This is a genomic window from Pseudomonas sp. UC 17F4, assembly GCF_900101695.1.
Taxonomy (GTDB): Bacteria; Pseudomonadota; Gammaproteobacteria; order Pseudomonadales; family Pseudomonadaceae; genus Aquipseudomonas.
Genome location: NZ_FNKV01000001.1, coordinates 2,190,489 through 2,246,288, shown reverse-complemented (window position 1 = coordinate 2,246,288; position 55,800 = coordinate 2,190,489). Strand labels below are relative to the sequence as shown.

Annotated in this window: 54 protein-coding genes (2 of these 54 running past the window's edge); 29 read left to right on the top strand and 25 right to left on the bottom strand. The window is 63.6% G+C overall.

Annotation, left to right across the window (positions count from 1 at the left end; translation table 11 throughout):
• The 4 genes from BLR26_RS10395 to BLR26_RS10380 all read left to right on the top strand — a co-directional run.
• A protein-coding gene (locus BLR26_RS10395; protein WP_093380411.1) for a TRZ/ATZ family hydrolase crosses the window boundary here: on the top strand, window positions 1-1,090 show its 3' portion. Its footprint begins 242 nt before the window's first position; 1,090 of the gene's 1,332 nt are visible here — the last part of the coding sequence; the start codon falls outside the window, past its left edge; it ends in the stop codon at window positions 1,088-1,090.
• Between the two features lie 61 nt (window positions 1,091-1,151).
• Window positions 1,152-1,850 carry a bifunctional 2-polyprenyl-6-hydroxyphenol methylase/3-demethylubiquinol 3-O-methyltransferase UbiG gene (gene ubiG, locus BLR26_RS10390; RefSeq protein WP_045195398.1) on the top strand — a complete coding sequence of 233 codons (699 nt, stop codon included), beginning with the start codon at window positions 1,152-1,154 and terminating at the stop codon, window positions 1,848-1,850.
• Window positions 1,851-1,852: 2 nt separating this feature from the next.
• Window positions 1,853-2,524, top strand: a complete 672-nt coding sequence (gene mupP / locus BLR26_RS10385) for an N-acetylmuramic acid 6-phosphate phosphatase MupP (RefSeq protein ID WP_045195400.1) — start codon at window positions 1,853-1,855, stop codon at window positions 2,522-2,524.
• Between the two features lie 78 nt (window positions 2,525-2,602).
• Window positions 2,603-3,343, top strand: coding sequence for a YciK family oxidoreductase (locus BLR26_RS10380; RefSeq protein ID WP_045195402.1), 741 nt, complete (start codon window positions 2,603-2,605; stop codon window positions 3,341-3,343).
• Window positions 3,344-3,345: 2 nt separating this feature from the next.
• On the opposite strand, the gene BLR26_RS10375 is transcribed toward BLR26_RS10380, so the two are convergent.
• From BLR26_RS10375 to BLR26_RS10345, 7 genes are all read right to left on the bottom strand, one after another.
• Window positions 3,346-4,140 carry an iron-containing redox enzyme family protein gene (locus tag BLR26_RS10375; RefSeq protein ID WP_093380409.1) on the bottom strand — a complete coding sequence of 265 codons (795 nt, stop codon included), beginning with the start codon at window positions 4,138-4,140 and terminating at the stop codon, window positions 3,346-3,348.
• A gap of 36 nt (window positions 4,141-4,176) precedes the next feature.
• Window positions 4,177-6,633, bottom strand: coding sequence for an EAL domain-containing protein (locus BLR26_RS10370; RefSeq protein ID WP_093380407.1), 2,457 nt, complete (start codon window positions 6,631-6,633; stop codon window positions 4,177-4,179).
• Between the two features lie 105 nt (window positions 6,634-6,738).
• Complete coding sequence (locus tag BLR26_RS10365) at window positions 6,739-8,571, bottom strand: ABC transporter ATP-binding protein (RefSeq protein ID WP_093380404.1); 1,833 nt, start codon at window positions 8,569-8,571, stop codon at window positions 6,739-6,741.
• Window positions 8,564-9,196 carry a DsbA family protein gene (locus tag BLR26_RS10360; protein ID WP_045195409.1) on the bottom strand — a complete coding sequence of 211 codons (633 nt, stop codon included), beginning with the start codon at window positions 9,194-9,196 and terminating at the stop codon, window positions 8,564-8,566. Before BLR26_RS10360 ends, BLR26_RS10365 begins: the two co-directional genes overlap by 8 nt.
• A gap of 3 nt (window positions 9,197-9,199) precedes the next feature.
• A complete protein-coding gene (locus BLR26_RS10355) occupies window positions 9,200-10,138 on the bottom strand; it encodes an oxygen-dependent tRNA uridine(34) hydroxylase TrhO (protein WP_045195410.1) in 939 nt (312 codons plus the stop codon).
• 109 nt (window positions 10,139-10,247) lie between these two features.
• A complete protein-coding gene (locus tag BLR26_RS10350) occupies window positions 10,248-10,547 on the bottom strand; it encodes a BolA family protein (protein WP_045195412.1) in 300 nt (99 codons plus the stop codon).
• 15 nt (window positions 10,548-10,562) lie between these two features.
• Window positions 10,563-11,087 (bottom strand): DUF2059 domain-containing protein, encoded by a 525-nt coding sequence (locus BLR26_RS10345; protein WP_093380399.1) that lies wholly within the window; start codon window positions 11,085-11,087, stop codon window positions 10,563-10,565.
• A 156-nt stretch (window positions 11,088-11,243) separates the two neighbouring features.
• Between BLR26_RS10345 and BLR26_RS10340 the strand changes: the two genes are divergently transcribed.
• On the top strand, window positions 11,244-12,638 hold the full coding sequence (locus tag BLR26_RS10340) for a class II fumarate hydratase (RefSeq protein WP_045195415.1): 1,395 nt from the start codon (window positions 11,244-11,246) through the stop codon (window positions 12,636-12,638).
• Window position 12,639: 1 nt separating this feature from the next.
• On the opposite strand, the gene BLR26_RS10335 is transcribed toward BLR26_RS10340, so the two are convergent.
• A complete protein-coding gene (locus BLR26_RS10335) occupies window positions 12,640-13,596 on the bottom strand; it encodes a DMT family transporter (protein ID WP_093380397.1) in 957 nt (318 codons plus the stop codon).
• Window positions 13,597-13,736: 140 nt separating this feature from the next.
• On the bottom strand, window positions 13,737-15,230 hold the full coding sequence (gene pap, locus BLR26_RS10330) for a polyphosphate:AMP phosphotransferase (RefSeq protein ID WP_045195420.1): 1,494 nt from the start codon (window positions 15,228-15,230) through the stop codon (window positions 13,737-13,739).
• A gap of 135 nt (window positions 15,231-15,365) precedes the next feature.
• On the opposite strand from pap, the gene mnmC reads away from it, so the two are divergent.
• The 5 genes from mnmC to BLR26_RS10305 all read left to right on the top strand — a co-directional run bounded on the left by mnmC (window position 15,366) and on the right by BLR26_RS10305 (window position 22,561).
• Window positions 15,366-17,381, top strand: coding sequence for a bifunctional tRNA (5-methylaminomethyl-2-thiouridine)(34)-methyltransferase MnmC2/FAD-dependent 5-carboxymethylaminomethyl-2-thiouridine(34) oxidoreductase MnmC1 (gene mnmC / locus BLR26_RS10325; protein WP_093380395.1), 2,016 nt, complete (start codon window positions 15,366-15,368; stop codon window positions 17,379-17,381).
• A 150-nt stretch (window positions 17,382-17,531) separates the two neighbouring features.
• Window positions 17,532-19,319, top strand: a complete 1,788-nt coding sequence (locus tag BLR26_RS10320) for an N-acetylglutaminylglutamine amidotransferase (RefSeq protein WP_093380393.1) — start codon at window positions 17,532-17,534, stop codon at window positions 19,317-19,319.
• A gap of 3 nt (window positions 19,320-19,322) precedes the next feature.
• Window positions 19,323-21,068: an N-acetylglutaminylglutamine synthetase gene (gene ngg, locus BLR26_RS10315; RefSeq protein ID WP_045195425.1), complete on the top strand. Its 1,746-nt coding sequence runs from the start codon at window positions 19,323-19,325 to the stop codon at window positions 21,066-21,068.
• A gap of 14 nt (window positions 21,069-21,082) precedes the next feature.
• Window positions 21,083-22,267: an osmoprotectant NAGGN system M42 family peptidase gene (locus BLR26_RS10310; RefSeq protein WP_045195427.1), complete on the top strand. Its 1,185-nt coding sequence runs from the start codon at window positions 21,083-21,085 to the stop codon at window positions 22,265-22,267.
• A gap of 66 nt (window positions 22,268-22,333) precedes the next feature.
• The gene (locus BLR26_RS10305; protein WP_045195429.1) at window positions 22,334-22,561 is read left to right on the top strand and encodes a YheU family protein; all 228 of its coding nucleotides are present in this window, start codon (window positions 22,334-22,336) and stop codon (window positions 22,559-22,561) included.
• A gap of 1 nt (window position 22,562) precedes the next feature.
• Here BLR26_RS10305 and csrA read toward each other — a convergent pair whose 3' ends face one another.
• From csrA to BLR26_RS10290, 3 genes are all read right to left on the bottom strand, one after another.
• The gene (csrA, locus tag BLR26_RS10300; protein WP_045195430.1) at window positions 22,563-22,745 is read right to left on the bottom strand and encodes a carbon storage regulator CsrA; all 183 of its coding nucleotides are present in this window, start codon (window positions 22,743-22,745) and stop codon (window positions 22,563-22,565) included.
• A gap of 135 nt (window positions 22,746-22,880) precedes the next feature.
• Window positions 22,881-23,213 carry a YnfA family protein gene (locus BLR26_RS10295; RefSeq protein WP_045195432.1) on the bottom strand — a complete coding sequence of 111 codons (333 nt, stop codon included), beginning with the start codon at window positions 23,211-23,213 and terminating at the stop codon, window positions 22,881-22,883.
• A gap of 53 nt (window positions 23,214-23,266) precedes the next feature.
• The gene (locus BLR26_RS10290) at window positions 23,267-24,082 is read right to left on the bottom strand and encodes an SDR family oxidoreductase (protein WP_093380391.1); all 816 of its coding nucleotides are present in this window, start codon (window positions 24,080-24,082) and stop codon (window positions 23,267-23,269) included.
• 241 nt (window positions 24,083-24,323) lie between these two features.
• Between BLR26_RS10290 and BLR26_RS10285 the strand changes: the two genes are divergently transcribed.
• Entirely contained in the window at window positions 24,324-24,476 is a 153-nt protein-coding gene (locus BLR26_RS10285; RefSeq protein WP_010224169.1) for a DUF3309 family protein, read from the top strand.
• A gap of 122 nt (window positions 24,477-24,598) precedes the next feature.
• Here the strand turns inward: BLR26_RS10285 and BLR26_RS10280 are convergent, their stop codons facing one another.
• The 3 genes from BLR26_RS10280 to BLR26_RS10270 all read right to left on the bottom strand — a co-directional run bounded on the left by BLR26_RS10280 (window position 24,599) and on the right by BLR26_RS10270 (window position 27,605).
• A complete protein-coding gene (locus tag BLR26_RS10280; RefSeq protein WP_045195438.1) occupies window positions 24,599-26,257 on the bottom strand; it encodes a cation acetate symporter in 1,659 nt (552 codons plus the stop codon).
• On the bottom strand, window positions 26,254-26,565 hold the full coding sequence (locus tag BLR26_RS10275) for a DUF485 domain-containing protein (RefSeq protein WP_038994010.1): 312 nt from the start codon (window positions 26,563-26,565) through the stop codon (window positions 26,254-26,256). The genes BLR26_RS10280 and BLR26_RS10275 overlap by 4 nt, the downstream gene beginning before the upstream one ends.
• A 191-nt stretch (window positions 26,566-26,756) precedes the next feature.
• Window positions 26,757-27,605 (bottom strand): glycine betaine ABC transporter substrate-binding protein, encoded by an 849-nt coding sequence (locus tag BLR26_RS10270; RefSeq protein WP_045195441.1) that lies wholly within the window; start codon window positions 27,603-27,605, stop codon window positions 26,757-26,759.
• A gap of 224 nt (window positions 27,606-27,829) precedes the next feature.
• Here BLR26_RS10270 and BLR26_RS10265 point away from each other — a divergent pair, with 224 nt between their 5' ends.
• Complete coding sequence (locus tag BLR26_RS10265; RefSeq protein ID WP_093380388.1) at window positions 27,830-29,386, top strand: glycoside hydrolase family 17 protein; 1,557 nt, start codon at window positions 27,830-27,832, stop codon at window positions 29,384-29,386.
• Between the two features lie 98 nt (window positions 29,387-29,484).
• Here the strand turns inward: BLR26_RS10265 and BLR26_RS10260 are convergent, their stop codons facing one another.
• Window positions 29,485-29,841 (bottom strand): hypothetical protein, encoded by a 357-nt coding sequence (locus tag BLR26_RS10260; protein WP_093380385.1) that lies wholly within the window; start codon window positions 29,839-29,841, stop codon window positions 29,485-29,487.
• Between the two features lie 242 nt (window positions 29,842-30,083).
• Here BLR26_RS10260 and BLR26_RS10255 point away from each other — a divergent pair, with 242 nt between their 5' ends.
• The gene (locus tag BLR26_RS10255) at window positions 30,084-31,382 is read left to right on the top strand and encodes a hypothetical protein (RefSeq protein ID WP_045195447.1); all 1,299 of its coding nucleotides are present in this window, start codon (window positions 30,084-30,086) and stop codon (window positions 31,380-31,382) included.
• The gene (locus BLR26_RS10250) at window positions 31,375-32,178 is read left to right on the top strand and encodes an MlaA family lipoprotein (RefSeq protein WP_045195448.1); all 804 of its coding nucleotides are present in this window, start codon (window positions 31,375-31,377) and stop codon (window positions 32,176-32,178) included. Before BLR26_RS10255 ends, BLR26_RS10250 begins: the two co-directional genes overlap by 8 nt.
• A gap of 6 nt (window positions 32,179-32,184) precedes the next feature.
• Here the strand turns inward: BLR26_RS10250 and BLR26_RS10245 are convergent, their stop codons facing one another.
• Both BLR26_RS10245 and BLR26_RS10240 read right to left on the bottom strand, forming a co-directional pair.
• Entirely contained in the window at window positions 32,185-33,342 is a 1,158-nt protein-coding gene (locus BLR26_RS10245; RefSeq protein ID WP_045195450.1) for a patatin-like phospholipase family protein, read from the bottom strand.
• Between the two features lie 103 nt (window positions 33,343-33,445).
• Window positions 33,446-34,378 (bottom strand): lipid A biosynthesis lauroyl acyltransferase, encoded by a 933-nt coding sequence (locus BLR26_RS10240; protein ID WP_045195451.1) that lies wholly within the window; start codon window positions 34,376-34,378, stop codon window positions 33,446-33,448.
• A gap of 121 nt (window positions 34,379-34,499) precedes the next feature.
• On the opposite strand from BLR26_RS10240, the gene minC reads away from it, so the two are divergent.
• From minC to BLR26_RS10210, 7 genes are all read left to right on the top strand, one after another.
• Window positions 34,500-35,249, top strand: coding sequence for a septum site-determining protein MinC (gene minC, locus BLR26_RS10235; RefSeq protein ID WP_093387360.1), 750 nt, complete (start codon window positions 34,500-34,502; stop codon window positions 35,247-35,249).
• 97 nt (window positions 35,250-35,346) lie between these two features.
• On the top strand, window positions 35,347-36,159 hold the full coding sequence (gene minD / locus BLR26_RS10230; protein WP_045195453.1) for a septum site-determining protein MinD: 813 nt from the start codon (window positions 35,347-35,349) through the stop codon (window positions 36,157-36,159).
• Window positions 36,160-36,162: 3 nt separating this feature from the next.
• Window positions 36,163-36,417, top strand: a complete 255-nt coding sequence (gene minE / locus BLR26_RS10225) for a cell division topological specificity factor MinE (protein WP_010224188.1) — start codon at window positions 36,163-36,165, stop codon at window positions 36,415-36,417.
• Between the two features lie 108 nt (window positions 36,418-36,525).
• Entirely contained in the window at window positions 36,526-37,161 is a 636-nt protein-coding gene (locus BLR26_RS10220) for an RluA family pseudouridine synthase (RefSeq protein WP_093380382.1), read from the top strand.
• Window positions 37,162-37,289: 128 nt separating this feature from the next.
• Window positions 37,290-38,579, top strand: a complete 1,290-nt coding sequence (locus BLR26_RS10215) for a M18 family aminopeptidase (protein ID WP_045195457.1) — start codon at window positions 37,290-37,292, stop codon at window positions 38,577-38,579.
• A 119-nt stretch (window positions 38,580-38,698) separates the two neighbouring features.
• Window positions 38,699-38,863, top strand: a complete 165-nt coding sequence (locus BLR26_RS27305) for a hypothetical protein (protein WP_176794228.1) — start codon at window positions 38,699-38,701, stop codon at window positions 38,861-38,863.
• Between the two features lie 48 nt (window positions 38,864-38,911).
• A complete protein-coding gene (locus tag BLR26_RS10210; RefSeq protein ID WP_093380379.1) occupies window positions 38,912-41,071 on the top strand; it encodes a mechanosensitive ion channel family protein in 2,160 nt (719 codons plus the stop codon).
• Here the strand turns inward: BLR26_RS10210 and phnR are convergent.
• Entirely contained in the window at window positions 41,068-41,781 is a 714-nt protein-coding gene (phnR, locus tag BLR26_RS10205) for a phosphonate utilization transcriptional regulator PhnR (RefSeq protein WP_093380376.1), read from the bottom strand. The genes BLR26_RS10210 and phnR overlap by 4 nt on opposite strands.
• Before the next feature lie 290 nt (window positions 41,782-42,071).
• Here phnR and BLR26_RS10200 point away from each other — a divergent pair, with 290 nt between their 5' ends.
• The 6 genes from BLR26_RS10200 to BLR26_RS10175 all read left to right on the top strand — a co-directional run bounded on the left by BLR26_RS10200 (window position 42,072) and on the right by BLR26_RS10175 (window position 47,355).
• Window positions 42,072-43,136, top strand: coding sequence for an ABC transporter substrate-binding protein (locus BLR26_RS10200; protein WP_093380373.1), 1,065 nt, complete (start codon window positions 42,072-42,074; stop codon window positions 43,134-43,136).
• 119 nt (window positions 43,137-43,255) lie between these two features.
• Window positions 43,256-44,062, top strand: coding sequence for an alkaline phosphatase family protein (locus BLR26_RS10195; protein ID WP_093380371.1), 807 nt, complete (start codon window positions 43,256-43,258; stop codon window positions 44,060-44,062).
• A 5-nt stretch (window positions 44,063-44,067) separates the two neighbouring features.
• The gene (locus BLR26_RS10190; RefSeq protein ID WP_176794327.1) at window positions 44,068-44,901 is read left to right on the top strand and encodes an ABC transporter permease; all 834 of its coding nucleotides are present in this window, start codon (window positions 44,068-44,070) and stop codon (window positions 44,899-44,901) included.
• Window positions 44,888-45,685, top strand: a complete 798-nt coding sequence (locus BLR26_RS10185; protein ID WP_093380368.1) for an ABC transporter permease — start codon at window positions 44,888-44,890, stop codon at window positions 45,683-45,685. The genes BLR26_RS10190 and BLR26_RS10185 overlap by 14 nt, the downstream gene beginning before the upstream one ends.
• Before the next feature lies 1 nt (window position 45,686).
• Window positions 45,687-46,676 (top strand): ABC transporter ATP-binding protein, encoded by a 990-nt coding sequence (locus BLR26_RS10180; protein ID WP_093380365.1) that lies wholly within the window; start codon window positions 45,687-45,689, stop codon window positions 46,674-46,676.
• Between the two features lie 25 nt (window positions 46,677-46,701).
• Window positions 46,702-47,355: an HAD family hydrolase gene (locus BLR26_RS10175; RefSeq protein WP_093380363.1), complete on the top strand. Its 654-nt coding sequence runs from the start codon at window positions 46,702-46,704 to the stop codon at window positions 47,353-47,355.
• Window positions 47,356-47,430: 75 nt separating this feature from the next.
• On the opposite strand, the gene BLR26_RS10170 is transcribed toward BLR26_RS10175, so the two are convergent.
• Window positions 47,431-48,393, bottom strand: a complete 963-nt coding sequence (locus tag BLR26_RS10170; RefSeq protein ID WP_093380360.1) for a zinc-binding dehydrogenase — start codon at window positions 48,391-48,393, stop codon at window positions 47,431-47,433.
• Window positions 48,394-48,533: 140 nt separating this feature from the next.
• Here BLR26_RS10170 and BLR26_RS10165 point away from each other — a divergent pair, with 140 nt between their 5' ends.
• On the top strand, window positions 48,534-50,621 hold the full coding sequence (locus BLR26_RS10165) for a carboxy terminal-processing peptidase (protein ID WP_176794227.1): 2,088 nt from the start codon (window positions 48,534-48,536) through the stop codon (window positions 50,619-50,621).
• 122 nt (window positions 50,622-50,743) lie between these two features.
• A complete protein-coding gene (locus BLR26_RS10160; protein WP_045195476.1) occupies window positions 50,744-52,522 on the top strand; it encodes a bifunctional diguanylate cyclase/phosphodiesterase in 1,779 nt (592 codons plus the stop codon).
• Here the strand turns inward: BLR26_RS10160 and BLR26_RS10155 are convergent.
• From BLR26_RS10155 to pcaQ, 5 genes are all read right to left on the bottom strand, one after another.
• Window positions 52,498-52,869: a hypothetical protein gene (locus BLR26_RS10155; RefSeq protein WP_010224211.1), complete on the bottom strand. Its 372-nt coding sequence runs from the start codon at window positions 52,867-52,869 to the stop codon at window positions 52,498-52,500. The two genes, BLR26_RS10160 and BLR26_RS10155, sit on opposite strands and share 25 nt — an antisense overlap.
• A complete protein-coding gene (locus BLR26_RS10150) occupies window positions 52,866-53,204 on the bottom strand; it encodes a helix-turn-helix domain-containing protein (RefSeq protein WP_045195479.1) in 339 nt (112 codons plus the stop codon). Before BLR26_RS10150 ends, BLR26_RS10155 begins: the two co-directional genes overlap by 4 nt.
• A 98-nt stretch (window positions 53,205-53,302) precedes the next feature.
• On the bottom strand, window positions 53,303-53,743 hold the full coding sequence (locus BLR26_RS10145; protein WP_045195481.1) for a YkvA family protein: 441 nt from the start codon (window positions 53,741-53,743) through the stop codon (window positions 53,303-53,305).
• A gap of 280 nt (window positions 53,744-54,023) precedes the next feature.
• Window positions 54,024-54,752 carry a BamJ family beta-barrel-assembly machinery protein gene (locus tag BLR26_RS10140; RefSeq protein ID WP_045195483.1) on the bottom strand — a complete coding sequence of 243 codons (729 nt, stop codon included), beginning with the start codon at window positions 54,750-54,752 and terminating at the stop codon, window positions 54,024-54,026.
• Between the two features lie 220 nt (window positions 54,753-54,972).
• Window positions 54,973-55,800, bottom strand: partial view of a pca operon transcription factor PcaQ gene (gene pcaQ, locus BLR26_RS10135; protein WP_093380356.1) — the 3' portion only. 105 nt of this gene lie beyond the right edge of the window; the window shows 828 of its 933 coding nt (coding positions 106-933); its start codon lies beyond the right edge, outside the window — the gene reads right to left on this strand; the stop codon is at window positions 54,973-54,975.

The window sequence follows — 55,800 nt, the reverse complement described above, 5'->3', positions numbered from 1 at the left end:
CGGCCTGGCCGACGACCTGCCGTTGATGACCTGGCTGCAGGAGCAGATCTGGCCGGCCGAAGAGCGCTGGGTCGACGAAGATTTCGTCCGCGACGGCACCGACCTTGCCATCGCCGAGCAGGTAAAAGGCGGCATCACCTGCTTCAGCGACATGTACTTCTACCCCAAGGTAGCCAGCGAGCGCGTGCACCACAGCGGCATCCGCGCGCAAATCGCCGTGCCCCTGATGGATTTCCCGATCCCTGGTGCGCGCAGCACCGAAGAAGCCCTGCAGCTGGGCATCGAGCTGTTCGGCGACCTGCGCCACCACCCGCGCATCACCGTGGCCCTGGGCCCGCACGCGCCGTACACGGTCAGCGACGCCAACCTGGAAAAGATCCGCGTCATCGCCGAAGAGCTCGACGCGCCGATCCACATGCATATCCATGAAACCGCCCTGGAGGTCGAGCAATCGCTGCACACCCGCGGCGAGCGCCCGCTGGCCCGGCTGGCTCGCCTGGGCCTGCTCGGGCCGCGCCTGCAGGCGGTTCACATGACTCAGGTCAGCGACGAGGATCTGGCCCTGCTGGTAGAAAGCAACACCAGTGTGGTGCACTGCCCGGAGTCCAACCTCAAGCTGGCCAGCGGTTTCTGCCCGGTCGAGCGCTTGTGGCAGGCCGGCGTCAACGTCGCCGTCGGTACCGACGGGGCGGCCAGCAACAATGACCTCGACCTGCTCGGCGAAACCCGTACCGCGGCGCTGCTGGCCAAGGCCGTGGCCGGCTCGGCCAGCGCCCTGGATGCCCACCGGGCGTTGCGCATGGCCACCCTCAACGGCGCCCGGGCACTGGGCCTGGAGGCGATCACCGGTTCGCTGGAAGTGGGCAAGGCCGCCGACCTGGTCGCGTTCGACCTTTCCGGCCTGGCCCAGCAACCGCTGTATGACCCGGTGTCGCAATTGATCTACACCAGCGGCCGGGACTGCGTGAAGCATGTCTGGGTCGCCGGCAAGCCACTGCTTGACGACCGGCGCCTGACCCGCCTGGACGAACAGGCCCTGCACGCCACCGCCTGTGCCTGGGGCCAGCGGATCGGCGCGCGCAACGAATAAACGTCCGGCAGCCAGTGCTGGCGGGCAAAAGCAAATTATCCAAGTTTCAGAGGACTGTTCCATGAGCAACGTCGACCACGCCGAAATCGCCAAGTTCGAAGCCCTGGCCCACCGCTGGTGGGACCGCGAAAGCGAGTTCAAGCCACTGCACGACATCAACCCGCTGCGGGTCAACTGGATCGACGAGCGGGTCAAGCTGGCCGGCAAGAAGGTCCTCGACATCGGCTGTGGCGGCGGCATCCTCAGCGAAGCGATGGCCCTGCGCGGCGCCACTGTGACCGGTATCGACATGGGTGAGGCGCCGCTGGCCGTGGCCCAGCTGCATCAGCTCGAGTCCGGGGTCAACGTCGAGTACCGGCAGATCACTGCCGAGGCCCTGGCCGAAGAGATGCCCGAGCAGTTCGACGTGGTCACCTGCCTTGAAATGCTCGAGCACGTGCCAGACCCTTCCTCAGTAATTCGCGCGTGCTTCCGTATGGTCAAGCCCGGTGGCCAGGTGTTCCTCTCGACCATCAACCGCAACCCCAAGGCCTACCTGTTCGCCATCATCGGCGCCGAATACATCATGAAGCTGCTGCCGCGCGGCACCCATGACTTCAAGAAATTCATCCGCCCGTCCGAGCTCGGCGCCTGGAGCCGCGACGCCGGCCTGACCGTCAAGGACATCACCGGCCTGACCTACAACCCGCTGACCAAGCATTACAAGCTGGCCAACGACGTTGACGTCAACTACATGATCCAGACCCTGCGCGAGGAATAAGCATGCGTTTGCGAGCGGTACTTTTCGACATGGACGGCACCCTGCTCGACACGGCGCCGGACTTCATCGCCATCTGCCAGGCCATGCTCGCCGAGCGCGGCCTGCCGGCAATCGAAGACCAGAAAATTCGCGACGTGGTCTCGGGCGGTGCCAAGGCCATGGTCTCGGTGACCTTCAACCTCGACCCCGAGGACGAAGGCTTCGAGGCCTTGCGCCTGGAATTCCTCGAGCGTTACCAGCAAGGTTGCGCGGTGCATAGCAAGCTCTACGACGGCATGGCCGAACTGCTGGCCGACATCGAGAAAGGCAAGCTGATCTGGGGCGTGGTCACCAACAAGCCGGTGCGCTTCGCCGAGCCAATCATGCAGCGACTGGGTCTGAGCGAGCGTTCGGCGCTGTTGATCTGCCCGGACCACGTGAAGAACAGCAAGCCAGACCCCGAGCCGCTGATCCTGGCCTGCAAGACCCTCAATCTGGACCCGGCCAGCGTGCTGTTCGTCGGCGACGACCTGCGCGACATCGAGTCGGGCCGCGATGCCGGCACCCGTACTGCTGCGGTGCGCTACGGCTATATTCATCCAGATGACAACCCCAACAACTGGGGTGCGGATGTGGTGGTCGACCATCCGCTGGAGCTGCGCAAGGTGCTCGACAACGCGCTTTGCGGCTGCTGATTTCAGACACGCATCGCGGGGCAAGCCCGCTCCCACAGCCCCGCGATGAAGTCACACCCATTTCCAGGAGGTAACCCCATGTTCGATTACTCTGCCCGCCCCGACCTGCTCAAGGGCCGGACCATCCTGGTCACCGGTGCCGGTCGCGGCATCGGTGCGGCCGCGGCCAAGAGCTATGCCGCCCATGGCGCCACCGTCTTGCTGCTGGGCAAGACCGAAGCCAACCTGAGCCAGGTCTACGACGAGATCGAAGCGGCCGGCCACCCCAAGCCTGCGGTCATCCCGTTCAACCTGGAAACCGCCCTGCCGCACCAGTACGACGAACTGGCGGCGATGATCGAAGCCGAGTTCGGGCATATCGACGGCCTGTTGCACAACGCCTCGATCATCGGCCCGCGCACGCCGCTGGAGCAGCTCTCGGGCGACAACTTCATGCGCGTGATGCAGATCAACGTCAATGCCATGTTCATGCTCACCAGCACCCTGCTGCCGCTGCTCAAGCTGTCGGCCGATGCCTCGGTGATCTTCACCTCCAGCAGCGTCGGGCGCAAAGGCCGGGCCTACTGGGGTGCCTATGGAGTGTCGAAGTTCGCCACCGAGGGTCTGATGCAGACCCTCGCCGACGAGCTTGAAGGGGTGGCGCCGGTGCGGGCCAACAGTGTCAACCCGGGCGCCACCCGCACCAGCATGCGCGCCCAGGCCTACCCTGCAGAAACACCGGAAAACAATCCGCTGCCAGAGCAGATCATGCCGGTTTACCTGTACCTGATGGGCCCGGACAGCACCGGCATCAACGGCCAGGCGTTCAACGCCCAGTAAGCTCAGCCCTCGGCCAGCTCCGCCCGGGCCCGGGCGGGCTGCTGGCGCTGTTCCTGTTCTTGTTGCATGCAGCGTTCAAGGAACAGGAACATATAGTCGTAGCTCTTGCAGACGGCCCGGCGCAGTTCGGTTTGCAGCGCCGCCGACGGGTTGTTGCCGGCCAGGGTGCAGACGATCTCCAAAGCCTCCCACGGGTGCGCGTCATCGTACTGGGCGTGCATCTTCAGCCATTTCATGGCGCGCTTGCGACCCTCTTCCGGGAAGCCCTGGGCATAGACACCGGTTGAGCACACCACCGCCGACCACTCGCCGGTTGCGCCTTCGATGGCGTAGTTGGTGGCGGCAATCGCCACTACCAGCGCATCGGTCGCACAGGTGTGCCAGCACCAGTCGCTGAGGGCATTGAGTTCGCTGGGAACTTCCTGCGCCTGCAACTCTTCGAGGCTGACGCCATGGGCCTGGGCCCAGAACCGCCAGTAATCGGCGTGGTTGAGTTCGACACGGATGTTGCGCATCAGCCAGCGCCGCGCCATGTCTTCACCAGGGTGGCGGGCGTACTGGGTCTTGGTGAGGTTCTTGGCCATGTACAGCGAGAACTGCTCGACCACCGGCCAGCCACCAATCAGGTACTGGCGCATGGTCCGGCCACTGAGGCGGCCATCGCGCATGCGTTGATAAAGCTCGTGCTCCACCACCCGACGCTTGCTCTCGCTGCAGTCCTTGATCAACTGCTGGGCCCAAAGCGGGTAACTGCTGGGGTCCATCAATGGACCAGTACGTATGAACGCGTCAATCACTGTCAGCTCCTTGTTCCTTGTGATTATCGGTGGATCTCAGCGAAAGGTCCCCGGCGCCTTGAACAACAGGGGCCTTGCAGCAATCCGTTTGCGCTGCAAGCTGTCACAGGTGAACACCTGTGGCCGCTCGATCAGGTATCCCTGGGCGTAGTCGACGCCAATTTCCTGCAGGGCCTGCTCGATCAACGGGGTTTCGACAAACTCGGCAATGGTGCGTTTGCCCATCACGTGACCGATGTGATTGATCACCTCGACCATGGCCCGGTTGATCGGGTCATCGAGCATGTCCTTGACAAAACTTCCGTCGATTTTCAGAAAGTCTACAGGCAAATGCTTCAAATAAGCGAACGACGACATACCGGCGCAAAAGTCATCCAGCGAGAACCGGCAACCTAGGCCCTTGAGCTCGTTGATAAAGCGAATGGCGCTGCCAAGGTTGGCGATGGCGCTGGTTTCGGTTATTTCGAAACAAATCATGTGCGGCGGGATGGCGAACTCGCTGAACAGCCGTTGCAGGTATTCAAGGAATTTGTCGTCACCAATACTGCTGCCCGACAGGTTGATCGCGCACATGGCCAACGGGCCTTCGCGCTGCTCGTCCAGGCACTGGCGGATGACCTTGAACACACTGCGCACCACCCAGCGGTCCAGCGCAGTCATCAGGCCATAGCGCTCGGCGGCGGGGATGAAGCTGTCGGGCAGAATAATGCGCCCGCTCTCGTCATGCAGGCGCAGCAGAATCTCGATATGCCCGGCGCCCTCATGGGGGCCGAGGGCGGCAATTTCCTGGGCATACAGGCAGAAGCGGTTTTCTTCCAGGGCCACGTGCAGGCGCTGGATCCAGGCCATCTCGCCAAAGCGCATGGACAGCTCGCTGTCGTCGGCGTGGTACACCTGTACGCGGTTGCGGCCCTTCTCCTTGGCCATGTAGCAGGCCATGTCGGCGGCCCGCAGCGAAGCTTCAAGAGTGGTCGGGCCCTGGGCGATATGCACCAGGCCCAGGCTCACGGTGGTCATGAACGGTCGCCCTTTCCAGACGAAATGCAGGCTCTGCACGGCCTGTCGCAGGCTCTCGGCAATCCGCTCGGCCTGCTCCTGTGGGCAGTTTTCGAGGAGGATGCCGAACTCGTCGCCGCCCAGCCGCGCCAGGGTGTCGCCTTCGCGCAGGCCGGCCTGGAGCACCGCACAGATATGGCGCAGCAGTTCATCGCCAGCGGCATGGCCGCAGGTATCGTTGACCAGCTTGAACTGGTCCAGGTCGAGGAACATCAGTGAATGCCGTGCCGGCTTGCGCGCCATGGCGTTGAGCGCCAGCTCCAGGCGATATTCGAACTCGCGACGGTTGGCCAGGCCAGTCAGGGCGTCGTGAGTCGCCTGCCAGGACAGGTTGGCGATGTACTGGCGTTCCTGGGTCATGTCGTGCAGCACCAGGACAATACCGCTGACCTTGCCTTCGGCCATGATCGGCGCGCCCACCAGCGTCACTGACACGGTGCTGCCGTCCAGGCGCTGGATCAGCTTGGTGTGTTCGCTGCCACCCTTGAGGCCACCTTCAAGCACGCGCTCGACCAGGGTCAGGCTGTCTTTTTCGGCGTTCTCGTCGAGCAGGCTGAACAGCGCCGCCAGCGGCAGGCCCTGGGCCTGGGCGGCATGCCAGTGGGTCAACTGCTCGGCGGCCGGGTTCATGTAGGCGATGCAGCCTTCGACATCGGTGGTGATCACGCCATCGCCGATCGATTCGAGGGTGATCTGCGCCCGCTCCTTCTCCACCTCAAGGGCATTGGCAAAGGCCTGGCGCTGGGCCAGCAGCTTGCTCGAGCGCATCCAGGCCAGGGCAATCAGAAACAATGCAGTAGCGAGGTTAGTGACCAGCAGCACCCGCAGCAACATCCGCGAGCCTTCGCCCAGGGCATCGCTGAACGCCCGCGCGGCCGGGGTCACGGCATCGTTGATCGCGGCAATCTGCGCCTTCCAGCCGGCAACGCTGCGGGCGTCGGCCTGGCCGGTGCGAAAACCGCTGTGCATCTGCTCGGCCACTTCGTCCAGCTGGCGCAGAAATCCGTCACCGACTGCCCACAGCTCGATGGCCTTTTGCATATAGCTGACCTGATGAAAGTTCAGGTACAGCCAGATCACGCTGGAAACGTCGTCGGGATGGTTGCCGCCCTGGAGGATGCCACGGCGCGCGGCGTCGATATCCGGGCTCGGCAAGTCGAGGGCTACACGCAGGTCATGGCCGCCCTGGGGCACGGCGATGGCCTTGCGATACTTCTTGAAGACCGCCTCGTCGCGGCTGTCAGCGTATTGATTGAGGTAATAGATGGCGTCTTTCTGGCCCTTGGACCACAGGCTCTCGCCCGCCACATAACCACGCACTGCCGACAGCGCGTACAGGCTGATGCTCCCGAGCAAGGCCTGAAACAGCACCACAGCAACAAATGGCCAGATAATGCCCAACAACTTTGGCGCTTCGAGAGTCCGTTTTCGCTTCATGAGGTCCCTTGCAACAGAGCCGGATGAATCCCACCTACCAAAGCACAGCCTAGGCTATTTGCCATTAATCCTGCAGAGCTTTTCTCACTTGCTAACCAATTTGCCCTAACTCTGTTGCAAATGGCCGTACAGCTTGGCGTACAAGCCACCTTCGGCGATCAATTGCTGGTGATCGCCGTCCTCGGCGACATGGCCGCCGTCAAACACCAGCACCCGGTCGGCCTGCTTCACCGCCGACAGGCGGTGGGCAATGATCAGCGTGGTGCGGGCGCTGAGAAAACGGGTCAGGGCCTGGTGCAGGTTGTATTCGGTGGCCGCATCCAGGGCCGAGGTGGCCTCGTCGAGAATCACCACCTTGGGCTCGGCCAGCACCATCCGCGCAATGGCCAGGCGCTGACGCTGGCCACCGGACAAACGCACCCCGGAGCGACCAACCACGCTGTCCAGGCCTTGCGGCAAGGCGGCGATGGTAGCGTCGAGCTGGGCGATGTTCAGCGCCTGCCAGCAGGCATCATCGCTGCAGTCGCGGCCCATGGTCAGGTTGGCGCGCACCGTGTCGTTGAACAGCGACGGGTGCTGGAGTACCACCGCAACATGCTCGCGCAGGGTTTCCAGGCCGATTTCCTGCAGGGTCGAGCCACCAAAGCGGATGGTCCCGGCCTGGGCGCTGTACAGGCCCAGCAGCAGTTGCACCAGGGTGCTCTTGCCACCGCCACTGGCGCCGACGATGGCGACCTTTTCGCCGGGGGCAATCGACAGGTTGAGCTGGTCGAGCACCGGCTCGTCGTTGTAGGCAAAGCGCAGGCCCTGCACCTCGATGCCGACAGTGTCGCGGCCCTTGAACGGGTCGATGCCACCGGGGTATTGCGGCTCGTCGGCCCGCGCCAGCAGCTCGTTGAGCCGGCTCAGGGCGCCGCCAGCGGCGTAGTAGGCGTATTGCAGGTTGAGCAGTTGCTCGACCGGGCCGATCATGAACCACAGGTAGCTGAACACCGCCAGCATCTGCCCGATCGAGAGGTCGGAGAACAGCACCGTGAGCATCGCCGCGGCGCGGAAAATGTCGATGCCGAACTGGAACAGCAAGCCGCTGGCACGCCCGCTCGCGTCGCTTTTCCACTGCGAGGCGACGGCGTAGTTGCGTACCTCCTGGGCGCGCAGGCCAAGGCGGCCGAGGAAATAGCCCTGGCGGTTGCTGGCACGGATTTCCTGGATCGCGTCGAGGGTCTCGGTCAGCGCCTGGGTGAAGCGCGAGGTGCTGTCGTTCTCAAGCTTCTTCAGGTGCTTGACCCGCTTGCCCAACTGCACCGTGGCGAAGATCACCAAGGGGTTGAACAGCAGGATCAGCAACGCCAGCTTCCAGTGCATCCACATAAGGATGGCGGCGGTGCCGGTCAGGGTCAGCATGGCCACCAGGAAGCGGCTGAGGGTTTCGCCGACGAACTTGTCGAGGGTGTCCAGGTCGGTGACCAGGTGGGTGGTCACGGTACCGCTGCCCAGACTTTCGTATTCACTCAGGGAAATGCGCTTGAGGCGCTCGATCAGGCGAATGCGCAAGCGGTAGACGATGTCTTTGGCAAGGCCGGCGAACAGCTTGGCCTGCACCACGTTGAAGGCCAGGGCGGCGCAGCGCAGGGTCAGGGTGAATACCAGCATCAGGCCGATGTAGCCACCAGCAACCTGCCAGTTGCCGGGCAGGAACTGGTTCATCCATTTGAGCGCGGCATCGCCATGGCCGAGCAGCACTTCGTCAACCAGCAACGGCAGCAGCAAGGGGATCGGCACACTGCACAACGCCGCCAGCACGGCCACGCCGTTGGCGATCCACAGGGCTTTTTTATGGCGCAGGGCCAGGCGGCGGATTTCTGCCCAGCTCAAGCGATCAGCATGCACAGGGCCTGGCCCTGGTACCGGGTCGGGTGAACCCGGCAGGTCAAGCACAGGCGGCCTGCTGCAGCCAGCGGCCGAGCAGCGGCTCAAGCGATTCGAGGGCTTGATAGCCATTGGTCAGCAAGGCCAGCTGGCCATTGCGTTCGGCCAGCAGGGTCGGGAAACCGGCAATGCCCAGGTCCTGGACCCAGGTGAAGTCCGCCGCCGTGGCCGCGCGCTGTTCGGCGCTGGTAAAGGCTTCGGCAAAGGCGGCGCGCTGGTAACCGGCCTGCTCGGCCAGTTCTACCAGCAAGGGCGCACGAGTGACGTCTTCGCCGCGCTGGTAGAAGGCCTGCTGGATCAGCTTGAGCAAGGCACCCACGTATTGCGGGTCAAGGCTACGGGCGGTGACCAGGGCCCGACAGGCAGGCTCGGTGTCGTAGACAAAACCGTCAGGCAGTGCGCCTTCGAATTGAAAATCCTGCCCGGTGGCGTCGTGTACCGCCTGCCAGTGATCAAGGATGTAGCCGCGGGTCGAGGCATCCAGCGCACGGCTGCCGGAACGCAGGCCGCCGAGCACCACCCGGGTCGGCACGCCCGCCGCCTGTGCCTGGGCGATCAGGGCCTCGGCGACCGGGGCAAAGCCCCAGCACCATGAGCACATCGGGTCCATCACATACAGCAGGCGTGCGGACATCAATCAGGCCTCGGCAGCTTTGCGGTAGTTGTGACCGATCGGGTGAGGCTGATTGCGCGCCTTGGCCAGTTCGATCTGCTTCTGCCGGTCAATGGCGCTGCGCCGGGTCTTTTCGCTCAGGCTGTCCCAGCAATGCGGGCAGCTGATGCCTGGCGAGTAGTGCTCGGACGCACGGTCTTCCACGCTGATCGGGGTGCGGCAGGCATGGCACTGGTCGTAATCGCCCTCGGTCAGGTCGTGACGCACGGTGACCCGGTTGTCGAACACGAAGCAGTCGCCCTGCCAGCGGCTTTGATCCTGTGGCACCTCTTCGAGGTATTTGAGGATCCCGCCCTTAAGATGATAGACCTCTTCGAAACCCTCGCCGAGCATATAGCTGGAGGCTTTTTCGCAACGAATGCCGCCGGTGCAGAACATCGCCACTTTCTTGTGCTTGGCCGGGTCGAAGTTGGCCTTGATGTACTCGGGGAACTCGCGGAAGGTGGTGGTCTTGGGGTCGATCGCGCCTTCGAAGGTGCCGATCGCCACTTCGTAGTCGTTGCGGGTGTCGATCAGCAGCACTTCAGGGTCGCTGATCAGCGCGTTCCAGTCCTGGGGCTCGACGTAGGTACCGACCTTGTAGTTCGGGTCAACGCCCGCCACGCCAAGGGTGACGATCTCTTTCTTGAGCTTGACCTTGGTGCGGTAGAACGGCTGTTCGTCGCAGTAGGACTCTTTGTGGTCGATATCCACCAGGCGCGCATCGCTGCGCAGCCAGGCCAGCAGGCCGTCGATGCCTTCACGGGTACCGGAGACGGTGCCGTTGATACCTTCCTCGGCCAGCAACAAGGTGCCCTTGATGCCATTGGCCATCATGCTCTCGAGCAGCGGCTCGCGCAGCTCGAGGTAATCTTTCAGGGTGACGAATTTGTACAGCGCCGCAACGACGATAGCTTGGGACATGCAGTAACTTCTCCAGGTGGTCACCCTCGCAAAGGGCGGACCGGATGCCAAATAAAAACGCGCCGACAAGCGGCGCGTTGATCATTCTAGCAAAAACCTGACGAGGAAATCAGTGCTTGCTGCCACCGGCGCAGGTCGGCGACGCCGGGGCGACACCGATTTTCTGCCATTCCTGCGGCGTATAGGTGTGCAGCGCCAGGGCGTGAAACTCGCTCATCAGCTCACCGAGGGTGGCATACACTTTCTGGTGACGCTTGACGCTGTTCAGCCCCTCGAACTGCTCGCTCACCAGCACCGCCTTGTAATGGGTCTGCTGCCCACGGCTGTGCATGTGGCTTTCATCGAGCACCTGCAAGTGCGTGGGTGCCAGCGCTTGCAGGCGGTGCTCGATCTTTTGCTGCATGGTCATGTCGGGCTCCGCTGCTTACTTCTTGGCTGGCGCGGCGGCCTTGCCGGCGTTCGGGTCGAGTTCCTTGGTCATGTCAGCCAGCAGCTTGTTGACCACCGGTACCGCGCTTTCCAGTTTCTGCTGGGTCAGCTGCGCCGATTGCTGGGTCACCTGCGGCATCTTCTCGAGGACTTTCTTGCCCAGAGGCGACTGGTAGAAGGCGACCAGGTCTTTCAGTTCGCTTTCAGTGAAGGTGGTGGTGTAGAGCTTGACCATGTCCGGCTTGAGCTTGTTCCAGCCGATGGCCTGGTCCAGGGCGGCGTTGGCCTTGGCCTGGTAGCTGTCGAGCACGGATTTCTTCGAGGCTGGGGCCTTGGTCTGTTCGAAACGCTGGGCAAACATCTGCTGCACCTGCATGTAGACCGGAGTACCGAGCTTGTCGGCATGCGCCATCATGAGGAATTTTTCAGCACTGGCGTTGTGGCTGGCGGTATCTGCAAGCACCTGGCCGCTGGCGCAGACCAGCGCTACAGCAGTGCAGAGGGCGCGAAGACGGGTCATCGGAATTCCTTCAATAGACAGAGGAGGTAGTACCCCAGAGTAGAGCATTCTGCGCCGACAGTGGCACAGTGCTCAAGTGGGTCGACGCGCGATGGAACCGCTACGCCAAATAAGGACCTAAACTGCGAATTCAGACCACAAGGGAGTGAGCGCAGCATGAGCCGTATCGAAACTGACAGCCTGGGGCAGGTCGAAGTTCCTGACCAGGCCTACTGGGGTGCCCAGACGCAACGCTCGCTGATCAACTTTGCCATCGGCAAGGAACGCATGCCGCTGGCGGTGTTGCATGCCCTGGCACTGATCAAGAAAGCCGCGGCACGGGTCAACAACCGCAACGGAGACCTCGCGGCGGACATCGCCCGGCTGATCGAACAAGCCGCCGACGAAGTGCTCGACGGGCAACTGGACGACCAGTTTCCGCTCGTCGTCTGGCAGACCGGCAGTGGCACCCAGAGCAACATGAACGTCAACGAAGTGATCGCCGGTCGTGCCAACGAACTGGCCGGCAATGGCCGTGGCGGCAAAACGCCAGTACACCCCAACGATCACGTCAACCGCTCGCAAAGTTCCAACGACTGCTTCCCCACCGCCATGCACATCGCCGCCGCCCAGGCCGTGCAGCACAAGCTGCTGCCGGCGATCACCGAACTGTCGTCGGGGCTGGCGGAACTCTCGGCGCGCCACCAGCACCTGGTGAAAACCGGTCGCACCCATATGATGGACGCCACACCGATCACCTTCGGCCAGGAACTCTCGGCCTATGTCGCCCAGCTCGACTACGCCCAGCGGGCGATCCGTTCGGCCTTGCCGGCGGTGTGCGAGCTGGCCCAGGGCGGCACCGCCGTCGGCACCGGGCTGAACGCCCCGCACGGCTTTGCCGAAGCCATCGCCGCCGAGCTCGCCGCGCTTTCCGGCCTGCCGTTTGTTACCGCACCGAACAAGTTCGCCGCCCTGGCCGGGCATGAACCGCTGACCACCCTCGCCGGCGGCCTGAAAACCCTCGCCGTGGCCCTGATGAAACTGGCCAACGACCTGCGCCTGCTCGGCTCCGGGCCGCGCGGCGGGATTGCCGAAGTACGCCTGCCGGCCAACGAACCGGGCAGCTCGATCATGCCCGGCAAGGTCAACCCGACCCAGTGCGAGGCCCTGTCGATGCTGGCCTGCCAGGTGCTGGGAAACGACACCGCGATCGGCTTTGCGGCAAGCCAGGGGCACTTGCAGTTGAACGTGTTCAAGCCGGTGATCATCCACAACCTGCTGCAGTCCATCGAACTGCTGGCCGACGGTTGCAGCAACTTCCAGCAGCACTGCATTGCCGGGATCGAACCGGATCCCGAACAGATGGCCGCGCACCTGGAGCGCGGGCTGATGCTGGTGACCGCGCTCAACCCGCACATTGGCTACGACAAGGCGGCAGAAATCGCCAAGAAGGCCTACAGCGAAGGCACCACCCTGCGCGAGGCGGCGCTGAGCCTGGGTTACCTGAGCAACGAGCAGTTCGACCAGTGGGTGCGCCCGGAAAAAATGCTCGAACCGGGCGCCAAGGGCTGAATCACCGGGCCAGGCGAACGCGCCTGGCCCGCCAGCCGGCCATGATCGAGGGGCCCAGGGCGGTCAGCGCCGAGCCCAGCACCACCACCAGCGCACCGATGTAGCCCAGGGTGTTGATCTGCTCGGCGTGGACAAAGTCGGGCCAGAACCAGGCTGCCAGGGCCACCGCCACAAAGGTGATCAGCGGCGTCACCGCCAGGGTCGCACTGACCTTGGAGGCTTCCCAGTGCGCCAGGGCTTCGGCAAACGCGCCGTAGGCCACCAGGGTGTTCAAACAGCAGGCAAGCAGCAGCCAGCCTTGCAGCGGGCTCAATTGCAGCGCCTCCAACGGATGCACCCAAGGGGTCAGCAAGGCTGCGCAAAACAGGTAGATCACCATCATCACCTGCATCGAGTTCCATACCGTCAGCAGCTGCTTCTGGCTCAGGGCATAGAACACCCAGATAGAGGTCGCCAGGAGGATGGTCAGCACGCCGGTGGTGTAGACGCTCAGGGAGGTGAGCAGCTCATCCAGGCGTTGATTGAAGAACAGGCCAAAGCCCAGCAGCAGGATCACCAGGCCCATGCCCTGCCCCAGGCTAAAGCGTTCCTTGAACAGGAACACGCTGGCCACCAGCAACAGCACCGGGCCCATCTGCACCACCAGCTGGGCGGTGCCGGGGCTGAGCAGCTTGAGCCCGACCAGGTACAGCACATAGTTGCCCACCAGGCCGCAGGTAGCCAGCAACACCAGGCCCCAGCCCTTGCGCCCGAGGCCATTGAACGAGGGCAGGCGCTTGCTTGCCGCCAGCCAGGCCAGCAACAGGCCGCCGGACACCAGCAGGCGAAACCAGGTCACGGTGATCGGGTCCATCACCTGCAGCACCTGTTTGAGCTTGATCGGCAGGATGCCCCAGAGCACGGCGGTCAGCAGCGACAAGGACAGACCGTAGACCCAGCGTCCGGAAGAAATATGCATAACCAGCCTCGATAGCCCTTTGGTGGGGGGAAACTGGATTCTACGGGCTGGGTTGGTGGCGAGACAGGCAAGAATGCGGAAAAGAATTCAGTACTTCATTCCCTGAGCTCCTGCTGGGGCTGCTTTCGCAGCCCCCGCTATCATTTCTTGTGCTTCTTGAACGCCGCCTCCAGCGCCTGGTTGATGGTGCGCAACACCTTGACCCGCGCCCAGCGCTTGTCATTGGCCTCGACCAGGGTCCAGGGCGCAATCTCGGTGCTGGTACGGTCGACCATGTCGCCCACAGCCTCCGCGTACTGCCCCCACTTCTCGCGGTTGCGCCAGTCTTCCTCGGTGATCTTGAAGCGCTTGAACGGGATCTGCTCGCGCTCCTGAAAGCGCTCGAGCTGGGTCTGTTCGTCAATCGACAGCCAGAACTTCACCACCACCACGCCAGCATTACTCAGTTGTTCTTCGAAGTCGTTGATCTCGCCATAGGCGCGCATCCAGTCGGCCTGGCTGCAAAAGCCTTCGATCCGCTCGACCAGTACCCGGCCATACCAGGAACGGTCGAACACGGTGAACTTGCCACGCGCCGGAATGTGCCGCCAAAAGCGCCACAGGTACGGCTGCGCGCGCTCTTCTTCGGTGGGCGCGGCGATCGGCACGATGCGGTACTGGCGCGGGTCGAGGGCTGCCGCCACCCGGCGAATGGCACCGCCCTTGCCTGCCGCATCGTTGCCTTCGAACACGGCAATCAGGGCGTGGCGGCGCATGCGCTTGTCACGCAGCAGGCCGGCCAGGCGCGCCTGTTCGGTAATCAGTTGTTCCTGGTAGTCGTCCTTGTCCAGGCGCAGGCTCAGGTCGAGGCTGCCGAGCAGGCTACGCTGGTCGATGCTTTCACCCAGCGGCGCGATGTTGGCCTGGTGGATCGGCCCGTGATCGGACTTGAGCGCGGCCTGCAGCCCTTCGAGCAGAATCTTGCCCACAGCCAGGCTGCGGTAATGCGGATCGACGCCCTCGATCACATGCCAGGGCGCGTAGTCGCGGCTGGTCTGGCGCAGCACCCGCTCGCCAAAGCGCACGAAACGGTCGTAGGTTTCGGACTGCTGCCAGTCCAGCGGGCTGATCCGCCAGCTGTGCAGCGGATCGTCCTTGAGCGCCTTGAGGCGGGCTTTCATCTGCTTCTTGGACAGGTGAAACCAGAACTTGAAGATCAGCGCGCCTTCATCGCAGAGCATCTCTTCGAGGCGCTCGGCGCCGCGGATGGCCTGGTCGAGCACGGCATCCTTGAACTGGCCATGCACGCGGCCCTGGAGCATCTGGCTGTACCAATTGCCAAAAAATACGCCCATCCGCCCCTTGGCCGGCAGTGCCCGCCAGTAGCGCCAGGCCGGTGGACGGGCGAGTTCTTCGTCGGTTTGCTGGTCGAAGGTGCGCACCTCGATCAGGCGCGGGTCCATCCATTCGTTGAGCAGCTTGACCGTCTCGCCCTTGCCGGCACCTTCGATGCCGTTGATCAGTACGATCACCGGGAAACGCGCCTGCTGCTTGAGCTCGAACTGCGCCTCCAGCAACGCTTCACGCAGCGCCGGGACCTCGGCGTCATAGGTGTCTTTGTCGATGGCGTGACCAATTTCAGCGGATTCGAACATACCAGGCTCCCTACTTGGATAAGCAAGACTAGCGGATTGTCGAAACCTTTGTCGGCACAAAACAAAGCCTGCCACAGGTCAAACAGCCTGGCGCCGATCAGCTAAAATGGCCCTCTTGCCAATGCTGAGCCGAACATGACCGAAGTAACCCAATACGCCCAGATCGACTGGGACGACCAGGGCCGACCGCACTCGCGCCAATACGACGACATCTATTTCTCCAAGGAGCAGAGCCTGGAGGAAACCCGTCACGTGTTCATCGACCAGAACGACTTGCGCCAGCGTTTCAGCGCAATGCAGCCGGGCCAGTGCCTGGTGATCGGCGAAACCGGCTTCGGCACCGGCCTGAACTTCTTCTGCGCCTGGCAGCTGTTTGCCGAGTGCGCCCCGGCTGATGCGCGGCTGCACTTCATCAGCGTCGAAAAATACCCCCTGACCCGCGCCGACCTCAGTCGCGCCCTGGCCCTGTGGCCGCAGCTGGCGCCGTTCAGCAGCCAGTTGCTGAGCCAGTACGTGGCAGTGCACGAAGGCTTCCAGCCGTTCGCGTTCGAGCAGGGCCGGGTGCGCCTGACCCTGATGATCGGCGACGTGCTGGAGCAACTGCCGCAGCTCGATGCACAGGTGGATGCCTGGTTCCTCGACGGCTTTGCCCCGGCCAAAAACCCGGAAATGTGGACCCCGGAGCTGTTCGCCGAGATCGGCCGGCTGTCAGCGCCCGGCACCACCCTCGGCACCTTCACCAGCACCGGCTGGGTGCGCCGCGGCCTGATCGCCGTAGGCTTTAGCATGAAGCGCATTCCCGGCATCGGCAAGAAATGGGAAGTGCTGCGCGGCACCTTCAATGGCTGGCCGGCCGAGCAGCCGCAACCGGCCGCCAGCGCGCCGTGGTTTGCCCGGCCGCCTGCCCTGCGCGGCCCACGCCAGGCGCTGGTGATCGGCGCTGGCCTTGCCGGGTGCGCCAGCGCCGCCAGCCTGGCCGCCCGCGGCTGGCAGGTAAAGGTGCTGGAGCGCCATGCGACGCCAGCAGCAGAAGCTTCGGGCAACCCGCAAGGGGTGCTGTACCTGAAGCTGTCTGCACACGGCACGGCGTTGTCGCGCCTGATCCTCAGCGGTTTCGGCTACACCCGGCGGCTGCTCGAACGCCTGCAGCGCGGCCAGGACTGGGATGGCTGCGGGGTGCTGCAGCTGGCCTTCGACGCCAAGGAAGACCAGCGCCAGCAGCAACTGGCCGCAGCCTTCAACCCGCAATTGCTGCAACGCCTGGACCGTGAGCAGGCTGAACAACTGGCCGGGGTTGCCCTGGACAGCGGCGGGCTGTTCTACCCTGAAGGCGGCTGGGTGCATCCGCCGGCGCTGTGCCAGGCGCAACTGCAGCACCCGAACATCACCCTGCTGACCCATCATCAGGTACTGCAACTGCGTAAGGTCGACGGCCTCTGGCAAGCCTGGGAAAGCGACAAACTGCTGGCCAGCGCGCCGCTGGTGGTGTTGGCGACCGCCGCCGAAATCCACAACTTCGAGCCTTGCGCCGGGTTGCCGCTCAAGCGCATTCGCGGGCAGGTCACCCGCCTGCCCGTGACAGCGCAAAGCCAGGCATTGACCACGGTGGTGTGCGCCGACGGCTATGTCGCGCCGCCGCGCAATGGCGAGCACACCCTCGGCGCCAGCTTCGACTTTCACAGCACCGACCTCACGCCCACCCCCGGCGAGCACGTCGGCAACCTTGGCCTGCTTGAGGCGATCTCCAGCGACCTGGCCCAGCGCCTGGGCGCCCACAGTCTCGACCCGCATACGCTGCAGGGCCGCGCCGCGTTTCGCTGCACCAGCCCCGACTACCTGCCGATTGTCGGCCCGCTGGCCGAACAGGCGCAGTTCAACCAGGACTACGCCGTGCTGGCCCGCGATGCCCGGCAAATTCCCGCCACCCCCTGCCCCTGGCTAGAAGGCCTGTTCATCAACAGCGGCCATGGCTCGCGGGGGCTGATCACCGCGCCACTGGCGGGCGAAATGATCGCCGCCTGGGCCGACAACGCACCGCTGCCGGTGCCCCGCGCCGTGGCCGAAGCCTGCCACCCGAATCGCTTCATGTTGCGTGAATTGATCAGGAATAAAAAAGCAGCGACAAGCGCCAAGCCACACACTAAAAGCTGATTGACCCGGCGTGCTCTTGCAGCTTGAAGCTTGTCGCTTGCAGCTACCGCTTATAACCGATTGATCTAAAACTCTCGCTATCCGCACCGGTCAGTTTCCATGTGCCCGGGTTTCGGGCACCTTCCCCAACGGCAAAACCGGTAAGGACTTATGTGCGGATTAGCTGGAGAGTTTCGTTTCACCCCTGTTGCCCACCCACCACGCCCGGCGGACCTCGCCGCGGTCGAGCGGATCACCCATCACCTGGCACCTCGCGGCCCTGACGCCTGGGGTTTCCATAGCCAGGGGCCGATTGCCCTGGGCCATCGCCGGCTGAAAATCATGGACCTGTCCGACGGCTCGGCGCAGCCCATGGTCGATAACCAGTTGGGCCTGTCGCTGGCCTTCAACGGCGCCATCTACAACTTCCCCGAGCTGCGCAGCGAGCTGGAAAGCCTCGGCTATGCCTTCTACTCGGATGGCGACACCGAGGTGCTGCTCAAGGGCTATCACGCCTGGGGCGCCGACTTGCTGCCGCGCCTGAACGGCATGTTCGCCCTGGCGATCTGGGAACGTGACAGCCAGCAACTGTTCCTCGCCCGCGACCGCCTCGGGGTCAAGCCGCTGTACCTGTCGCGCACCGGCGAACGCCTGCGCTTCGCTTCGAGCCTGCCGGCGCTGCTCAAGGGCGGCGACATCAACCCGGTGCTCGACCCAGTGGCGCTCAACCACTACCTGAACTTCCACGCCGTGGTGCCAGCGCCACGCACCCTGCTGGCCAATATCGAGAAACTGCCACCGGCCAGCTGGATGCGCATCGATGCCCAGGGCCGCTGCGAGCAGCAAGTCTGGTGGCACCTACACTATGGCCCGCGCACCGACGAACAGGACCTGAGCCTAGAAGACTGGCGCGACCGCGTCCTCGACAGCACCCGCGAGGCGGTGGCGATTCGTCAACGCGCTGCGGTGGATGTCGGTGTGTTGCTGTCCGGCGGTGTCGACTCGAGCCTGCTCGTCGGCCTGCTGCGCGAGGTCGGTGTCGATGACCTGTCGACCTTCTCCATCGGCTTCGAGGATGCCGGCGGCGAGCGCGGCGACGAGTTCCAGTACTCCGACCTGATCGCCCGCCACTACGGTACCCGCCATCATCAATTGCGCATCGATGAGCGGGAGACCATCGAGCAGTTGCCCGCGGCCTTTCGCGCCATGAGCGAGCCGATGGTCAGCCATGACTGCATTGCCTTCTACCTGCTGTCGCGGGAAGTGGCCAGGCACTGCAAGGTGGTGCAAAGCGGCCAGGGCGCCGACGAGCTGTTCGCCGGTTACCACTGGTACCCGCAGGTGGACGGCGCGCGCGATCCGTTCGCAGCCTACCGCGAGGCGTTCTTCGACCGCAGCTACGACGACTATGCCGCCACCGTGCAAGCGCCTTGGCTGCTCGATCACGACGCCGCCGGCGACTTTGTCCGCCAGCACTTCGCCCAGCCCGGCGCCAGCGATGCGGTGGATAAAGCCCTGCGCCTGGACAGCACGGTGATGCTGGTCGACGACCCGGTCAAACGGGTCGACAACATGACCATGGCCTGGGGCCTGGAAGCGCGCACGCCGTTCCTCGACTATCGCCTGGTCGAGCTCTCGGCGCGCATCCCGGCGCGCTTCAAGCTGCCCGACGGTGGCAAGCAGGTGCTCAAGGAAGCCGCGCGGCTGGTCATCCCCAGTGAAGTCATCGACCGCAAGAAGGGCTACTTCCCGGTACCGGGGCTCAAGCACCTGCAGGGCGCAACCCTGGACTGGGTGCGTGAGTTGCTGCTTGACCCCAGCCAGGACCGCGGCCTGTTCAACCCCGCCGCCCTCGACCGCCTGCTCAGCGATCCCCACGGCCAGCTGACGCCGCTGCGCGGCTCCAAGCTCTGGCAACTGGCTGCCTTGAACCTGTGGCTCAGCGAACAAGGAATCTGATCGATGAAAGCCCATGCCTCACCTTACGGCCAGCGCCTGCTGCGCGGCCAGGTGCCGTCCTATGAGCGACTGCAGGCGCAACTGGCCGGCGATGGCAGCCAGCCCCACGACCAGCCGCGTTCGCTGCACTGCGGCTGGGGGCGGCTGCTGATCGGCCACACCTACCCCGACCCGGCCAGCCTGGCCAGCGCCCTGCTCGACGAACGCCCCGGCGAGCGCGACATTGCCCTGTACGTAGCGGCGCCGCAGCAGGTGCTGGCCCAGGCCCCGCAGCAATTGTTCCTCGACCCGTCCGACACCCTGCGCCTGTGGTTCAGCGACTACCGCCCGGCGCAACGGGTGTTTCGCGGTTTTCGTATCCGCCGGGCGCAGAGCGACAGCGACTGGCAGGCGATCAACGCCCTGTACCAGGCCCGCGGCATGCTGCCGATCGACCCCGAGTTGCTGACCCCGCGCCATCAGGGCGGGCCGGTGTACTGGCTGGCCGAAGACGAAGACAGCGGCGCGATCATCGGCAGCGTCATGGGCCTGAATCATCACAAGGCCTTTGCCGACCCGGAACACGGCAGCAGCCTCTGGTGCCTGGCGGTGGACCCACAGTGCACCCGCCCGGGTGTCGGCGAAGTGCTGGTGCGGCATTTGATCGAGCACTTCATGAGCCGCGGCCTGACCTGCCTCGACCTCTCGGTGCTGCACGACAACCGCCAGGCCAAACGCCTGTACGCCAAGCTGGGGTTTCGCAACCTGCCGACCTTCGCGGTCAAGCGCAAGAACGGCATCAACCAGCCGCTGTTCCTCGGCCCAGGCCCTGAAACCGGGCTCAACCCCTATGCGCGGATCATCGTCGAGGAGGCGTACCGGCGCGGTATCGAGGTGCAGGTCGACGATGCCGATGGCGGCCTGTTCACCCTTATCCATGGTGGTCGGCGGGTACGTTGCCGCGAGTCGCTGAGCGACCTGACCACGGCGGTGAGCATGACCCTGTGCCAGGACAAAAGCCTGACCCACAAGGTACTGAGCGCCGCAGGCTTGCAGGTGCCGGCGCAGCAACTGGCCGGCAATGCCGATGACAACCTGGCCTTCCTCGAAGACCACGGCGCGGTGGTGGTCAAGCCGCTGGACGGTGAGCAAGGCAACGGCGTGGCGGTAAACCTCAGCACCCTCGATGAAATCAGTGCAGCGGTAGAAAGCGCCCGGCGCTTCGACAGCCGCGTGCTGCTGGAAAGCTTTCATGCCGGCCTTGACCTGCGCATCGTGGTCATCGGTTTCGACGTGGTCGCCGCCGCCATCCGCCACCCGGCGCAGATTGTCGGCGACGGCCAGCACGCCGTCGGCGCCCTGATCGAAGCCCAGAGCCGTCGGCGTCAGGCGGCAACGGGCGGTGAAAGCCGCATCCCCCTGGACCACGAAACCCAGCGCACCCTGCACGCTGCCGGGGTCGATTACGACAGCGTACTGCCTGCCGGCCAGCGCCTGGCTGTGCGCGGCACCGCCAACCTGCACACCGGCGGCTGCCTGGAGGACGTCACCGAGCGCCTGCACCCGGTGCTGGTCGACGCTGCCATCCGCGCCGCCCGCGCCCTGGACATCCCGGTGGTGGGCCTGGACCTGATGGTCAAGGCCGCCGACCAGCCCGACTACGTGTTCATCGAAGCCAATGAACGCGTCGGCCTGGCCAACCATGAACCGCAACCGACTGCCGAGCGCTTCGTCGACCTGTTGTTCCCCCACAGTCGACCCGCGCCATGAGCACAGGAGTTCGCATGCCCCAACAGCTTCCCGAACCGGACCTCACGTACTTGCAGAAAGTCCTGCTGGAAATGCTCGCCATTCCCAGCCCCACCGGCTTTACCGACACCATCGTGCGCTATGTTGCCGAGCGCCTCGAGGAGCTCGGCATCCCCTTCGAACTGACCCGTCGCGGCACCATCCGCGCTACCCTCAAGGGCCGCAAGAGCTCGCCCGACCGGGCGGTGTCCGCCCATCTGGATACCATCGGCGCCAGCGTGCGGGCGATCCAGGACAACGGCCGGCTGTCGCTGGCGGCGGTGGGCTGCTGGTCCAGCCGCTTTGCCGAAGGCAGCCGCGTCAGCGTGTTCACCGACAGCGGCGTGCTGCGCGGCAGCGTGTTGCCGCTGATGGCCAGCGGCCACGCGTTCAACACCGCCATCGATCAGATGCCGGTCAGTTGGGAGCACATTGAGTTGCGCCTGGATGCCTACTGCACCACCCGCGCCGATTGCGAGTCGCTGGGCATCGGCATCGGTGACTTCGTCGCCTTCGACCCACTGCCCGAGTTCACCGAAAGCGGCCATATCAGCGCCCGCCACCTGGATGACAAAGCCGGTGTCGCGGCGCTGCTGGCGTCGCTCAAGGCCATTGTTGAAAGCGGCGCACAGCCGTTGATCGACTGTCACCCGCTGTTCACCATCACCGAAGAGACCGGCTCCGGCGCCGCTGCCGCCCTGCCCTGGGACGTCAGCGAGTTCGTCGGCATCGATATTGCCCCGGTCGCGCCCGGGCAACACTCAAGCGAACACGCGGTCAGCGTCGCCATGCAGGATTCGGCCGGCCCCTATGACTATCACCTGACGCGCCACTTGCTCAAACTTGCCCGCGAACACGAACTGCCGGCTCGCCGCGATGTGTTTCGCTACTACTTCAGCGACGCGCATTCGGCGATCACCGCCGGTCACGATATTCGCACCGCCCTGCTGGCCTTCGGTTGCGACGCCACCCATGGCTACGAACGCACGCACATCGACAGCCTGGCGGCGCTGAGCCGCCTGCTGACCGCCTACCTGCTCAGCCCGCCGGTGTTTGCCAGCGACTCGCAAGCCACCGGCAGTTCGCTGGAAAGTTTCAGCCACCAGCTTGAGCACGATGCACAGATGGAAAGCGATACCCGGGTGCCGGCCGTCGACAGCCTGGTCGGCAACAAAAACTAGCGCCTACACAGCCAGGACAGGTTTGGCGTAGCATGGCGCTACCTTTTCGCCAGACCTGTCCTGTTCATGCTGATTCCCTACGACCAACTGGAAGCCGAAACCCTCACCCGCTTGATCGAGGATTTCGTCACCCGCGACGGCACCGACAACGGTGACGACACCCCGCTGGAAACCCGCGTGCTGCGGGTGCGCCAGGCGCTGGCAAAAAAACAGGCGTTCATTCTGTTCGACCTTGAAAGCCAGCAATGCCAGCTGCTGGCCAAGCACGACGTGCCCAAGGAACTGCTCGACTGATTCAACCGGCCTGCTTGGCCAGTTGCTCGACGATACGCTTGTAGATCTCCGCCCGGTGCACCTCGATGTGCCGCGGCGCGCTGATGCCGAAGCGCACGGTGTTGCCGTCCACCGACAACACCTTGATCTTGATGTCATCGTCGATGGCGATGATTTCGCCTATTTCGCGGCCTATTACCAACATGCTCCGATCCTCCACAAATCAGGGAATTCGGAGACTGCACGGGGTGCCGGACGCCTTCAATGCTCCGACGGCGAATTAGACCCATCCCACTTAGCTGGGCGATTTTGCCTACAGATTTCTTGAGTTTTCGACCCTTCAGGCACTCTGCAAACGTGGCCCGAGGACGATGATGCTGGCCCCCAGCACGCACAACAACGCGCCGATCCAGTCAGTGCCCAGCGGCCGCGCCCGCTCGACCAGCGCCAGCCACAACAGCGAAGTGACGATGTAGATACCGCCATAGGCGGCATAGGCGCGCCCGGCATACGCCGCTTCGACCCGGGTGAGGATCAGCGCGAACAGGGTCAGGCTGAGCAAGGCCGGGGCAATCCACCAGGCGCTCTTGCCCAGGCGCAGCCACATGTAGAAGGCATAGCAACCGCCGATCTCGAAGATCGCCGCGAGGAAAAACCACAGGTAATTGATCACACCAGGTACTCAAGGCTGTTCAAAGGATGGCCAAGAATACCTGATGGCGACGCTCAAGCCTGGGACGGCCGCGCCTTGGCGCGCATTTTCTCGGCCATGCTGGCCATCTCGTCGTAGAGCATCTGCGGGTTGCGCTGCTTGAGCTTCCAGGCTTCGCGGCCCTGCTCATGAGGCAGGATCAGGAACTCGCCGGCGGCCACTTGCTGGTGGATGTAGTCGGCGATATCGGCGGCGCTGATCGGCGAGCTTTCCAGCAGCTTGCCGACCTGGGCTTTCATCGCCGGGGTCGGGCCACGGAACGAGTCGAGCAGGTTGGTCTGGAAGAACGACGGGCACACCACGTGCACCGCGACCTCCTGCTGGCGCAGCTCGATCAGCAAGCTTTCCGACAGGGCCAGCACCCCGGCCTTGGCGACGTTGTAGTTGCTCATCGCCGGGCCTTGCATCAGGGCGGCCATCGAGGCGATGTTGATGATCCTGCCCTTGCTGCGCTCGAGCAGTGGCAGGAAAGCCTTGCAGCCCTTGACCACGCCCATCAGGTTGATTGCGATCTGCCAGTCCCAGTCCTCCAGCGACAGCTCGGCGAAAAACCCGCCCGAGGCCACCCCGGCGTTGTTGACGATCACATCGATGCCGCCGAACTTTTCTTCGCAGGCCTGGGCCAGGGCGGTGAGCTGACTGTAGTCACGCACATCGCAGCGCTGCACGAAACCGTCGGTGCCGGCCTCGCGTACCAGCGCCAGGGTTTGCTTGAGGCCGGCCTCGTTGACATCGGCCAGGGCCAGTTGCCAGCCCTCGCGCGCCCAGCGCAAGGCAATTTCGCGCCCAAGCCCCGAGCCGGCACCGGTAATCATCATGCGCTTTTGCATAGCAGCTGCCTTGTACTGTTCTGGAAAGTTCAGGCCAGTGTAGCGAAGCCAAGGCCGCCACCCACGCAGTATCAGGATGCTGAATGGCCGGGGCAAACAGCGGTGAACGTGACTAATAAAGATGGGATAAAACTTTTAGCCACTGGCAGCAGTCGGAATTAACAGGCGGGCATGAAACACATGACCGAAGAGATGGATTGCAGCGTAACGCCTACTTCTCAAGCCAAACAAGGAAACTGCCATGGGCACCATACTTATCATCATCCTGATTCTGCTGTTGATCGGTGGCTTACCCGTCTTTCCGCACTCCAGAAGTTGGGGCTATGGGCCATCCGGCATCATCGGTACGGTGCTGATCATCCTGCTGATCCTGTTGTTGCTCGGCAAGATATAGAAAAGCTGCAAGCCATAAGCAGCAAGCCGCAAGTCAAAGCAGTACGCGTACGGCTTCAACTTGCGGCTTGTGACTTGGAGCTTGCAGCCAAAAAGGCAGCCAAAGGCTGCCTTTTTGCTTACTTAGTGAGACACCGCACCGCTGGCACCCAGGCCAGTCTGCGAGCGCACGAACTGCGGGAAGAACAGCGCACGTTCATCATCGGCGGCCTTGGACTTGTCGGTGATCGAGAAGAACCAGATACCGGTAAAGGCAATGATCATCGAGAACAGCGCCGGGTACTCGTACGGGTAGATCGCCTTCTCGTGGCCGAGGATCTGCACCCAGATGGTCGGGCCGAGGATCATCAGCGCCACGGCACTGATCAGGCCCATCCAGCCACCGATCATGGCGCCACGGGTGGTCAGTTTCTTCCAGTACATCGACAGCAGCAGTACCGGGAAGTTACAGCTGGCAGCGATGGAGAACGCCAGGCCGACCATGAAGGCGATGTTCTGGCTTTCAAACAGGATGCCCAGGCCGATCGCCAACACGCCAAGGGCGACGGTGGTGATCTTCGACACGCGGATCTCATCCTTCTCGTTGGCTTTGCCCTTCTTGATCACGCTGGCATACAGGTCGTGGGACACTGCCGAGGCACCGGCCAGGGTCAGGCCGGCAACCACCGCCAGGATGGTGGCGAAGGCCACTGCCGAGATGAAACCGAGGAACACGCTGCCACCCACGGCATCGGCCAGGTGCACCGCCGCCATGTTGTTGCCGCCGATCAGGGCGCCGGCAGCGTCCTTGAACTCAGGGTTGGTGCTGACCAGCAGGATCGCGCCGAAGCCGATGATGAAGGTCAGGATGTAGAAGTAGCCGATGAAACCGGTGGCGTACAGCACGCTCTTGCGCGCTTCCTTGGCGTCGCTGACAGTGAAGAAGCGCATCAGGATGTGCGGCAGGCCAGCGGTACCGAACATCAGCGCCAGGCCCAGCGAAAACGCCGAGATCGGATCTTTGACCAGCCCGCCCGGGCTCATGATCGCTTCACCTTTGGGGTGAACCTTGATCGCTTCGGAGAACAGCGCGTTGAAGTCGAAGTTGACGTGCTTCATCACCATCAGCGCCATGAAGCTGGCACCGGAGAGCAACAGCACGGCCTTGATGATCTGTACCCAGGTGGTCGCGAGCATGCCGCCGAACAGCACATACATGCACATCAGGATGCCCACCAGGATCACCGCGACGTGGTAGTCCAGGCCGAACAGCAGCTGAATCAGCTTGCCGGCACCGACCATCTGCGCGATCAGGTAGAACGCCACCACCACCAGCGAGCCCGAGGCCGACAGGGTGCGGATTTCCTTCTGCCCGAGGCGATACGAGGCGACGTCGGCAAAGGTGTATTTACCCAGGTTGCGCAGGCGCTCGGCGATCAGGAAGAGGATGATCGGCCAGCCGACCAGGAAGCCGATCGAGTAGATCAGGCCATCGTAACCGGAGGTGAACACCAGGGCGGAAATACCCAGGAAGGATGCGGCCGACATATAGTCGCCGGCAATCGCCAGGCCGTTCTGGAAACCGGTGATGCGCCCGCCGGCGGCATAGTAGTCGGAGGCGGACTTGTTGCGCTTGGACGCCCAGTAGGTGATGCACAGGGTGGCACCGACGAAGGCGACGAACATGACGATCGCCGAGACGTTCAAGGGTTGTTTCTGCACCGCGCCGGTGAGGGCGTCAGCGGCCCAGACGGCGGGTGCAAAAACGCCGAAGGCCAGGGTTGCCAGTAGACGCCGGATCATTGCTGAGCCTCCTTGAGGATCGCCTTGTTCATCTCGTCGAACTCGCCATTGGCGCGACGCACGTAGATGGCCGTGAGGATGAAAGCCGAGATGATCAGACCGACACCAAGGGGAATACCCCAGGTGATCGACGAGTCAGGGCTGAGCTTGGCACCGAGAATATGCGGGCCATAGGCAATCAACAGGATGAAGGCGGCGTAGAGACCGAGCATGATCGCCGAGAGAATCCAGGCGAAACGTTCGCGTTTTGAAACCAGCTCCTTGAACCGCGGGCTGTTTTGTATCGAGAGGTAAATGCTGTCGTTCATTGTTTTTGTCCTCGCAGCACAGATTAGGTAGTACCCACTCCACTTTATGCTGCCTTCGAACGCACTCCAGACGACCTTAGTCTTAGATGCAAAACTCTTTTACCGATTCGGTAACAGCCTTAAACGACAAGGGCCGCACCGGCGTTTCGCGGGTGCGGCCCTGGAAGGTGCCAGATAGAGGCTTTAGGCCATTATTTGCCGGTCCACTCGGCTACGCGCTCCGGGTGCTTGGCCACCCAGTCCTTGGCTGCGGCTTCAGGTTTTGCGCCCTCTTGAATGGCCAACATGACCTCACCGATTTCATCCTTGGACTGCCACTGGAATTTCTTCAGGAACGCCGCCACTTCCGGCGCCTTGCTGTCCAGTTCTTTGCTGCCAATGCTGTTGACGGTTTCGGCGGCGCCGTACACGCCTTTGGGGTCTTCGAGGAACTTGAGCTTCCACTTGGCGAACATCCAGTGCGGCACCCAGCCGGTCACCGCGATCGATTGCTGCTTGGCATAGGCGCGGCCAAGCTCTGCGGTCATCGCCGCGCCAGAGCTTGCCTGCAGTTTGTAGCCGGTGAGGTCGTAGTCCTTGATGGCCTGGTCGGTCTTGAGCATGACCCCGGAGCCTGCGTCGATGCCGACGATTTTCTGTTTGAAGCTGTCATCGGTCTTGAGGTCGGCCACCGAGCTGGCCTTGACGTATTCGGGGACGATCAGGCCGATCTTGGCATCCTTGAAGTTGGGGCCGTAGTCGACCACGTTGTCCTTGTTCTTGGTCCAGTATTCGCCATGGGTTACCGGCAACCAGGCCGAGAGCATGGCGTCGAGCTTGCCGGTGGCCACCCCCTGCCACATGATGCCGGTGGCCACGGCCTGCAGTTTGACGTCATAGCCGAGCTTCTGCCTGATGACTTCGGCGGCGACGTTGGTGGTCGCCACACTGTCGGACCAGCCATCGACATAGCCGATGCTCACTTCCTTGGCCAGCGCTTGCCCCGCGCCAATGGCCAGTACCAGGGCGGTGCCCACCCCCAGGAGTCGTCGCATTTTCATCCAAGCATCCCCTCGTCACGTCACGGAAGCTGCATCATCAACCGCGCATGGTCGCTGACCTGCTCTGGTAGCGACCTCGGGACAACGAGAAACGACATCACATCGCCAGCCATTGAAATCGTTACATCAAGCAACACCCACCCTGACGATCTTTGTAGCCCAAGGCTTTGGCCGGCGCCATTTGCGGGTACTATTGACGGCTTTGTTTCCACACGGTCTGTTCCATGTCCTCGACTGCGCGCTTCCCGCTATTACCCTACCTGTTCGCCTGCCTGCTGGGCCTGTTCGCCCTCGCAGGGCTGTGGTACGGCCTGGGCAAGCCGGTGGTGCTGCCGGATGCGGCCAGCGCGTCGCACAAGCTGCAGTGCGCCTCCTACACCCCGTTCGACAAGGACCAGTCGCCGTTCGACCAACCGTTCCAGCTGCGCCCGGCGCGCATGGACGCCGACCTGGCCTTGCTGGCCGAGCGTTTCGAGTGCATCCGCACCTACTCGATGACCGGCCTTGAGGCCATCCCCGACCTTGCCCGCAAGCATGGCCTGAAGGTGATGCTCGGCGCCTGGATCAACGCCAACCCGGTGGATTCGCAAAAAGAGGTCAAGGCCCTGATCGCCTCGGCCAATGCCAACCCGGATGTGGTCAAGGCGGTGATCGTCGGCAACGAAACCCTGCTGCGCAAGGAAGTCACCGGCCCACAACTGGCGGCGCTGATCAACCAGGTGAAAAGCCAGGTCAGCGTGCCGGTGACCTACGCCGATGTCTGGGAGTTCTGGCTGCAACACCCCGAGATCGCTCCGGCGGTGGACTTCCTGACCATCCACCTGCTGCCCTACTGGGAAGATGACCCGAAGAGCATCGACGATGCCCTGGTGCACGTCGGCGAGATCCGCCAGGTGTTCGGCAACCGCTTCGCGCCCAAGGAGATCGTCATTGGCGAAACCGGCTGGCCGAGCGAAGGCCGCCAGCGCGAAACCGCCCTGCCCAGCCGGGTCAACGAGGCACGCTTCATTCGCGGCTTCGTCGCCATGGCCGAACAGCACGGCTGGCAGTACAACCTGATCGAAGCTTTCGACCAGCCCTGGAAACGTGCCAGCGAAGGCGCCGTGGGCGGCTACTGGGGCCTGTATGACGCCATCCGCCAGGACAAGGGCATCCTTGAAGGGCCGGTGAGCAACCTGGCGTTCTGGCCGCAGTGGCTGGGCGCAGGTGTCGTGCTGTTCGCCGCCACCCTGCTGCTGGCCGGGCGCGTACGCGGCACTCGCAGCGCTTTGCTGTTGCCACTGCTGGCGGCCCTGGCTGCGGCCAGCCTGGGCCTGTGGGGCGAGCAGTTGCGCATCAACAGCCGCTTTGTCGGCGAGTGGGTCTGGGCGATTGTGCTGGTGGGCCTGAACCTGCTGGTGCTCGCCCATGCTGCGCTGGCCTTGTCGCAACGCCAGGGCTGGCGCCAGCGGGCCTTCGCCTGGCTCCAAGCGCGTGGCGGCTGGTGGTTGCTGGCGGCCGGTTTTGCCGCGGCGGTGAGCATGCTGGCGCTGGTGTTCGACCCGCGTTATCGCAGCTTCCCCAGCCCCGCCTTGCTGTTGCCGGCAGTGGTGTACCTGCTGCGGCCGGTGGCGGCACGCCGGGGCGAAGCGGCCTTGCTGGCGTTGATCATCGGCGCCGGCATCGCCCCGCAGCTGTACCGTGAAGGGCTGAGCAACCAGCAGGCGCTGGTCTGGGCCGGGGTGAGCGTGCTGATGGTGGCGGCGTTGTGGCGTAGCTTGCGGGTTCGGGTTCAGCAGTGAACCATCGCGGGGCAAGTCGGATCGCCGCACCGCCGCTCCCACAGAGATCACTGTAGGAGCGGCGGTGCGACGACTCGACTTGACCCGCGATAAGACAACTAACGCCGTACCAGCCGCAACCCCGCCAGCACCACGGCAAACACGGCAATGCTCGCGGTGTACAGCACCAATGCCGGCACCCCGCACACCAGTGCCGCCACCGCCAGGCGCCAACCCGCGCGCCCTGGCACCAGCATGGCCAGCAGTGCCAGGCCCAGGGCCGACCAGGCCACGATCCTGAAGTGAATCATCAACCCCATCAGCGAACGCGCCTGGCAGCCCCACAGTTGTGCCTGGTCGGTGCAGGTCGCCACCCAGTGGGCATCTTCCATCAGCACATAACGCAGCCCATAGCTTGCCGCCAGCCACAAGGGCAGAAACACCAGCAATGCGATCAGCGGTAAACGGCGGGACATGCGACACTCCAGAAACATGAAAATCGGCGCCCAGCATAATCGTCCGGGGCGTCTATGCAAGGCAAAAGCGCCAGCCTCAGCTACTTTGTCCTGTAGATAAATGGAACCAATTGTTGCGAATCCTCATTGGACGGCGGCAACATCTGGGACGATAAATGCCGGAGCGCCAGGCAACTTTGCCGGGGCCACCATGGTCCTAGCCTGCGTAACGCACTTTGCTGCTGCATTTTTGGGGATCCGTCATGCTTCGTTCTCTGCGCCTCGCTGCCCTGTTGGGTGGCTTTATCTCGAGTGCGTGCGCTTGGGCACAAACCATCGACGCGGCCAGTTACGGCTATCCGTTGACCAACCCGTTCGAGGCGACCATCGCCACGACGCCGCCGGAGCTACGCCCGGAGCTGCCTAGCGACGACGACATCACCCAGTCCGACTACAGCCTGAACATGCGCCCGGAACGGGCCTTCACCCTGCCCGACAATTTCTGGCCGGTGAAAAAGCTCAAGTATCGCCTGGCCCGCCAGGACCACGAGGCGCCGCTGATTTTCCTGATTGCCGGCACCGGCGCGCCCTACTCCAGCAGCATCAACGAGTACCTGAAAAAGCTCTACTACAAGGCTGGCTACCACGTGGTGCAGTTGTCATCGCCGACCAGCTTCGACTTCATTACCGCCGCCTCGCGCTACGCCACCCCCGGGGTGACCAAGGAAGACGCCGAAGACCTTTACCGGGTGATGCAGGGCGTGCGCGCTCAGCACCCGCGCCTGCCGGTCAGCGAGTACTACCTCAGCGGCTACAGCCTCGGCGCCCTGGATGCGGCGTTTGTCAGCCACCTGGATGAAACCCGGCGCAGCTTCAACTTCAAGCGCGTGCTGCTGCTCAACCCGCCGGTCAACCTCTACACCTCGATCAGCAACCTCGACAAGCTGGTGCAGACCGAGGTCAAGGGCGTCAACAACAGCACCACCTTCTATGAGCTGGTGCTCAACAAGCTGACCCGCTACTTCCAGCAGAAGGGCTACATCGACCTCAACGATGCGCTGCTGTACGACTTCCAGCAGTCACGCCAGCACCTGTCCAACGAGCAGATGGCAATGGTCATCGGCACCTCGTTCCGCTTCTCGGCGGCCGATATCGCCTTCACCTCCGACCTGATCAACCGCCGCGGCCTGATCATCCCGCCCAAGTACCCGATCACCGAAGGCAGTAGCCTCACGCCGTTCTTCAAGCGCGCGTTGCAATGCGACTTCGACTGCTACCTGACCGAGCAGGTGATCCCCATGTGGCGTGCCCGCACCGACGGCGGCAGCCTGTTGCAACTGGTCGACCAGGTCAGCCTCTACGCGCTCAAAGACTACCTGCAACAGAGCCCGAAAATCGCCGTGATGCACAACGCCGACGACGTCATCCTCGGCCCTGGCGACCTGGGCTTCCTGCGCAGCGCCTTCGGCGATCGCCTGACCCTGTACCCCCACGGCGGCCATTGCGGCAACCTCAATTATCGCGTCAACAGCGACGCCATGCTGGAGTTCTTCCGTGGTTAAACGCCTACTGATCATTAGCGCGCTGCTGGCCTGCGGCCTGGCCCAGGCGGCTGAAGAAACCGCACCGCGCGCCAGCGTCATCGAAGCCGATCCGGTCGATGCCGATGGCTTCACCGAACCGCTCAAGGCACTCAAGTTCAACCCCGGCCTGGACCAGCGCGAATTCGAACGCTCGACCCTGGCGGCGCTGAACGTCTACGACCCGCTGGAATCGATGAACCGGCGCATCTACCACTTCAACTACCGCTTCGACCAATGGGTGTTCCTGCCGGTGGTCAACGGCTACCGCTACATCACCCCGCACTTTGTGCGCAGCGGCGTGAGCAACTTCTTCAGTAACGTCGGCGATGTGCCGAACCTGCTCAACAGCCTGCTGCAGCTCAAGGGCAAGCGCTCGATGGAAATCACCGCGCGCCTGCTGCTCAACACCACCATCGGCGTCGCCGGCCTGTGGGACCCGGCAAGCAAAATGGGCCTGCCGCACCAGAGCGAGGATTTCGGCCAGACCCTGGGCTTCTACGGCGTGCCGGAAGGCCCATACCTGATGCTGCCGATCATCGGCCCGTCGAACCTGCGCGATACCGGTGGCCTGGCGGTGGACTATGGCGCCGAGAACTGGATCAACTTCCTCAACGTCGCCGAAGTCAGCAGCAACCATCCGGAAGTCTGGGTACTGCGCGCCGTCGACAAGCGCTACACCACCAGCTTCCGCTATGGCCAGCTCAACTCGCCGTTCGAGTACGAGAAGGTGCGCTACGTCTACACCGAGGCGCGCAAGCTGCAGATCGCCGAGTAAGCGCCCTCAGCTGGGCGCCGGCAGGCCAAGAAAGCCGCACAGCTCGCGGCGCTTGGCCAGGGCGTCGCGGCGCCCGAGTTCGATCAGCTCGCTGCAATAGCCGGCTTCGAACAGCAGGTAGCTGAGCACCCCGGCGCCGCTGGTTTTGGTCGCCCCCGGGCCACGCAAAAACAGCCGCAGCGCCGCCGGCAACTCACGTCGGTGGCGGGCGGCGATCTCGTCCAGCGGCTGGCTGGGCGCAACCACCAGCACCTCGACCGGCGCCAGGCCCAGGCGCCGGCGCTCGAGGTGTTCGGGCATCAGGTGGCTAAGGTGGTTGAGCCGCTGCAGCAGCTCGATATCGTCTTCCAGGCTGTCAATGAAGGTGCTGTTGAGCATGTGCCCGCCGATCTGTGCCAGGCTCGGCTGCTGGCCGCTGAAGATGCGCTGGCGCATTTCGCCTTCATGGGGCCGCTGCGGGTTGCCGCTGACCCCGACCACCAGTACCCGGCTGGCGCCCAGGTGCAGGGCCGGGCTGATCGGCGCCGACTGGCGCACCGCGCCATCACCGAAGAATTCCTCACCGAGCTTGACCGGAGCGAACAGCAAGGGGATCGCCGAGCTGGCCAACAGGTGCTCGACGCTCAGACGGGTCGGCAGGCCGATACGCCGGTGGCGCAGCCAGGGGTCGATGGCGCCCTTGCCCTGGTAGAAGGTCACCGCCTGGCCGGACTCGTAGCCAAAGGCCGTCACCGCCACCGCGCGCAGGTGCTGCTGCTCGATGGCGTGGCCGATGCCGTTGAGGTCCAGGTGCTGGCTGAGCAGTGTGCGCAACGGCGAGCTGTCGAGCAGCGCCACCGGAACCGGCGCGCCGAGACCAAGCAGGCTGTGGCCGACGAAGCGGCTGGCCTGGCGGATCACCCCGGGCCAGTCGCTGCGCAGCACCTGATGGCTGCGAAAGCCCTGCCAGAAACTGGTCAGGCGGCGGATCGCGTCAGCAAAATGAGTGGCGCCGCTGGCCAGGGTCACGGCATTGATGGCGCCGGCCGAGGTGCCGACGATCACCGGGAAGGGGTTGGCGGCACCGGGCGGCAGCAGATCGGCAATGCCGGCCAGCACACCGACCTGGTAGGCGGCGCGGGCGCCGCCGCCGGAGAGGATCAAGCCGGTGATCGGTTCAGCCATTTTACCTTCCTGGATTTTTGGTGAATTCATCGCGGGTCAAGCCCGCTCCCACAGATAGTTGTGGGAGCGGCGGTGCGACGACTCGACTTGACCCGCGATAGCCTCAACGCCGTTTTTCGTAGAGCTTCGGCGCCCCCGGCGGACGCGACTTGAAGCGCCGATGCGCCCACAGGTACTGCTCCGGGCATTCGCGCAGCGCCGTTTCGATCCACTGGTTGATGCGCAGGCAGTCGGCCTCTTCGGTCTCACCAGGGAAATCCGCAAGCGGCGGATGAATCACCAGCCGGTAACCGCTGCCATCGGCCAGGCGCTGCTGGGTGAAGGGGATCACCCGAGCCTTGCCCAGGCGGGCGAACTTGGTGGTGGCGGTGACGGTCGCCGCTTCGATGCCGAACAGCGGCACGAACAGGCTCTGCTTGGCGCCGTAGTCCTGGTCGGGTGCGTACCAGATGGCACGGCCGGCGCGCAGCAGCTTGAGCATGCCGCGCACGTCCTCGCGCTCTACCGCCAGCGAATCGAGGTTGTGCCGCTCGCGGCCACGGCGCTGGATGAAGTCGAACACCGGGTTGCCGTGCTCGCGGTACATGCCGTCGATGGTGTGTTCCTGCCCCAGCAGCGCGGCGCCGATCTCCAGGGTGGTGAAGTGCAGGGCCATGAGGATGGCACCCTGGCCATCACGCTGGGCGGCCTGCAGGTGCTCGAGCCCTTCGATGTGCGCCAGGCGCGCCAACCGGGCCTTTGGCCACCACCAGCTCATGGCCATTTCGAAGAAGGCGATGCCGGTGGAAGCGAAATTTTCCTTGAGCAGGCGCTGCCGTTCGACGGACGGTAGCTCGGGGAAACACAGTTCCAGGTTGCGCGCCGCGATGTAGCGGCGTTCGCCGGCCACCAGGTACATCAGCGCCCCCAGGGCACGGCCGATCACCAGCAAGGCCCGGTACGGCAGCTGCACGATCAGCCACAGCAGGCCCAGGCCCAGCCACAGCGGCCAGAAGCGCGGGTGCAGAAAGTAACGACGAAAACGCGGGCGATCCATTAAAGATTCCGGAAAGACAAGGGCCGGGCATTCTACAACGGTTCGGCACGGGTTGCGGCCAACCGGTGTTCTCGTTATAAGTCTGGGCACTTTTTCGTAACAAGCCGCCCTAATGCAGACCATGAGCCAAACCCAAACGCCAGACCAAGACCCCGTGTTCCAGCTCAAGGGCAGCATGCTCGCCATTACCGTGCTCGAGCTCGCCAGGAACAACCTCGAAGGCCTCGACCGGCAGTTGGCGGCCAAGGTCGCCCAGGCGCCGAATTTCTTCAGCAATACCCCGCTGGTACTGGCCCTGGACAAGCTCCCGGCCGGCGAAGGCGCGGTCGACCTGCCCGGGCTGATGCGCGTCTGCCGCCATCACGGCCTGCGCACCCTGGCCATCCGCGCCAGCCGTATCGAAGACATTGCCGCGGCGATCGCCATCGACCTGCCGGTGCTGCCGCCCTCCGGTGCCCGTGAGCGGCCGCTGGAGCCGGAGCCGGAAGTGAAGAAGCCCGAGCCTGCGCCCGCCCCCGTGGCGCCGCCGGAGCCGGCCATCCGCCCGACCAAGATCATCACCACCCCGGTACGCGGCGGCCAGCAGATCTACGCTCAGGGTGGCGATCTGGTAGTAGTGTCGTCGGTCAGCCCGGGCGCGGAACTTCTCGCCGATGGCAACATCCATGTGTACGGTGCAATGCGTGGGCGGGCACTGGCCGGGATCAAGGGCAATACCCGGGCGCGGATCTTCTGCCAGCAGCTGACCGCCGAGATGGTCTCGATCGCCGGGCAATACAAGGTCTCCGAAGACCTGCGCCGCGATCCGCTGTGGGGGGCCGGGGTACAGGTCAGCCTGTCCGGTGACGTGTTGAACATCACCCGTCTTTAACGGATACTTGCCGCCATTTTCTGCGCAACTTTTTTCGATGTTGCCGTTTTTTGTATTTTTTGGGACTCGACGTCCTTTTCTTTAGGGGTGAAACACCTTGGCCAAGATTCTCGTGGTTACATCCGGCAAGGGTGGTGTGGGTAAGACCACCACCAGCGCCGCTATTGGTACCGGCCTCGCACTGCGCGGCCACAAGACTGTCATCGTCGACTTCGACGTCGGCCTGCGTAACCTCGACCTGATCATGGGCTGCGAACGCCGCGTGGTGTACGACTTCGTCAACGTCGTCAACGGCGAAGCCAACCTGCAGCAAGCGCTGATCAAGGACAAGCGCCTTGAGAACCTCTACGTGCTGGCCGCCAGCCAGACCCGCGACAAGGACGCGCTGACCCAGGAAGGCGTGGAAAAAGTCCTGATGCAGCTCAAAGAGGACTTCGAATACGTGGTCTGCGACTCGCCGGCCGGTATCGAGAAAGGCGCCCACTTGGCCATGTACTTCGCTGACGAAGCGATCGTCGTGACCAACCCGGAAGTCTCCTCGGTACGTGACTCGGACCGTATGCTGGGCCTGCTGGCGAGCAAATCGCGCCGCGCCGAACGCAACGAAGACCCGATCAAGGAACACCTGCTGATCACCCGCTACCACCCGGAGCGCGTCAGCCAGGGCGAAATGCTCGGCGTCGAAGACGTCAAGGAAATCCTCTCGGTGGCCCTGCTGGGCGTGATCCCTGAATCCCAGGCGGTGCTCAAGGCATCCAACCAGGGCGTACCGGTCATCCTTGACGACCAGAGCGATGCTGGCCAGGCCTATAGCGATACCGTTGACCGCCTGCTGGGCAAAAACGTGGAACATCGGTTCCTTGATGTGAAGAAGAAGGGATTCTTCGAGCGCCTGTTTGGAGGCAACTAACCAATGAACCTTTTTGACTTCTTTCGTGCCAGCAAAAAAGTAAGCACCGCCTCGGTCGCGAAAGAGCGTCTACAGATCATCGTGGCGCACGAGCGCGGTCAGCGCAGTACTCCGGACTACCTGCCAGCCCTGCAGAAGGAACTGGTGGAAGTGATCCGCAAGTACGTCAACATCGGCTCCGATGATGTGCAGGTCGCTCTGGAGAACCAGGGCAGCTGCTCGATCCTCGAACTCAACATCACCCTGCCCGATCGCTGATAGCGTTTTCGGGCACCCTGTGGGAGCGGGCTTGACCCGCGATTGCGATCTGCCAGTCATATCGCGTCGCGGGTCAAGCCCGCTCCCACAGCTATTTTGGAACACGCAATGCCGCTGTCCAACGTACACATCCTGCATGAAGATGACGCCATCCTGGTGATCAACAAGCCGACCCTGCTGCTGTCCGTACCGGGCCGGGCCGAAGACAACAAGGATTGCCTGATCACCCGCCTGCAGGAAAACGGCTACCCCGATGCCCTGATCGTCCACCGCCTGGACTGGGAAACCTCGGGGATCATCCTCCTGGCCCGCGACGCCGACAGTCATCGCGAACTGTCCCGGCAGTTCCACGACCGCGAAACCGAGAAGGCCTACACCGCACTGTGCTGGGGCCAGCCGCAGCTCGACAGCGGCAGCATCGACCTGCCGCTGCGCTACGACCCGCCGACCAAGCCACGGCACGTGGTCGACCATGAGCAGGGCAAGCATGCCCTGACCTTCTGGCGCATCGTCGAGCGCTGTGGCGATCATTGCCGGGTCGAGCTGACGCCGATCACCGGGCGCTCGCACCAGTTGCGCGTGCACATGCTGTCGATCGGTCATCCGTTGCTGGGTGATCGCCTGTATGCCTGCCCCGAGGCGCTGGCGGCCCATGAGCGGCTGTGCCTGCATGCAAGCATGCTGAGCTTTACCCACCCGGTGTCCGGGGAGCGGTTGCGCTTCGAGTGTCCGGCGCCGTTTTGACGGCGCCAGCGGCAAGCTTCAAGCTTCAAGCTTCAAGCAGTCACCCTGCATTGAGTTGCGCCGCCTCTTGCAGCTTGCAGCTTGCAGCTCACCCGCTAAAATGCCGCCACTGCTGTCTGGAGTGACCTATGCGCGATGCACTGAATCAAGGCCTGATCGACTTCCTCAAGGCCTCCCCTACGCCGTTCCATGCCACCGCCGCCCTGGCCCAGCGCCTCGATGCCGCCGGTTACCAGCGCCTGGACGAGCGCGACAGCTGGGCCACCGTGGCCGGCGGTCGCTACTACCTGACCCGCAACGATTCCTCGATCATCGCCTTCAAGCTCGGCCGTCACTCGCCGCTGCTCGACGGCATCCGCCTGGTCGGCGCCCACACCGACAGCCCGTGCCTGCGGGTCAAGCCGCAGCCCGAACTGCAGCGCCAGGGCTTCTGGCAACTGGGCGTGGAAGTCTACGGTGGCGCCCTGCTGGCGCCGTGGTTCGACCGTGACCTGTCGCTGGCCGGGCGGGTAACCTTCCGCCGTGACGGCAAGGTCGAAAGCCAGCTGGTCGATTTCAAGCTGCCGATCGCGGTGATCCCGAACCTGGCGATCCACCTCAATCGCACCGCCAACGAAGGCTGGGCGATCAACCCGCAGACCGAGCTGCCGCCGATCCTGGCCCAGGTGGCTGGTGACGAGCGCGTCGATTTTCGTGCCCTGCTTACCGACCAGCTGGCCCGCGAGCACGGCCTGAACGCCGATGTGGTGCTGGACTACGAACTGAGCTTCTACGACACCCAGAGCGCCGCCCTGATTGGCCTGCATGGCGAGTTCATCGCCGGCGCACGCCTGGACAACCTGCTGTCGTGCTATGCCGGCCTGCAGGCGCTGCTCAACGCCGACAGCGATGAAACCTGCGTGCTGGTGTGCAACGACCACGAAGAGGTGGGTTCCTGCTCGGCCTGTGGCGCCGACGGGCCGATGCTCGAACAGACCCTGCGCCGCCTGCTGCCCGACGGCGACGACTTCGTCCGCGCGATCCAGCGCTCGCTGCTGGTCTCGGCCGACAACGCCCACGGCGTGCACCCCAACTATGCCGAGAAGCACGACGGCAATCACGGGCCCAAGCTCAATGCCGGCCCGGTGATCAAGGTCAACAACAACCAGCGCTACGCCACCAACAGCGAAACCGCCGGCTTCTTCCGCCACCTGTGCATGGCCGAGGAAGTACCGGTGCAAAGCTTCGTGGTGCGCAGCGACATGGGTTGCGGCTCGACCATCGGCCCGATCACCGCCAGCCACCTGGGCGTGCGCACCGTCGACATCGGCCTGCCGACCTTCGCCATGCACTCGATCCGCGAGCTGTGCGGCAGCCAGGACCTGGCGCACCTGGTGAAAGTGCTGACGGCGTTCTATCGCAGTCGCGATTTGCCTTGATGAAAGCATCGCGGGTCAAGTCGACCCGCGATGAGGCCCGCCAGCCTGACCCCGATCAACCCCTCGCCGGCGAATCCCGCTATGCTTGAGCCATAACTCTCAAGTAAGGACCTTGCCGCATGTCAGCCTTTGCCTCTCTGTTCCTTCCGGTCATCGCCGGCCTGATCCTGCTGACCGTAGGCTTCAACCTGCGCGATCGCAATATCGGCGTGTTGATGATGTGGGTCGGCACCCTGGGCATGATCGGCATCATGTGCTGGAAGATCCTCGAGAAACTCAACTGACAAATACACTACACTCGGGCGATTGATCGTTTTGAGGTTGATTGTCCGGTGCCTGTCTTTTTCCGCGTTTTTCTCCTGCTCCTGCCCTTGCTCTTCGTTGCGCCCGCGCACGCCGCCGGCCTGCCGGGCCTGCTCGGTGGCGGCAGCAAGGCCCAGCCCGAAGCTAGCGAACCCCTGGGCCAGTCACTGGACGAAGTCATCAAGAGCCTGGAGAACGACCAGCAGCGGGCCAAGCTGCTGGCCGACCTGAAAAAGCTGCGCGACAGCACCAAACAGGCGCAACCCAGCGCCGAACAAGGCGTACTGGGCCTGATCGGCACGACCTTCGGCGAGCTGGAAAAACAGTTCAGCGGTGAGGCCAGCCCGTTCAACCGCTGGACCCGCGAGCTGGAGCTGGCGCAGATCGAGCTCGACGCCCGCCTGGTGCCCTGGCACGAATGGCCACCGATCCTCTTCGGCTTTGCCGCGATCATCGCCCTGTGGAGCCTGCTGGCCTACGCCCTGAACTGGGTCGGCCACCAGGTCCGGCTGCGCTTTGGCCTGACCGAAGAACTGCCACAACACCCGCGCACCTGGGATCTGGTGCGCTTCGCCTTGCGCAAGCTCGGGCCCTGGCTGGTGGCGCTGGTGATCACCGTGTACCTGAGCTTTGCCCTGCCCTCGTCACTGGGCAAGTCGATGGCCATGGTCCTGGCCTACGCGCTGGTGGTCGGTACCTGCTTCTCGGCAATCTGCGTCATCGCCTTCTCCCTGCTTGACGGCCCGCACCGCCACCGCGCCCTGCACATCCTGCGCCACCAGGCGTTCCGCCCGCTGTGGCTGATTGGCAGCTTCGCCGCCTTCGGCGAGGCCATGAACGACCCGCGCATGGCCAGCGCCCTGGGCGATCACCTCTCGCACACCCTGGCGACCCTGGCCAACATCCTCGCCGGGCTGTCGACCGGGTTGTTCATCCTGCGCTTTCGCCGGCCCATCGCCCACCTGATCCGCAACCAGCCGCTGTCACGACGGCTGACCCGCCGGGCCTTGAGCGACACCATCGAAATCCTTGGCACTTTCTGGTACCTGCCGGCGCTGGTGCTGGTGGCGATTTCGCTGTTTGCCACGTTCATTTCCGCCGGCGACACCAGCACTGCCCTGCGCCAGTCACTGATGTGCACGGTGCTGCTGATCTTGTGCATGGTCATCAACGGCCTGGTCCGTCGCCACGGGCTCAAGCCGCAACGGGCCAACCGCCGCCAGGCGGTGTACTCGGAGCGCTTGCGCAGCTTTGGCTACACCCTGGTGCACCTGGGCATCTGGCTGGTGTTCATCGAACTTGGCTTGCGCGTCTGGGGCTTTTCGCTGATCACCTTCACCGAGGGCGAAGGCCATGAGGTGGCGGTGCGCCTGTTCGGCCTGGCCGGCACCCTGATCGCCGCCTGGCTGGTGTGGATTCTCGCCGACACCGCCGTGCACCACGCCCTCACCCGCTCGCGCAAAGGCCTGGCCAACGCTCGTGCGCAAACCATGATGCCGCTGATCCGCAACGTGCTGTTCGTGACGATCTTCATCATTGCGGTGATCGTCGCCCTGGCCAACATGGGCATGAACGTCACCCCGCTGCTGGCCGGTGCCGGTGTCATCGGCCTGGCCATCGGTTTTGGCGCGCAATCGCTGGTCGCCGACCTGATCACCGGGCTGTTCATCATCATCGAAGACTCCCTGGCCATCGATGATTACGTCGATGTCGGCGGCCACCTGGGCACGGTCGAGGGCCTGACCATCCGTACCGTGCGCCTGCGCGATATCGACGGCATCGTCCACACCATCCCGTTCAGCGAGATCAAGAGCATCAAGAACTACTCCCGCGAGTTCGGCTACGCGATCTTTCGCGTGGCCATCCCGCACAGCATGAACATCGACCAGGCAATCACCCTGATCCGCGATGTCGGGCAGAAGATGCGCAACGACCCGCTGATGCGCCGCAACATCTGGTCGCCGCTGGAGCTGCAAGGGGTGGAGAGCTTCGAGTCGGGCTCGGCGATCCTGCGTGCGCGCTTCAAGACCGCGCCGATCAAGCAGTGGGAAGTGTCGCGGGCCTTCAACCTGGCGCTCAAACGCCAGCTCGACGAATCCGGCCTGGACCTGGCTACCCCGCGCCTGAGCGTGCAGGTGATCACCGCCGACGCCAGCACACCGTTCAGCGAAAGCCCGCCCAAGTCCTAACCGGCTTGGGCCTTGATGCGGATTGCGTCATGGCGCCAGTACTCAAGGTCACAGTCGATCAGCCGCCCGTGCTGGTCGCTGTTGACCCGGGTAATGTGCAGGCCGGGGCTACCGGCCGACACTTTAAGCGCCAGCGCTGCCGCTACCGGCAAGGCGGTCGGCAGGATCTCGAAGCGCACCCGTCCGTACTCGATGCCGTAGTGGCCGGCATACAGCTCGGTCAGCGAGCGGCTCAGGTCATGATCAAGAATGCCCGGAAAGTATTCGGGGTTCAGGTAGTGCTCGGCATACAGCACCGCCCGGCCATCGATCCGGCGTAACCGGCAGATCTGGATCACGCTCGACAGCGGCGCCAGTTGCAGCCGCGCGCACACCGCTGCCGCTGCTGGCTGCAGGCGCGCCGACAACAGCTCGGTACGCGCCTCGCGGCCCTGCTCGCGGACCATGGCATGAAAGTGGCTGCGCTCGATCAGGTCGTAGGTCAGGCGCTCGGGCGCGACGAACCAGCCGCGGCGTTCCTCGCGGTAAATCAAACCCCGCGCCTCCAGTTGCACCAGCGCCTCACGCAAGGTGATGCGCGTGGTGTCGAACACCTCGCTGAGCTTGCGCTCGGCCGGCAGCTTGCAGCCGGGCGACAGGAGGCCATGCTCAATCTGCTCCTGCAGGGCATGACAGATGGCTGTTACTGCTCGCGGTGGCAGTGGCTGCATCAAAGGTTACCTATCTGGACTAGTCCAGCCCCGGTAGCGCCCCAATCTGGCGCCGTAGGGCTATGAGAATAGTGCAAGCCTAGGCACTGCAGATGAATGCCAGATGACAGTGAGGGTGGTCTACGCTTGATTTCCAGGGGCAAAAGCCCGGCCGGGGCAATGCCTGGACATCAAATTGTCATGCAACAGGCCTACCTTGGCTCAGGTATTGCTGACCTAGACCAACCGAACCGCAACAACGTCCAACAACACCTTTTGCGTGTTGTACGGCACCCATCAAGGAGCTTCGGATGAAAAAGCTTTTTCTGGCGTCACTGTTAGGCTCGAGTATCGCGATGTGCACAGCGGCCATGGCCGCCGACACTGACCTCAAGGCCCTCGAGGACGCCGCCCGCAAGGAAGGCGTAGTCAACAGCGTGGGCATGCCCGATGCCTGGGCCAACTGGAAAGGCACCTGGGACGACCTGGCGACAAAATACGGCCTCAAGCACATGGACACCGACATGAGCTCGGCCCAGGAAGTAGCCAAGTTCGACGCCGAAAAAGACAACGCCAGCGCCGACATCGGTGACGTCGGCGCCGCCTTCGGCCCGATCGCGGTGGCCAAGGGCGTGACCCAGCCGTACAAGCCAAGCACCTGGGAGCAGGTCCCGGACTGGGCCAAGGACAAAGACGGCCACTGGGCCCTGGCCTATACCGGCACCATTGCCTTCATCATCAACAAGCAACTGGTGAAGGAGGCAGACATTCCGAAAACCTGGCATGACCTGGAAAAGGGCAAGTACAAGGTCGCCATCGGTGACGTCGGCACCGCCGCCCAGGCTGCCAACGGTGTTCTGGCCGCTGCCATCGCCTATAAAGGCGACGAGAGCAACATCGAACCAGGCCTGCAGCTGTTCACCAAGCTGGCCCAGCAAAAACGCCTGTCGCTGGCCAACCCTACCATCCAGACCCTGGAGAAGGGCGAGATCGAAGTCGGCGTGGTCTGGGACTTCAACGGCCTGAGCTACCGCCAGCAGATCGACCCGAAACGCTTCGAGGTGCTGATCCCGTCTGACGGTTCGGTGATGTCCGGTTACACCACCATCATCAACAAGTACGCAAAAAACCCCAACGCCGCCAAGCTGACCCGCGAGTACATCTTCAGCGATGCCGGGCAGATCAACCTGGCCAAGGGGCATGCCCGGCCGATCCGTGCCGAGCACCTGAAACTGCCGGCTGAGGTACAGGCCAAACTGCTGCCCAACGAGCAGTACAGCGCCGCGCAGCCGATCAAGAATGCCGAAGCCTGGGAAGCGACCTCCAAGGCCCTGCCGCAGAAGTGGCAGGAGCAAGTGATCATCGAGATGGAGTGAACCCATCGCGGGTCAAGTCGGATCGTCGCACCGCCGCTCCCACGGAGATCCCTGTGGGAGCGGCGGTGCGACGATCCGACTTGACCCGCGATGCGGCCACCACATAACCCGGAGATACCATGAACCACAACGTCATCCTGGTCCTGCTCGATGGCCTCAACCATCAGGTCGCGCACCACGCCATGGGCCATCTGCATGCCTATGTCGAAGCCGACCGTGCAGCGCTTTACCGGGTCGAATGCGAGCTGCCGTCGTTGTCACGGCCGCTGTACGAATGCATCCTCACCGGGGTCGCGCCGATCGACAGCGGCATCGTCCACAACAACGTCAACCGCCTGTCCAACCAGCGCAGCGTGTTCCACTACGCCCGCGAAGCCGGCCTGGGCACGGCCGCGGCGGCCTATCACTGGATGAGCGAGCTGTACAACCGCTCGCCCTTCGACCCGCTGCGCGACCGCCACACCCACGCCCCCAAGCTGCCGATCCAGCACGGGCTGTTCTATTACGCCGACCACTACCCCGATTCGCACCTGTTCGCCGACGCCGAGTACCTGCGCCGGCGTCATGCACCGAATTTTCTCCTGGTGCACCCGATGAACATCGACGACGCCGGCCACCGCCACGGCCTGGACAGCAGCCAGTACCGCAACAGCGCGCGCAGCGCCGATATCCTTCTGGCCGATTACCTGCGCACCTGGCTCGAAGAGGGCTATCAGGTATTGGTGACCGCCGACCACGGCATGAACAACGACCGCTCGCACAACGGCCTGCTGGCCGAAGAGCGCGAAGTGCCGCTGTTCGTCTTTGGCCAGGCGTTCAGCCTCGACCCGGCGGCCAAGCCGCTGCAGACCGAACTGTGTGGCACCATTTGCGAGTTGCTCGGCGTGCCCCACGACAAACCGGTATGCCGGGAGCTGCTCAAGTGAATTCGATCAAGCGCGGCAAATGGCTGGCCCTGCTCTGCCTGGTGCCTTTCGCGGTGTTTTTCATCATCTTCCAGATCGCCCCGCTGGCCTGGGTCATGCTCCACAGCGTGCAGGTGGAATCAAGCTGGGGCCTGGACAATTTCAGCAAGATATTCAGTTCCAGGTTCTACCGCCAGGCGATCCAGCACAGCCTGGAGATCAGCTTCTGGTCGAGCCTGTTCGGCATCCTCATCGCCATCCTCGGCAGCTACTCGTTGCGCCGGGTCGACTCGCGCCTGCGCGATTTCGTCAACGCCTTCGCCAACATGACCAGCAACTTCTCCGGGGTGCCGCTGGCCTTCGCCTTCATCATCCTGCTCGGCTTCAACGGCGCGCTGACCATGCTGCTGAAGCAGGCCGGGATCATCGAAGACTTCAACCTCTACTCCAAGACCGGGCTGATCATCCTCTACACCTATTTCCAGATCCCCCTCGGCGTGCTGCTGCTCTACCCGGCCTTCGACGCCCTGCGCGAAGACTGGCGCGAGTCCGCCGAGCTGCTCGGCGCTGGCGCCTGGCAATACTGGCGGCACATCGGCCTGCCGGTGCTGACCCCGGCGCTGCTGGGCACCTTCGTGATCCTCCTGGCCAACGCCCTGGGCGCCTATGCCACGGTCTATGCGCTGACCACCGGCAACTTCAACGTGCTGCCGATCCGCATCGCCGCGCTGGTGGCCGGCGACATCTCGCTGGACCCGAACCTGGCCAGCGCCCTGGCGGTCATCCTGGTCGGGCTGATGACCCTGGTGACCTTCGTCCATCAATGGCTATTGAAGCGGAGCTACCATGTCGCGCGCTGAACCGGGCACCTCGTCGCTGTACCACCGCCTGGTGGTCTACCTGCTGTTCATCATCCTCTTGCTGCCGCTGGCCGGCACCCTGCTCTACTCGCTGGCCACCAGCTGGTCGGCGAGCCTGCTGCCCAGCGGCCTGACCTTCAAGTGGTACCTGGCGCTGTGGAGCGACCCGCGCTTTCTCGCCGCCTTCGGCCAGTCGCTGCTGGTGTGTGTCGGCGCCCTGCTGTTGTCGGTGCTGTTGATATTGCCGCTGCTGTTCGTGGTGCATTACCACTTCCCGCGCCTCGATGCGCTGATGAACATCCTCATCCTGCTGCCCTTCGCGGTGCCGCCGGTGGTGTCGTCGGTGGGCCTGCTGCAGCTCTACGGCTCGGGGCCGATGGCCATGGTCGGCACGCCGTGGATCCTTATCGGTTGCTACTTCACCGTAGCCTTGCCGTTCATGTACCGGGCGATCACCAACAACCTGCAGGCGATCAACCTGCGCGACCTGATGGACGCCGCCCAGTTGCTGGGCGCCAGCACCTTCCAGGCGGCGTTCCTGGTGGTGCTGCCAAACCTGCGCAAGGGCCTGATGGTGGCCTTGCTGCTGTCGTTCTCGTTCCTGTTCGGCGAGTTCGTGTTCGCCAACCTGCTGGTCGGCACCCGCTACGAGACCCTGCAGGTGTACCTCAACAACATGCGTAACAGCAGTGGCCACTTCAACAGTGCCCTGGTGGTTTCCTATTTCCTCTTCGTGCTGGCGCTGACCTGGGCAGCCAACCGCCTGAACAAGGACAAGTCCTGATATGAGCTTTGTCAGCGTACAGAACCTGCAAAAAAGCTATGCCGGCAGCCCGGTGTTCAACGACATCAACTGCCAGATCGAACGCGGCGAATTCGTTACCCTGCTCGGCCCGTCCGGCTGCGGCAAGTCCACCCTGCTGCGCTGTATCGCCGGGCTGACCGCGGTGGACAGCGGGCGCATCTTGCTCGATGGCACCGACCTGGTGCCGCTCAGCCCGCAAAAACGCGGGATCGGCATGGTGTTCCAGAGCTATGCGCTGTTCCCCAACATGACCGTCGAACAGAACGTCGCCTTCGGCCTGCGCATGCAGAAGGTCAACAGCGACGACAGCCAGGCGCGGGTCCGCGAGGTACTGCAACTGGTCGAGCTGCAGGACTTCGCCCGGCGCTACCCGCACCAGTTGTCCGGCGGCCAGTGCCAGCGCGTGGCCCTGGCCCGCTCGCTGGTCACCCGCCCGCGCCTGCTGCTGCTCGACGAGCCGCTGTCGGCGCTGGATGCGCGGATTCGCAAGCACCTGCGCGAGCAGATCCGCGCGATCCAGCGCGAGCTGGGCCTGACCACCATCTTCGTCACCCACGACCAGGAAGAAGCGCTGACCATGTCCGATCGCATCTTCCTCATGAACCAGGGCCGCATCGTCCAGAGCGGCGATGCCGAAACCCTCTATACCGCGCCGGTGGACGTGTTCGCCGCAGGCTTTATCGGCAACTACAACCTGCTCGACGCCGACAGCGCCAGCCGCCTGCTGCAGCGCCCGGTGAACAGCCGCCTGGCAATTCGCCCGGAAGCCATCGCCCTGAGCCTGGACGGCGAGCGGGAGGGGCTGGTACGCAGCCACAGCCTGCTGGGCAACGTGATCCGCTACCGGGTTGAAGCGCGCGGGGTAGAATTGCTGGTCGATGTGCTCAACCGCTCGTCCGCCGACCTGCACCCGGACGGCCAGCGGGTATCCTTGTCGATCGATCCCACCGCCCTCTGCGAAGTCGCCTGAGGGTTGCACAGGAGTTTTTCTGAATATGGCACTCGCGATTTTCGATCTGGATGAAACCCTGATCCACGGTGACTGCGCCACGCTCTGGAGCGAGCAGATGGGCCGTCTGGGCTGGGTCGATCCAGCGTCTTTCATGCGCACCAACAACGAACTGATGGACGCCTACAGCCATGGCAAGCTGCGCATGGAAGACTACATGGCCTTCAGCCTGGAACCTTTGATCGGCCGCACCCCGGAAGAAGTCGAGCACCTTGTAGCGCCCTGGGTGGAAGATTTCATCGAACCGATCATCTTCAGCGACGCCACCAAGACCATCGCCGCCCACCGCAAGGCCGGCGACCGGATCCTGGTGATTTCGGCTTCCGGCACCCACCTGGTCAAGCCGATTGCCGAACGTCTGGGCATCGATGAGATTCTCGGCATTGAGCTGGAGGTTGAGCGCGGTGTTTACAACGGCAAGACCAAGGGCGTGCTGACCTACCGCGAAGGCAAGATCACCCGTTTGCTGGAATGGCTCGACCAGGAAGAAGAGAACCTTGAAGGCGCGAGTTTCTACTCGGATTCACGCAACGATTTGCCGTTGCTGCTGAAGGTGGATTTCCCGCATGTGGTCAATCCGGATCCGGTGTTGCGCGAGCAGGCCGAGACTCATGGCTGGCCGATTCATAGCTGGAAATGATTGAAGCCATCGCGGGGCAAGCCGCTCCTGTGGGAGCGGCGGTGCGACGACTCGACTTGACCCGCGATCGGCGGACTACACCAGACTCTCGTCAATAACCAACACCAGCTTGCCCGACACCTGATTGCCGGCAAGCTCGGCAAACGCCGCCTCGGCATCCTTGATCGGGAAGGCCCTGGCCAGTTGCGGCTTGAGCCGGCCTTCGCTGAACAGCGGCCACACTTGCTGGCCGAGGTCGCTGAGCAGGTCTGCCTTGAACTGGTCATCGCGGGTGCGCAAGGTCGAACCCAGGACCTGTATGCGCTTGCCCAGCAGTTGCGCCAGGTCCAGCTCGGCCTTGCGCCCGCCCATCAAGCCGATGATCACCCAGCGCCCGTCACGGGCCAGCAGCTTGAGGTTGAGCTCGGCATAGTTGGCGCCGACCGGGTCGAGAATCACGTTGAACGGGGCAAAGTCATTCAAAGCCTCGAGGTCTTCACCGCGAACCACGCCGCCGCTGGCCCCCAGGCCTTCGCAATAGGCCAGCCGCTCGGCCGAGCCGACGCTGACCCAGCACGGGCTGCCAAAGGCCTTGCACAGCTGGATCGCCGCCGAGCCGACACCGCTGGCCCCGGCATGCAGCAAGACTTTCTCACCGGGCTTGAGCGCGGCCAGCTGGAACACATTGAGCCAGGCCGTGGCATACACCTCGGGGATTGCCGCCGCTTCCTGCAGGCTCAAGCCCTCGGGCACCGGCAGTACGTGGCGGCCATCGACCACCACTTCCTCGGCCATGCCGCCACCGGCGAGCAAGGCACAGACCCGATCGCCGACCTGCCAGGAAGAACCGGCGCCCACTTCGCTGATCACCCCCGAGCACTCCAGGCCGAGAAATTCGCTGGCCCCCGGTGGTGGCGGGTAGAGCCCGGCACGCTGGAGCAGGTCGGCGCGATTGAGGCCGGCGGCGGCCACGCGAATTCGTACTTGACCGATATCGCAAGTTGGACTTGTCGTCGCAACCCACTCCACATGTCCGTCAACGCCTTGCAATGCCTTCACAGTGCCTCCATAGTTGAGTCATGACTGAGCCCGGGAGCTGTAGCCCCGGGCTTTTTGCATTATGCGTCCGGTTTTCATGGAACCGGCGAATTCAAAGACGGCCTAATATGCGTGATCAATTGTCCCTACGTCGAATCAGCATGAAGCATTTTCTGCCAAGCACCACCCTCGCCCTGTTGATCGGTCTGGGCAGTCTGCCATTGGCGGGCAGTGCATGGGCCGCCAACAGCTGGGATAAGCTCCAGCCCGACCGCGATGAAGTGGTCGCCAGCCTGAACGTGGTCGAGCTGCTCAAGCGCCACCACTACAGCAAGCCGCCGCTCAACGATGCGCGCTCGGTGATCATCTACGACAGCTACCTCAAACTCCTTGATCCTGCGCGCAGCTACTTCACTGCCAGCGACATCGCCGAGTTCGACAAGTGGAAGACCCAGTTCGACGATTTCCTCAAAAGCGGCAATCTCGACCCCGGCTTCACCATCTACAAGCGCTACCTGGACCGGGTCAAATCGCGCCTGGACTTCGCCCTCGCCGAGCTGAGCAAGGGCGTCGACAACTTCGACTTCACCACCCATGAGACCTTGCTGATCGATCGCAAGGACGCCCCGTGGATGAAGAACCAGGCCGAGCTCGACGACCTCTGGCGCAAACGCGTCAAGGATGAAGTGCTGCGCCTGAAGATTGCCGGCAAAGAACCCAAGGCAATCCAGGAACTGCTGACCAAGCGCTACAAGAACCAGCTCACGCGCCTGGACCAGACCCGCGCCGAAGACATCTTCCAGGCCTATATCAACACCTTCGCCCAGTCCTACGACCCGCACACCAACTACCTGTCGCCCGACAATGCAGAAAACTTCGATATCAACATGAGCCTGTCGCTCGAAGGTATCGGCGCCGTACTGCAAAGCGACAACGATCAGGTCAAGATCGTGCGCCTGGTGCCGGCCGGCCCTGCGGCCAAAACCAAATTGGTAGCTCCGGCCGACAAGATCATCGGCGTGGCCCAGGGCAACAAGGAAATGGTCGACGTGATCGGCTGGCGCCTGGACGAAGTGGTCAAGCTGATCCGCGGGCCGAAAGGTTCGGTGGTGCGCCTGGAAATCATCCCGGCCAGCAACGCCCCTAACGACCAGACCACCAAGATCGTGCCGATCACCCGTGAAGCGGTGAAACTCGAAGAGCAGGCGGCGAAAAAGTCGGTGCTCAAGCTCAAGCAGGACGGCCGTGACTACAAGCTCGGAATCATCGAGATTCCGGCCTTCTACCTCGACTTCAAGGCCTTCCGCGCCGGCGATCCGGAGTACAAGAGCACCACCCGCGACGTTAAAAAACTGCTGACCGAACTGCAGAAGGAAAAAGTCGACGGCGTGGTCATCGACCTGCGCAACAACGGCGGCGGCTCGCTGCAGGAAGCCACCGAGCTGACCAGCCTGTTCATCGACAAGGGCCCGACGGTGCTGGTGCGCAACAGCGACGGCCGCGTCGACGTGCTTGAAGACGAAAACAGCGGCGCCTTCTACAAAGGCCCGCTGGCACTGGTGGTCAACCGCCTGTCGGCCTCGGCTTCGGAGATTTTCGCCGGCGCCATGCAGGACTATCACCGTGCGCTGATCCTCGGCGGGCAGACCTTCGGCAAAGGCACGGTGCAAACCATCCAGCCGCTCAATCATGGCGAGCTGAAGCTGACCCTGGCCAAGTTCTACCGGGTTTCCGGGCAGAGCACCCAGCACCAGGGCGTGCTGCCGGACATCGACTACCCGTCGATCATCGACACCAAGGAAATCGGTGAAAGCGCCCTGCCCGAAGCCATGCCATGGGACACCATCCGCCCGGCGATCAAGCCTGCGGTCGACCCGTTCAAGCCGTTCCTGGCCCAGCTCAAGGCCCGTCACGACAGCCGTACGGCCAAGGATCCGGAGTTCGTCTACATCCGCGACCGCCTGGCCCTGACCCAGAAGCTGATGAACGAGAAAACCGTCAGCCTCAACGAGGCCGAACGCCGTGCCCAGCACGCCGATATCGAAAGCAAGCAGCTGGCGCTGGAAAACACCCGACGCAAGGCCAAGGGCGAAGAACCGCTCAAGGAACTGAAGAAGGAAGACGAAGACGCGCTGCCGGTCGAGCCGGACGATACCAAGCCCGAAGACGACGCCTACCTGAAGGAGTCCGGGTTGATCCTGCTGGACTACCTGGGGCTGAATTCGCAGGTGGCGCGCAACAACCCGTAAACCGGTGATGGCAAAATAATGTGACCGCGCTTCATTGCGTCATCAAATAGTCATCAGACTGTCGTGAAATAAGGGACTGAGCGCCGCGGGTGCTCAGTCCCTTTTTTCTAGGTAGGCCTGCCATGACCATCAACGAACAGCTCAGCGCGTTGAGCACCATCCTGGCTCAAAGCGGCTTGCACAGCCTGTTCCAACCCATTGTCTGCCTTTCCGAACGGCGCATCCTCGGCTACGAAGCGCTGAGCCGCGGCCCGTCCAACAGCCCGCTGCATTCGCCGATCAACCTGTTTGCCGTGGCCCGCCAGGCCGGGCGCCTGACCGAGCTGGAAGTGGCCTGCCGCGAGAGCGCCTGCCGGCGCTTCAGCCAGCAGAACCTTGAAGGCAAGCTGTTCCTCAACGTCTCACCCGAGTCCCTGCTCGAACCGCAGTACCAGTCCGGGCGCACCCTGAAGATGCTCCACGAGCTGGGCGTGCCGCCCAGCCGGGTAGTGATCGAGCTCACCGAACAGACCCCCACCGACGATTTCCAGCTGCTGTTCAACGCCCTGCACCACTACCGCGACATGGGCTTTTCCATCGCCCTGGATGATCTGGGGGCCGGTTATTCGAGCCTGCGCCTGTGGTCGGAGCTGCGCCCGGACTACGTCAAGATCGACCGTCACTTCATCGACGGCATTCACCTGGATGCGGTCAAGCGCGAGTTCGTCGGCTCGATCCTGCAGATCGCCCGGGCCTCGCGGGCCCAGGTGATTGCCGAAGGCATCGAGCTGGCCGAAGAGCTCAAGGTGCTCACCGAGATGGGCGTCGACCTGGTCCAGGGCTACCTGCTGGGCCGCCCGCAGGAACAGGCGGCGCGCGATGTGCAAAGCATGCTCGGGCAGCCGGTACAGGCGCTGCAGAGCCTCAATGAAGACAGCGGCAACCTCGCCGCGCTACTGATCGAACAACCGGCGGTGAACCGCGAGGCGCCCACCCCGCAGGTGCTGGAACTGTTTCGCAGCCAGGCCAACCTCAATTCCCTGGCGGTGCTCGACGCGCATGGGCAGCCGTGCGGCATCGTTCATCGCCATTCGCTCTCCGACGCGCTGCTCAAGCCGTTTGCCACCGACCTGTTCGCGCGCAAGCCGATCAGCCGCTTGATGAGCGATGACTTTCTCGCCGTGGATCTGGGCCAATCGCTGCAACAGGTCAGCCGCCTGCTCACCAGCCGCGCCCGCCAGCGCATCGAGGAAGATTTCATCATCACCCACAACGGCCGCTACCTGGGCCTGGGGCGGGTGATCGACGTGCTCAAGCTGATCACCGAGCAGAAGATCCAACAGGCCCGCTATGCCAACCCGCTGACCCTGCTGCCGGGCAACGTACCGATCCAGCAATGCCTGACTCGCCTGCTGCAACAGCAACGCGCAGCGGCGATCTGCTACGTCGATATCGACAGCTTCAAGCCGTTCAACGATATCTACGGGTATGCCCGTGGCGATGAGGTATTGCTGTGCCTGGCCCAGTGCCTGGGCGAACGGGTCGACCCCAGCCGCGATTTCGTCGGCCATATCGGCGGCGACGATTTCATGCTTGTGCTCGGCTCAGATGATTGGCAACAACGCTTGCAGTTGTTGCTGGAGGACTTTCACAAACAGTGCCGGCGCTTCTACCGGGCCGAGCACCTGCAGGCCGGGTGCTTCATCGCCACCGACCGCCAGGGCCGGCGCCAGGAATTTGCCCTGCTGTCGTTGTCGATCGGCGTGGTGCAGTTGCACCCGCAAGCCTGTGCCGGGCTCGATGCCGGGCAACTGGCGGAGTTGGCCTCACAGGCCAAGCACCAGGCCAAGGATGTGCCTGGGCACAGCCTGTACCTGATCGATACCGCCCCTGGCGCTCAGGCTTCTTCGTGTTCGGGGTAGCTGTACTCGAACACCCGCACCACTTCCGAGGCGTGCCAGGAGGCTGCGGCCATGCCATCGGACGGGCCGGAGAAGCGCCCCAGGCGCTCGACGCATTCGAAGAACCCGGTGCGCGGCAAGCGGCTCGCGCCCTGGCTGATCACCAGCGAGCTGCGCAGCGGCTGCTCGGCGCGGGCGTCGAGCGCGGCCAGGTGCTCCAGCGCCGCGGTCAGCGTTTGCATGGCCGGGCTGGGCAATTGCAGACGCTCGAGCAAGGCCCGGTAGGTCAGCAGGTGGCGCTGGCGGCGGGCGACATCCAGCTCGCCGAGCAGGCCTTCCCAGTGCTGGCGGCTGATGCGCACGCTCACGACGGCTCGCTCCAGCCAGCCACACCCAGCTCCCAGGCCAGGCTGCGGCGAATCGCGGCATCCGGCTGGCGTTCACCGCTTTCGATCAGCGCCAGGTACACCGGGCTGATACCGACGCTGCGCGCCAGTTGCTCCGGCGCCAGGCCCTTGCCCTCACGCAAACGCGCCAGCTCGCTGAAATTCGGCAAGCTGGCGCTGTCGGTGGCGCTTGAAGCTGTGTTTGCGCCGGCAAGTGGCTCGCCTTGCCCGGCTGCTTTAAGCAGTGCCTGGTACTGCTCCCAGGGAACAACCGCGTACTCGGGTTGACCGTCCCGGCTGATGACCTGAATACCCATTACAACCCCCTTGTAGGATTACGATATGTAATCGGTAGGCATAATCCTTATGCCAATTATATTACCAGCCAACAAGGGTGTGCAGGGTCGTGATGTGATCAGCTTTTTTCCTGTTCCAGGCGCAGGGCTTCGGGGGTGTCGGGCAGGCGCTCGACCACCCGCAGTTTTTCCGGTGCCTGGCGGTTGCGCCAGGCGCTGAACGCGGCCAGTTCATCAGACACCGCCTTCATCACCCAGGCCAGCACGGCGATGTCGTCGAGCATGCCGACGCCCAGCAGCCAGTCGGGGATCGCATCCAGCGGGCTGACAAAATACAGCAGCCCCGCCACCACGGTGATCAGTGCCTTGGGGCTGATTGCCCGGTACTCGCCGCGCCACCAGGCCAGGCACAGCGCCTGCATCAGGCGCACGTCCTCGCGCAGTTTGCCCAGCCGCGGACCTTTGCGCGCCACGGCAAAAATCAACGCCGGCAAACGCCCGCGGCTGAGCAGGCGCTCGGCCAGGGGCAGAAATCGGGCGAAATTCCACGGTGCTTTCATACGGCCTCCAGGGCCAGTGCCAAGGAAGGTTATCCACAATAATTGTGGATAACCTTGTGAACAGAGCTCAGTTTCAGGCTCAAGGCGCCCGCCCGGCAAGGGTCCGGGTTAAATCGGGCGTTTTTTACACACCTGTTTCAATTGCGCAAACGTTTTGCCCGCTGCGCCCTGATTCATCAACAGTTGCAGTGACTAAGACCGTGCATGGCCCTATGGGTTCGGTAAAACCCAGAAACGACAACGCCCCGTCGAGACGGGGCGTTGCAGGTATCAGCTGGCCTTACTCGGCAGCTGGATCGGCAGGCTCTTCAGCCTTGGCCGGGTCCTTGATGGCGATCAGTTCCAGATCGAACACCAGCACCGAGTTGGCCGGAATGGTCGGGCTCGGGCTCTGCGCGCCGTAAGCGAGGTCGGACGGGATGTACAGCTTGTACTTCTCGCCGACGTGCATCAGTTGCAGGCCTTCGACCCAACCCGGGATCACGCCGCTGACCGGCAGGTCGATCGGGCTGCCACGCTCGACGGAGCTGTCGAAGACCTTGCCGTCGATCAGCTTGCCTTCGTAGTGGACGGTAACCACGTCAGTCGGCTTTGGCTGGGCGCCGTCGGCCTTCTTGATGACTTCGTACTGCAGGCCCGAAGCGGTGGTGACCACGCCAGCCTTCTTGCCGTTTTCTTCGAGGAATTTCTTGCCGGCGGCAGCCGACTCTTCGCTCATTTTCACCAGGCGCTCTTCAGCGCGCTTCTGCAAGGCCGAGAAGGCTTCAACCAGCTCTTCGTCCTTGATCTTCTGTTCTTTCTTGCCAACGGCGTCTTCGATACCTTGAGCGACAGCTTTCGAATCAAGGTCGTCCATGCCTTCCTGAGCCAGGCTTTTGCCCATGTTCAGGCCAATACCGTAGGAGGCTTTCTGTGCCGGAGTCTTCAGCTCGACGCTGGTCTGCGAATCGCAACCCGCCAGTACCAGGCTAACCAGGGCAACCGCAGCCGCCAACCGATGCTGTTTCATGCTATTTCCTTGTTCATGCGCCAATAGGGCAATCGAGTAAAGCCGCGAGCTTATCAGGCGGCCACGACCAATGGCTACCGGCATGAGAGCAAGAAAACCCGGATAAGTTCAGCCAGATTAAACCTTCTTCATCCTCGGCTGCAGCCAGTGGCCAGTATTGACGGGACCGGGCGGTTGGGCAAATCCGCCGATGAGGTTTTGTAGCAGTTTGTATCGACGCTCAGGGATAACCGCCGTCGCGGTACTGCGCCGCCACTTCGCGCAAAACTTCGCACAGCCACTGTGCCGGCAAGGCCAGCGGCAAGGCGGCATTGCTGCAGATGCCGACCGAGCCGCCCGGCTCGCTGACGCCCAGGTCCAGCTCGCACAATTCACCCCGGCTGAGGTCGACGCGCACCGCATCGCGTGGCGCCACCCAGACCGCATCGCTGCCCTGTACATAACGACGGCTGAGGGCCGGCGACAGGGTTTCCAGGCGCTGCACGGGTTGCTCGATGGCGCACTGCACGAACAGACTGTCGGCGTGCTTGCGGATGGTCGTGCCGGCCAGCGGCAACACCAGCGGGTAGCGCCCGACCTGGCTGCGCTCGAGCGGCTGGCGGCCAAGCAAAGGATGGCCAGGGCGCACGACCAGCGACATCGACTCGCTGTACAGGTGCTCGAACATCAGCCCCTGGATCTGCGGGCTGTCGGTCATGCGCCCGATCACTAGGTCCAGCTCACCGACGTGCAACTGCCCCAGCAGGTGCGCGCTGGGGCCGGTGGCGACGCTGACCACCAACGCCTCATGGCGCTGGTGCAGACGGCACAGCACTTCGGGCATCAGCAGGCTTTCGACGGTCGACAGCACGCCGACCCGCACCTGCGGCGGCGCATGCTCTTCACCGCGCAAGGTGCTGACGCCTTCGCGCAAGGCCTGCACGCTGGGGCCGGCGTAGCGCATGAAACGCACCCCGGCCGGGGTCAGCTCGACGCCCTGCTTGCTGCGCTCGAACAGCCGCGTTTCAAGCAGCGCTTCAAGCTCCTTGAGGGTCTTGGAGATCGCTGG

Excerpts from the sequence above, each read along its gene's own strand:
- ubiG (WP_045195398.1), top strand. The coding sequence starts at position 1,152 with ATGAGCAACGTCGACCACGCCGAAATCGCCAAGTTCGAAGCCCTGGCC.
- mupP (WP_045195400.1), top strand. The coding sequence starts at position 1,853 with ATGCGTTTGCGAGCGGTACTTTTCGACATGGACGGCACCCTGCTCGAC.
- BLR26_RS10380 (WP_045195402.1), top strand. The coding sequence starts at position 2,603 with ATGTTCGATTACTCTGCCCGCCCCGACCTGCTCAAGGGCCGGACCATC.
- BLR26_RS10370 (WP_093380407.1), bottom strand. The coding sequence starts at position 6,633 with ATGAAGCGAAAACGGACTCTCGAAGCGCCAAAGTTGTTGGGCATTATC.
- BLR26_RS10360 (WP_045195409.1), bottom strand. The coding sequence starts at position 9,196 with ATGTCCGCACGCCTGCTGTATGTGATGGACCCGATGTGCTCATGGTGC.
- BLR26_RS10355 (WP_045195410.1), bottom strand. The coding sequence starts at position 10,138 with ATGTCCCAAGCTATCGTCGTTGCGGCGCTGTACAAATTCGTCACCCTG.
- BLR26_RS10350 (WP_045195412.1), bottom strand. The coding sequence starts at position 10,547 with ATGACCATGCAGCAAAAGATCGAGCACCGCCTGCAAGCGCTGGCACCC.
- BLR26_RS10345 (WP_093380399.1), bottom strand. The coding sequence starts at position 11,087 with ATGACCCGTCTTCGCGCCCTCTGCACTGCTGTAGCGCTGGTCTGCGCC.
- BLR26_RS10340 (WP_045195415.1), top strand. The coding sequence starts at position 11,244 with ATGAGCCGTATCGAAACTGACAGCCTGGGGCAGGTCGAAGTTCCTGAC.
- BLR26_RS10335 (WP_093380397.1), bottom strand. The coding sequence starts at position 13,596 with ATGCATATTTCTTCCGGACGCTGGGTCTACGGTCTGTCCTTGTCGCTG.
- pap (WP_045195420.1), bottom strand. The coding sequence starts at position 15,230 with ATGTTCGAATCCGCTGAAATTGGTCACGCCATCGACAAAGACACCTAT.
- mnmC (WP_093380395.1), top strand. The coding sequence starts at position 15,366 with ATGACCGAAGTAACCCAATACGCCCAGATCGACTGGGACGACCAGGGC.
- BLR26_RS10320 (WP_093380393.1), top strand. The coding sequence starts at position 17,532 with ATGTGCGGATTAGCTGGAGAGTTTCGTTTCACCCCTGTTGCCCACCCA.
- ngg (WP_045195425.1), top strand. The coding sequence starts at position 19,323 with ATGAAAGCCCATGCCTCACCTTACGGCCAGCGCCTGCTGCGCGGCCAG.
- BLR26_RS10310 (WP_045195427.1), top strand. The coding sequence starts at position 21,083 with ATGCCCCAACAGCTTCCCGAACCGGACCTCACGTACTTGCAGAAAGTC.
- BLR26_RS10305 (WP_045195429.1), top strand. The coding sequence starts at position 22,334 with ATGCTGATTCCCTACGACCAACTGGAAGCCGAAACCCTCACCCGCTTG.
- csrA (WP_045195430.1), bottom strand. The coding sequence starts at position 22,745 with ATGTTGGTAATAGGCCGCGAAATAGGCGAAATCATCGCCATCGACGAT.
- BLR26_RS10290 (WP_093380391.1), bottom strand. The coding sequence starts at position 24,082 with ATGCAAAAGCGCATGATGATTACCGGTGCCGGCTCGGGGCTTGGGCGC.
- BLR26_RS10285 (WP_010224169.1), top strand. The coding sequence starts at position 24,324 with ATGGGCACCATACTTATCATCATCCTGATTCTGCTGTTGATCGGTGGC.
- BLR26_RS10280 (WP_045195438.1), bottom strand. The coding sequence starts at position 26,257 with ATGATCCGGCGTCTACTGGCAACCCTGGCCTTCGGCGTTTTTGCACCC.
- BLR26_RS10275 (WP_038994010.1), bottom strand. The coding sequence starts at position 26,565 with ATGAACGACAGCATTTACCTCTCGATACAAAACAGCCCGCGGTTCAAG.
- BLR26_RS10270 (WP_045195441.1), bottom strand. The coding sequence starts at position 27,605 with ATGAAAATGCGACGACTCCTGGGGGTGGGCACCGCCCTGGTACTGGCC.
- BLR26_RS10265 (WP_093380388.1), top strand. The coding sequence starts at position 27,830 with ATGTCCTCGACTGCGCGCTTCCCGCTATTACCCTACCTGTTCGCCTGC.
- BLR26_RS10260 (WP_093380385.1), bottom strand. The coding sequence starts at position 29,841 with ATGTCCCGCCGTTTACCGCTGATCGCATTGCTGGTGTTTCTGCCCTTG.
- BLR26_RS10255 (WP_045195447.1), top strand. The coding sequence starts at position 30,084 with ATGCTTCGTTCTCTGCGCCTCGCTGCCCTGTTGGGTGGCTTTATCTCG.
- BLR26_RS10245 (WP_045195450.1), bottom strand. The coding sequence starts at position 33,342 with ATGGCTGAACCGATCACCGGCTTGATCCTCTCCGGCGGCGGCGCCCGC.
- BLR26_RS10240 (WP_045195451.1), bottom strand. The coding sequence starts at position 34,378 with ATGGATCGCCCGCGTTTTCGTCGTTACTTTCTGCACCCGCGCTTCTGG.
- minC (WP_093387360.1), top strand. The coding sequence starts at position 34,500 with ATGAGCCAAACCCAAACGCCAGACCAAGACCCCGTGTTCCAGCTCAAG.
- minE (WP_010224188.1), top strand. The coding sequence starts at position 36,163 with ATGAACCTTTTTGACTTCTTTCGTGCCAGCAAAAAAGTAAGCACCGCC.
- BLR26_RS10220 (WP_093380382.1), top strand. The coding sequence starts at position 36,526 with ATGCCGCTGTCCAACGTACACATCCTGCATGAAGATGACGCCATCCTG.
- BLR26_RS10215 (WP_045195457.1), top strand. The coding sequence starts at position 37,290 with ATGCGCGATGCACTGAATCAAGGCCTGATCGACTTCCTCAAGGCCTCC.
- BLR26_RS27305 (WP_176794228.1), top strand. The coding sequence starts at position 38,699 with ATGTCAGCCTTTGCCTCTCTGTTCCTTCCGGTCATCGCCGGCCTGATC.
- phnR (WP_093380376.1), bottom strand. The coding sequence starts at position 41,781 with ATGCAGCCACTGCCACCGCGAGCAGTAACAGCCATCTGTCATGCCCTG.
- BLR26_RS10200 (WP_093380373.1), top strand. The coding sequence starts at position 42,072 with ATGAAAAAGCTTTTTCTGGCGTCACTGTTAGGCTCGAGTATCGCGATG.
- BLR26_RS10195 (WP_093380371.1), top strand. The coding sequence starts at position 43,256 with ATGAACCACAACGTCATCCTGGTCCTGCTCGATGGCCTCAACCATCAG.
- BLR26_RS10185 (WP_093380368.1), top strand. The coding sequence starts at position 44,888 with ATGTCGCGCGCTGAACCGGGCACCTCGTCGCTGTACCACCGCCTGGTG.
- BLR26_RS10180 (WP_093380365.1), top strand. The coding sequence starts at position 45,687 with ATGAGCTTTGTCAGCGTACAGAACCTGCAAAAAAGCTATGCCGGCAGC.
- BLR26_RS10175 (WP_093380363.1), top strand. The coding sequence starts at position 46,702 with ATGGCACTCGCGATTTTCGATCTGGATGAAACCCTGATCCACGGTGAC.
- BLR26_RS10165 (WP_176794227.1), top strand. The coding sequence starts at position 48,534 with ATGAAGCATTTTCTGCCAAGCACCACCCTCGCCCTGTTGATCGGTCTG.
- BLR26_RS10160 (WP_045195476.1), top strand. The coding sequence starts at position 50,744 with ATGACCATCAACGAACAGCTCAGCGCGTTGAGCACCATCCTGGCTCAA.
- BLR26_RS10150 (WP_045195479.1), bottom strand. The coding sequence starts at position 53,204 with ATGGGTATTCAGGTCATCAGCCGGGACGGTCAACCCGAGTACGCGGTT.
- BLR26_RS10145 (WP_045195481.1), bottom strand. The coding sequence starts at position 53,743 with ATGAAAGCACCGTGGAATTTCGCCCGATTTCTGCCCCTGGCCGAGCGC.
- BLR26_RS10140 (WP_045195483.1), bottom strand. The coding sequence starts at position 54,752 with ATGAAACAGCATCGGTTGGCGGCTGCGGTTGCCCTGGTTAGCCTGGTA.